General features: G+C 63.4%; 48 protein-coding genes. 13 read left to right on the top strand and 35 right to left on the bottom strand.

The genetic code is table 11. From position 1 onward, the window contains the following. Positions 1 to 195: 195 nt before the first annotated feature. From K675_RS0118415 to K675_RS0118405, 3 genes are read right to left on the bottom strand one after another with little or no spacing between them, the layout of a single operon-like run. Complete coding sequence (locus K675_RS0118415; protein ID WP_017904958.1) at positions 196 to 411, bottom strand: DUF1289 domain-containing protein; 216 nt, start codon at positions 409 to 411, stop codon at positions 196 to 198. Then, positions 408 to 932 carry a gamma carbonic anhydrase family protein gene (locus K675_RS0118410; protein WP_017904957.1) on the bottom strand — a complete coding sequence of 175 codons (525 nt, stop codon included), beginning with the start codon at positions 930 to 932 and terminating at the stop codon, positions 408 to 410. Before K675_RS0118410 ends, K675_RS0118415 begins: the two co-directional genes overlap by 4 nt. Before the next feature lie 52 nt (positions 933 to 984). Then, on the bottom strand, positions 985 to 1584 hold the full coding sequence (locus K675_RS0118405) for a CoA pyrophosphatase (RefSeq protein ID WP_026145323.1): 600 nt from the start codon (positions 1582 to 1584) through the stop codon (positions 985 to 987). Between the two features lie 141 nt (positions 1585 to 1725). Here K675_RS0118405 and K675_RS0118400 point away from each other — a divergent pair, with 141 nt between their 5' ends. The 7 genes from K675_RS0118400 (at position 1726) to nagE (ending at position 10138) form a co-directional block, all read left to right on the top strand. Further along, positions 1726 to 2283: an NUDIX hydrolase gene (locus K675_RS0118400; RefSeq protein WP_017904955.1), complete on the top strand. Its 558-nt coding sequence runs from the start codon at positions 1726 to 1728 to the stop codon at positions 2281 to 2283. A 34-nt stretch (positions 2284 to 2317) separates the two neighbouring features. Continuing rightward, positions 2318 to 2821, top strand: coding sequence for a L,D-transpeptidase family protein (locus K675_RS0118395; protein ID WP_017904954.1), 504 nt, complete (start codon positions 2318 to 2320; stop codon positions 2819 to 2821). A gap of 162 nt (positions 2822 to 2983) precedes the next feature. Next, a complete protein-coding gene (locus K675_RS0118390; protein WP_017904953.1) occupies positions 2984 to 3715 on the top strand; it encodes a GntR family transcriptional regulator in 732 nt (243 codons plus the stop codon). A 19-nt stretch (positions 3716 to 3734) separates the two neighbouring features. Beyond that, positions 3735 to 4841 carry an N-acetylglucosamine-6-phosphate deacetylase gene (gene nagA, locus K675_RS0118385; RefSeq protein ID WP_017904952.1) on the top strand — a complete coding sequence of 369 codons (1107 nt, stop codon included), beginning with the start codon at positions 3735 to 3737 and terminating at the stop codon, positions 4839 to 4841. After that, positions 4822 to 5844, top strand: coding sequence for an SIS domain-containing protein (locus tag K675_RS0118380; RefSeq protein ID WP_026145322.1), 1023 nt, complete (start codon positions 4822 to 4824; stop codon positions 5842 to 5844). The genes nagA and K675_RS0118380 overlap by 20 nt, the downstream gene beginning before the upstream one ends. 13 nt (positions 5845 to 5857) lie before the next feature. Next, on the top strand, positions 5858 to 8371 hold the full coding sequence (gene ptsP / locus K675_RS0118375; protein WP_017904950.1) for a phosphoenolpyruvate--protein phosphotransferase: 2514 nt from the start codon (positions 5858 to 5860) through the stop codon (positions 8369 to 8371). Positions 8372 to 8395: 24 nt separating this feature from the next. Next, on the top strand, positions 8396 to 10138 hold the full coding sequence (gene nagE, locus K675_RS0118370) for an N-acetylglucosamine-specific PTS transporter subunit IIBC (RefSeq protein ID WP_017904949.1): 1743 nt from the start codon (positions 8396 to 8398) through the stop codon (positions 10136 to 10138). On the opposite strand, the gene K675_RS0118365 is transcribed toward nagE, so the two are convergent. After that, entirely contained in the window at positions 10077 to 10388 is a 312-nt protein-coding gene (locus K675_RS0118365; protein ID WP_017904948.1) for a YqfO family protein, read from the bottom strand. The two genes, nagE and K675_RS0118365, sit on opposite strands and share 62 nt — an antisense overlap. A 7-nt stretch (positions 10389 to 10395) precedes the next feature. Beyond that, positions 10396 to 14292 carry a phosphoribosylformylglycinamidine synthase gene (gene purL / locus K675_RS0118360; RefSeq protein ID WP_017904947.1) on the bottom strand — a complete coding sequence of 1299 codons (3897 nt, stop codon included), beginning with the start codon at positions 14290 to 14292 and terminating at the stop codon, positions 10396 to 10398. A gap of 286 nt (positions 14293 to 14578) precedes the next feature. On the opposite strand from purL, the gene mltF reads away from it, so the two are divergent. Then, on the top strand, positions 14579 to 16039 hold the full coding sequence (gene mltF, locus K675_RS0118355) for a membrane-bound lytic murein transglycosylase MltF (protein ID WP_026145321.1): 1461 nt from the start codon (positions 14579 to 14581) through the stop codon (positions 16037 to 16039). A 232-nt stretch (positions 16040 to 16271) separates the two neighbouring features. On the opposite strand, the gene pdxJ is transcribed toward mltF, so the two are convergent. The 9 genes from pdxJ to lptF form a co-directional block, all read right to left on the bottom strand. Further along, a complete protein-coding gene (pdxJ, locus tag K675_RS0118350; protein WP_017904945.1) occupies positions 16272 to 17018 on the bottom strand; it encodes a pyridoxine 5'-phosphate synthase in 747 nt (248 codons plus the stop codon). Between the two features lie 103 nt (positions 17019 to 17121). Beyond that, complete coding sequence (gene recO, locus K675_RS0118345) at positions 17122 to 17811, bottom strand: DNA repair protein RecO (RefSeq protein WP_017904944.1); 690 nt, start codon at positions 17809 to 17811, stop codon at positions 17122 to 17124. A 209-nt stretch (positions 17812 to 18020) separates the two neighbouring features. Further along, a complete protein-coding gene (era, locus tag K675_RS0118340; protein WP_017904943.1) occupies positions 18021 to 18923 on the bottom strand; it encodes a GTPase Era in 903 nt (300 codons plus the stop codon). Then, positions 18916 to 19605, bottom strand: coding sequence for a ribonuclease III (gene rnc / locus K675_RS0118335; protein WP_017904942.1), 690 nt, complete (start codon positions 19603 to 19605; stop codon positions 18916 to 18918). The genes era and rnc overlap by 8 nt, the downstream gene beginning before the upstream one ends. Further along, positions 19602 to 19979 carry a DUF4845 domain-containing protein gene (locus K675_RS0118330; protein ID WP_026145320.1) on the bottom strand — a complete coding sequence of 126 codons (378 nt, stop codon included), beginning with the start codon at positions 19977 to 19979 and terminating at the stop codon, positions 19602 to 19604. Before K675_RS0118330 ends, rnc begins: the two co-directional genes overlap by 4 nt. Before the next feature lie 66 nt (positions 19980 to 20045). After that, a complete protein-coding gene (gene lepB, locus K675_RS0118325) occupies positions 20046 to 20900 on the bottom strand; it encodes a signal peptidase I (RefSeq protein ID WP_026145319.1) in 855 nt (284 codons plus the stop codon). Positions 20901 to 20905: 5 nt separating this feature from the next. After that, positions 20906 to 22705: a translation elongation factor 4 gene (gene lepA, locus K675_RS0118320; RefSeq protein ID WP_020481066.1), complete on the bottom strand. Its 1800-nt coding sequence runs from the start codon at positions 22703 to 22705 to the stop codon at positions 20906 to 20908. Between the two features lie 169 nt (positions 22706 to 22874). Further along, the gene (gene lptG / locus K675_RS0118315) at positions 22875 to 23936 is read right to left on the bottom strand and encodes an LPS export ABC transporter permease LptG (RefSeq protein ID WP_017904938.1); all 1062 of its coding nucleotides are present in this window, start codon (positions 23934 to 23936) and stop codon (positions 22875 to 22877) included. Further along, on the bottom strand, positions 23929 to 25047 hold the full coding sequence (gene lptF, locus K675_RS0118310) for an LPS export ABC transporter permease LptF (protein ID WP_017904937.1): 1119 nt from the start codon (positions 25045 to 25047) through the stop codon (positions 23929 to 23931). The genes lptG and lptF overlap by 8 nt, the downstream gene beginning before the upstream one ends. Positions 25048 to 25325: 278 nt before the next feature. Between lptF and K675_RS0118305 the strand changes: the two genes are divergently transcribed. From K675_RS0118305 to leuA, 5 genes are all read left to right on the top strand, one after another. Beyond that, entirely contained in the window at positions 25326 to 26816 is a 1491-nt protein-coding gene (locus K675_RS0118305; protein ID WP_026145318.1) for a leucyl aminopeptidase, read from the top strand. A 57-nt stretch (positions 26817 to 26873) separates the two neighbouring features. Then, entirely contained in the window at positions 26874 to 27302 is a 429-nt protein-coding gene (locus tag K675_RS0118300) for a DNA polymerase III subunit chi (protein WP_017904935.1), read from the top strand. A gap of 8 nt (positions 27303 to 27310) precedes the next feature. After that, positions 27311 to 27793 (top strand): hypothetical protein, encoded by a 483-nt coding sequence (locus tag K675_RS0118295; protein WP_017904934.1) that lies wholly within the window; start codon positions 27311 to 27313, stop codon positions 27791 to 27793. A gap of 365 nt (positions 27794 to 28158) precedes the next feature. Then, positions 28159 to 31005 (top strand): valine--tRNA ligase, encoded by a 2847-nt coding sequence (locus K675_RS0118290; RefSeq protein WP_017904933.1) that lies wholly within the window; start codon positions 28159 to 28161, stop codon positions 31003 to 31005. A gap of 425 nt (positions 31006 to 31430) precedes the next feature. Next, positions 31431 to 33113 carry a 2-isopropylmalate synthase gene (leuA, locus tag K675_RS0118285; protein ID WP_017904932.1) on the top strand — a complete coding sequence of 561 codons (1683 nt, stop codon included), beginning with the start codon at positions 31431 to 31433 and terminating at the stop codon, positions 33111 to 33113. A 198-nt stretch (positions 33114 to 33311) separates the two neighbouring features. Here the strand turns inward: leuA and K675_RS0118280 are convergent, their stop codons facing one another. From K675_RS0118280 to K675_RS0118180, 21 genes are all read right to left on the bottom strand, one after another. Beyond that, a complete protein-coding gene (locus K675_RS0118280) occupies positions 33312 to 34103 on the bottom strand; it encodes an amidohydrolase (RefSeq protein ID WP_026145324.1) in 792 nt (263 codons plus the stop codon). After that, entirely contained in the window at positions 34091 to 35239 is a 1149-nt protein-coding gene (locus K675_RS0118275) for a pyridoxal phosphate-dependent aminotransferase (RefSeq protein ID WP_017904930.1), read from the bottom strand. Before K675_RS0118275 ends, K675_RS0118280 begins: the two co-directional genes overlap by 13 nt. Positions 35240 to 35353: 114 nt before the next feature. After that, entirely contained in the window at positions 35354 to 36823 is a 1470-nt protein-coding gene (der, locus tag K675_RS0118270) for a ribosome biogenesis GTPase Der (protein WP_017904929.1), read from the bottom strand. A gap of 279 nt (positions 36824 to 37102) precedes the next feature. Next, positions 37103 to 38254 (bottom strand): outer membrane protein assembly factor BamB, encoded by a 1152-nt coding sequence (bamB, locus tag K675_RS0118265; protein WP_026145317.1) that lies wholly within the window; start codon positions 38252 to 38254, stop codon positions 37103 to 37105. After that, positions 38247 to 38888 (bottom strand): tetratricopeptide repeat protein, encoded by a 642-nt coding sequence (locus K675_RS0118260; RefSeq protein ID WP_017904927.1) that lies wholly within the window; start codon positions 38886 to 38888, stop codon positions 38247 to 38249. The genes bamB and K675_RS0118260 overlap by 8 nt, the downstream gene beginning before the upstream one ends. 41 nt (positions 38889 to 38929) lie before the next feature. Beyond that, positions 38930 to 40219: a histidine--tRNA ligase gene (gene hisS / locus K675_RS0118255; protein ID WP_017904926.1), complete on the bottom strand. Its 1290-nt coding sequence runs from the start codon at positions 40217 to 40219 to the stop codon at positions 38930 to 38932. Between the two features lie 22 nt (positions 40220 to 40241). After that, a complete protein-coding gene (gene ispG / locus K675_RS0118250) occupies positions 40242 to 41351 on the bottom strand; it encodes a flavodoxin-dependent (E)-4-hydroxy-3-methylbut-2-enyl-diphosphate synthase (RefSeq protein ID WP_017904925.1) in 1110 nt (369 codons plus the stop codon). A 3-nt stretch (positions 41352 to 41354) separates the two neighbouring features. Beyond that, on the bottom strand, positions 41355 to 42377 hold the full coding sequence (locus tag K675_RS0118245) for a RodZ domain-containing protein (RefSeq protein WP_017904924.1): 1023 nt from the start codon (positions 42375 to 42377) through the stop codon (positions 41355 to 41357). After that, on the bottom strand, positions 42377 to 43135 hold the full coding sequence (gene pilW / locus K675_RS0118240) for a type IV pilus biogenesis/stability protein PilW (protein WP_017904923.1): 759 nt from the start codon (positions 43133 to 43135) through the stop codon (positions 42377 to 42379). Before pilW ends, K675_RS0118245 begins: the two co-directional genes overlap by 1 nt. Before the next feature lie 12 nt (positions 43136 to 43147). Next, positions 43148 to 44296, bottom strand: coding sequence for a 23S rRNA (adenine(2503)-C(2))-methyltransferase RlmN (rlmN, locus tag K675_RS0118235; RefSeq protein WP_026145316.1), 1149 nt, complete (start codon positions 44294 to 44296; stop codon positions 43148 to 43150). A gap of 28 nt (positions 44297 to 44324) precedes the next feature. Next, positions 44325 to 44750: a nucleoside-diphosphate kinase gene (gene ndk / locus K675_RS0118230; RefSeq protein ID WP_010452767.1), complete on the bottom strand. Its 426-nt coding sequence runs from the start codon at positions 44748 to 44750 to the stop codon at positions 44325 to 44327. Between the two features lie 104 nt (positions 44751 to 44854). Beyond that, positions 44855 to 45055, bottom strand: a complete 201-nt coding sequence (gene iscX, locus K675_RS0118225) for a Fe-S cluster assembly protein IscX (protein ID WP_017904921.1) — start codon at positions 45053 to 45055, stop codon at positions 44855 to 44857. 14 nt (positions 45056 to 45069) lie between these two features. Then, the gene (gene fdx / locus K675_RS0118220; RefSeq protein ID WP_017904920.1) at positions 45070 to 45411 is read right to left on the bottom strand and encodes an ISC system 2Fe-2S type ferredoxin; all 342 of its coding nucleotides are present in this window, start codon (positions 45409 to 45411) and stop codon (positions 45070 to 45072) included. Between the two features lie 2 nt (positions 45412 to 45413). Next, positions 45414 to 47276, bottom strand: a complete 1863-nt coding sequence (gene hscA, locus K675_RS0118215) for a Fe-S protein assembly chaperone HscA (protein ID WP_017904919.1) — start codon at positions 47274 to 47276, stop codon at positions 45414 to 45416. Positions 47277 to 47321: 45 nt separating this feature from the next. Continuing rightward, entirely contained in the window at positions 47322 to 47843 is a 522-nt protein-coding gene (gene hscB, locus K675_RS0118210; protein ID WP_026145315.1) for a co-chaperone HscB, read from the bottom strand. An 8-nt stretch (positions 47844 to 47851) separates the two neighbouring features. Next, on the bottom strand, positions 47852 to 48175 hold the full coding sequence (gene iscA / locus K675_RS0118205) for an iron-sulfur cluster assembly protein IscA (protein ID WP_017904917.1): 324 nt from the start codon (positions 48173 to 48175) through the stop codon (positions 47852 to 47854). Between the two features lie 45 nt (positions 48176 to 48220). Then, complete coding sequence (gene iscU, locus K675_RS0118200; protein ID WP_007929523.1) at positions 48221 to 48607, bottom strand: Fe-S cluster assembly scaffold IscU; 387 nt, start codon at positions 48605 to 48607, stop codon at positions 48221 to 48223. 101 nt (positions 48608 to 48708) lie between these two features. Then, positions 48709 to 49923 (bottom strand): IscS subfamily cysteine desulfurase, encoded by a 1215-nt coding sequence (locus tag K675_RS0118195; protein ID WP_017904916.1) that lies wholly within the window; start codon positions 49921 to 49923, stop codon positions 48709 to 48711. 54 nt (positions 49924 to 49977) lie between these two features. Beyond that, entirely contained in the window at positions 49978 to 50469 is a 492-nt protein-coding gene (gene iscR / locus K675_RS0118190) for a Fe-S cluster assembly transcriptional regulator IscR (protein ID WP_026145314.1), read from the bottom strand. Positions 50470 to 50716: 247 nt separating this feature from the next. Next, on the bottom strand, positions 50717 to 51493 hold the full coding sequence (cysE, locus tag K675_RS0118185; protein WP_026145313.1) for a serine O-acetyltransferase: 777 nt from the start codon (positions 51491 to 51493) through the stop codon (positions 50717 to 50719). 2 nt (positions 51494 to 51495) lie between these two features. Then, positions 51496 to 52148 (bottom strand): RNA methyltransferase (locus K675_RS0118180; RefSeq protein ID WP_017904913.1); only part of this gene is annotated, 653 nt, incomplete at its 5' end.

Here is a 52148-nt window from a genome sequence, read left to right as displayed (position 1 = left end):
CCCCCCCCCTGCCACGAGGCAGCGCCCTCCCCTTCTTCAGCCGGGATACCCCCAACGATGGATTGCAGATTCCAGGGCCCATGAACCAGGGCAAACGTCGCGGAGCCGTGGGAGCCGCTGGTCCTGCGCCCCGGTTCATCCGTGAAGCGGCCCGCATGGCAACCCACAACCGGGGATCGGCCCACAAAGGACCACTCAGGACGCCACCGGACTGGCCACCGTCCACAACAGGCCGGCCACCTTGGCCCGTTCATGGCAGCGGGCGAGCACCTCGCGCCGCTCGGCGTTGTCCATACGTCCCCAGCGGCCGATTTCCCCGGCCGTGCGCTGGCAACCGGTACAGATATCCTGTTCGTCCAGCGCGCAGATGCTCACGCAGGGCGAGGCCACCGGGCGTTCAGCCGTGCTCATGCCTCGTCTTCCCGCAAGTCGCGGGCGTAGCGCTGCGAGTTGTGCACATAGTGGGCCGCGCTGGCTTCGAGCAGCTTCTTCTGCTGCTCGGTCAGTTCGCGCACCACCTTTCCAGGTGAGCCCATCACCAGCGAACCGTCGGGAATTTCCTTGTTTTCGCCGATCAGCGCGTTGGCGCCGATGATGCAGTTCCTGCCGATCTTCGCGCCATTGAGAATGACCGCGTTGATACCGATCAGGCTGTAATCGCCAACGGTGCAGCCGTGCAGCATGGCGTTGTGGCCGATGGTCACGCCAGTGCCGATGGTCAGCGGGTAACCCATGTCGGTATGCATCACCGTGCCGTCCTGGACGTTGCTGTTGCGACCGATCAGGATCAGCTCGTTGTCACCGCGCAGCACGGCGTTGAACCAGACGCTGGCGCCCTCTTCCAGCTTGACCTTGCCAACCAGTACGGCGTTGGGTGCCACCCAGCTCTGCGGGTGGGCTTCGACGCGAAAGTCGCCCAGGCGGTATTTCATGCGGTAGTCCTCACGGCTCGGGGTACGGCGCCATACTGACGATGGCTTGGATTCAGATATTGATGAACCGCTCCGGCGGTTTATGCAGGCTGATCTTGGCGTCATACAGCAGATTGATCAACTCGACGATCATGATCGCCGTCAGCCCCCAGATCTTGAATTCGCCATAACGGTAGCTGGGCACGTACCAACTACGGCCCTGGTAGTCGATCCGGTGCGTATGTTCGCGCGGGTCCTGGCGGAAGAATTCCAGCGGCACATTGAACACCGCAGCGATTTCCGCGTCGTTGGCACGGTACTCGACGAAGTCCGGGACCACGCCGACGTAGGGCGTGACCTTGATCCCATGCAGGGAGATCAGTGGACTGAGCGGACCGATGATTTCCACCAGACCCGGCGCCAGGCCGATTTCCTCCTCGGCTTCGCGCAAGGCGGTGAAGGCCAGGTCCGGGTCCTCCGGATCGCGCCGCCCACCTGGAAAAGCCACCTCGCCACCATGAGTCGAAAGGCCACTGGCACGCAACGTCAGTACCAGTTCCGGCTCTTCGTTGCGCGTGATCGGCACCAATACCGCTGCCTCCGGAAAACGTCGGTCCGTCTCCAGAGGCCGGGGAGTATGCTCTCTTACACGTCGAAGTAGCTCATCCTGCATGGCTGATCTCGATGTCTGACTTACCCTGCATCATGCACCAAACCGTGGGAGCACCCAACCCCTCGACGGTTGCGCGAACGCGCAACTTGCCGACAGACAACAGCGCACGCGAAAATAGGCGGATCCTCCAGAGAATAGCCCATGAAGTTCTGCAGCCAGTGCGGCAAACCGGTCAGTCAACGCATCCCCGAAGGCGACACGCGCCTGCGCTTTGTCTGCGACCACTGCCAGACCATTCATTACCAGAACCCCAACATCGTCGCCGGCTGCCTGCCGGTCTGGGGCAGCCAGGTGCTGCTGTGCCGACGCGCCATCGAGCCGCGCCTGGGCTACTGGACCCTGCCGGCGGGCTTCATGGAGAACGGTGAGACCGTGGAACAGGCCGCGCGTCGGGAAACCCTCGAGGAAGCCTGCGCCCGGGTCGACAACCTGAGCATCTACACTCTGATCGATGTGCCGCACATCAACCAGGTGCATGTGTTCTATCGCGCGGAACTGGCCGACCTGGACTACGCCGCCGGCCCGGAGAGCCTTGAGGTGCGCCTGTTCGAGGAGCATGAGATCCCCTGGTCCGAGCTGGCTTTCAGGACCGTCGGGCGTACCTTAGAATGCTTCTTCGCCGACCGCCCTACCCGGGAATTTCCGGTACGCAGCGAAGCCGTGCCGCCCATGATGCCGAAGGCGGCCGAACCCCAATAAGCCGCTCTGCCACCTTTCCAGGGATATCGTTTCAATGCGTTGGTTGTTAGCCGTTTTCTGCCTGTCGTTCGCCACGCTGTCCCAGGCCACCGCCGCCGATCCGCTGCAGGGCCGGACCATCGAAAAAGTCCTGGTTCTCAAATCCGCCCACCAGTTGCAACTGATCAACGACGGCAAGCCGCTGAAGACCTACCGGATCTCCCTGGGGCGCAACCCCAAGGGCCCCAAGCTGATCGAGGGCGACCGCCGCACGCCGGAAGGCTTCTACTGGATCGACTGGCGCAAGACCAGCGACAAGTTCAACCTGTCGATGCACATCTCCTACCCGAACATCAGCGACGCCGCCCGCGCCCGCCGCGAAGGCGTCAACCCCGGCAGCATGATCATGATCCACGGCACCCCGGACTCCGAGGACTACCCGGAGCAGTGGCTGCACACCCTCGACTGGACCGACGGCTGCATCGGCATGCGCAACGTCGACATGCGCGAAGTATGGAACCTGGTCAAGGACGGCACCCTGGTGGAAATCCGCCCCTGAGCCCGGCCTTCACCCGCAAGCCCCGCAAAGCCCGACATGCCCCATGTCGGGCTTTTTGTTACGTTCGGAGAAAACCACTGGCATTGACATGGTATTCAAGTGGTATTAGCTTCAATACCACTCCCGAGCACAAGAACGCCAATAACCGCATCGGAAACCTGCATGGACAAGATACTCGCCCTGCGCCCTGACGAGTCGCAACCCACGCCGCTGTACCTGCAACTGGCACGCAACCTCGAAGCCGCCATTCATGCCGGCCAGTGGAAAGCCGAACAGGCGCTACCCTCGGAACGCAACCTCAGCGAGTTGCTCGGCATCTCCCGCGTGACCTCGCGCAAGGCCCTGGAAGTCCTCCTCGAACAAGGCCTGATCCGCCGCAATCAGGGCTCTGGAACCTTCATCACCCCGCGCCTGGAACAGCCGCTGTCACGCCTCTCCAGCTTCAGCGAGATGCTCCGCTCCAAGGGATTCGTGCCCGGCTCCCACTGGCTGGAACGCCACATCACCCTACCCAGCCATGACGAACTGATCCGCCTGGCCCTCTCGCCCACTGCCGAGGTCGCGCGCCTCAAGCGCCTGCGCAAGGCCGACGACACGGTGATGGCGATCGAGATGAGTACCCTGCCCGCCGCGCTGCTGCCCGAGCCGGAGAAGATCGGCGACTCGCTCTATGAGTATCTGGACCGGATTGGCCGGCCGGTGGTACGGGCACTGCAACACATCCGCGCGATCAACGCCTCGCCGGAGTTCGCCGCCCTGGTCGGCATCGAGCCCGGCACCGCAATGCTGCTGATGACCCGAGTCGGCTATCTCGAAGACAACACCCCCATCGAATTGACCGACACCTACTGCCGCAACGACTACTACGACTTCGTCGCCGAATTGCGACGCTAGCCCGCACAGGAAAGCCGCCATGCCCGAAGACAATATCCTCACGCCCCAAGGCTGGATTCGCGGCCACCTGACCCACCAGCAAGGCCGGGTGCTGCGCATCGACGGCGAACCCTGCGATCCGGCCGACAACGACCTGCCGTATGTGCTGCCGGGATTCATCGACCTGCATGTCCACGGCGGCGGCGGCAAGGACATCATGCAGGGCGGCGATGCCTTCGACACCATCGCCCGCACCCACCTGCGCTTCGGCACCACCGCCCTGCTCGCCACGACCATGACCGCACCGGCCGAAGAAATCAGCGCCATCCTCGCCCAACTCGGCCCCCACTGCGAACGACGCCAGCCCGGCACAGCGCGCATCCTCGGCGTGCACCTCGAGGGTCCGTTCATCAATCCGGGCAAGCTCGGCGCCCAGCCGAACTTCGCCCATACGGCGATCGCCGCCGAAGTCGAAAAGTACCTGCACCTGGCCCCAATCCGGGTGATCACCATCGCCCCGGAAATCGCCGGCCACGAAACGCTGATCCGCAACCTCAGCCAACGCGGCATCCGCATGCAGATCGGCCATACCCTGGGCAGCTACGAAGAGGGGGTGGCGGCTCTCGCCGCCGGAGCCAGCAGCTTCACCCATCTGTACAACGCCATGAGCCCGCTGCACCACCGGGAACCGGGGATCGTCGGTGCCGCGCTGGCCCATGCGCGCTACGCCGAACTGATACCTGACCTCTTGCACGTGCACCCGGGAGCGATGCGCGTGGCCCTGCGCTCGATTCCCTGCCTCTATTGCGTGACCGATTCGACCGCCGCCGCCGGCATGCCCGACGGCGAGTACAGCCTCGGCAGCCACATCGTGACCAAGTGCCTGGGCGGAGTGAGGCTGGCCGATGGCACCCTGGCCGGCAGCACCCTGACCATGGACCAGGCCCTGCGCAACCTGGTGAAGATCGGCCTGCCCCTTGCCGAAGCTTCGCAAAGACTTTCGCAGTTTCCCGCCGACTACCTCGGCCTCGCCGAACGCGGTCGCCTGCAGCCCGGCAGTTGGGCCGACTGCGTGCGCCTGGATCGCTCACTGACACTGACCGCGGTAATGGTCGAAGGAGAAGCCATTGACTTGCAGAATGCTTGAAGAGGCGCTGTCCTCCCACGAGGCGGTCAACCGCCAGTTGCAGGTACTCGATGAACAGTTGATCGCCATCGGCGCGCGCCTGCGCGAGCAGCCACCACAGGTGGCGATGACCGTCGCCCGCGGCAGCTCCGACCATGCCGCCAGCTATTTCGCCTACCTGACCATGCAGCAGACCGGCGTGCCGGTGGCCTCGCTGCCGATGTCGGTGGTCACCCTGCGGCACTCGCCCTTGCAGGTCGACGGCCAGGCGGTGTTCGCCTTTTCCCAGTCCGGGCAGAGCCCCGATCTGGTCGACAGCCTGCACCTGCTGCGCGAACGCGGGGCCTTGAGCGTGGCCATGGTCAACGCCCCCGACTCGCCGCTGCAGGCCGCCTGCGAACACACCATCGCGCTGCTGGCCGGACCGGAACAGAGCGTCGCCGCCACCAAGAGCTTCATTGCCACCCTCAGCGCCAGCGCCCGGCTGCTCGGCTACTGGCAGTACGAACCCGCTCTGCTGGAGGCCGGCCGGGCCCTGCCCGAAGGCCTGCAGCAGGCGGCAGCCCTGGACTGGAGTCCGGCCCTGGAGGTGCTGCGCGGCAGCGAACGATTGATGGTGATCGGCCGCGGTGCCGGTTTCGCCATCGCCCAGGAGGCGGCGCTGAAATTCAAGGAAACCTCGGCGATCCAGGCGGAAGCCTTCAGCAGCGCGGAGGTCCGCCATGGACCGATGGCGCTGATCGATGACGGTTATCCACTGCTGGTCTTCGCTCCACGCGGCGCGGAGCAGGCCGGCTTGCTCAAGCTCGCCGCCGACATGCGCCAGCGCGGCGCACGGGTGCTGCTCGCCGCCCCCAGCGATATCGCCGAGCGCGACCTGGACCTGGCCTGCGCCCGCCACCCGGCTCTCGACCCGATCCTGGCGATCCAGAGTTTCTACGTGATGGCCGCCCAGTTGGCCGTGGCCCGGGGCATGGACCCCGACCAACCGCGCCACCTGAGCAAAGTCACCCGTACCCACTGACGAGTACCGTGCCATGCATAACAACAATAACGAGCTGACCCTCGGCGCTCCGCTGAGCGGCCCCGTAACGCCACTGTTCGACATCGACGATGCGGTCTTCGCCAGTGGCGCCCTGGGTAACGGTATCGCCATCGACCCACTCAACGACAGCCTCCATGCTCCCTGCGGCGGGGTGATCGTGCAGGTCGCACGGACCCTGCACGCTCTGACCCTGCGCGCTGACAACGGCGCCGAACTGCTGCTGCACCTGGGCCTGGATACCGTCGCGCTGAAGGGCGAAGGTTTTACCCTGCTGGTCGAGGAAGGCGCCCGGGTCGAAGCCGGGCAGGCCCTGCTGCGGTTCGACCTGGACCAGGTGGCCCGCCACAGCAGGAGCCTGGTCAGCCCGCTGGTGCTGACCAATGGCGAACACTACGAACTGCGGGCGCGAACACTCGAATCGGTCAAGGTCGGCGACCCCGTGCTGCAGATCGTTCCACGCCAAACACCACGCGCGGCAGCCACCCCGGAAAGCAGCGGCGACGAAGTCCGGCGGCATGCCCGGGTCGCCCATCGCGGCGGCCTGCATGCGCGACCCGCCGCCCTGCTGCGCCAGACCGCACAAGGCTTCGACTGTAGCGCCCGCCTGCACCTGGGGGATCGCTCGGCCTCCCTCGACAGCCTGATCGGTATCATGGGACTGGGTGTCGAGGAACTGGCCCAGGTCGAAATCAGCTGTCGGGGCAAGGACCGCGAAGCAGCCATACAGGCCCTGTTGCAGGTGCTGAAAACGCCCCTGGCCGAAGACCACCCTCACGCCGCGCCACCCCCGCCAATCGCCAGCCGCCCCGTCGAGGCCGGCGTTCTGCACGGCGTGTGCGCCGCACCCGGCCTGGTCAGCGGCCCGCTGGCGCGATTGCAGGGCATCCAGTTGCCACCCGATCCCGGCGAGCATGACGCGCAGGAACAACGACAAGCGCTCAACGGTGCACTGGAACAGGTGCGCAGCGAGATCCGCGCGACCCTGCAGCAGGCCCTGAGCCGTGGCGATCATGCCGAACAGGCGATCTTCAACGCCCATCTCGCACTGCTCGAAGACCCGGCACTGCTCGATACCACCCACCAGGCCATCGCCCACGGCAGTGCGGCCACCCATGCCTGGAGCCAGGCGATCGACAGCCAGTGCCAGGTCCTGCTTGAGCTGGGCAACCCGCTGCTCGCCGAACGCACCAATGACTTGCGCGACCTGCGCCAGCGCGTGCTGCGCGCCCTGCTCGGCGAAGCCTGCCACTACGAACTACCACAGGGTGCGATCGTCGTCGCCCAGGAGCTGACGCCTTCCGACCTGCTGCTGATCAGCCAGCAGGACGTCGCCGGGCTGTGCATGGCCGAAGGTGGGGCCACCTCGCATGTCGCCATTCTCGCCCGGGCCCGGGGCCTGCCCTGCCTGGTCGCCCTCGGTCCGGCACTGTTGGAGATCGCTCCCGGACAACAGTTGGTGCTCGACGCCGACCATGGCCGTCTCGAACTGACGCCCGACCAGGCCCGTCTCGAAGGCGTCGCCATCGCCCGCTGGCAACATCAACTGCGCCGCCAGCGCCAGCAGGAGCGCGGCCTGTCACCGGCCCAAACCCGCGACGGCCTGACGATCGAGGTGGCGGCCAATGTCGCCTCGGCCGCCGAGGCACGGCAGGCTCACCTGAGTGGCGCCGACGGCGTCGGCCTGCTGCGCACCGAATTTCTCTTCGTCGACCGCCGGACCGCGCCCGACGAACGGGAACAGCTCTACGCCTACCAGGCGGTCGTCGATGCCATGGGCGACAAGCCGGTGATCATCCGCACCATCGACGTCGGCGGCGACAAGCAGCTCGACTACCTGCCCCTGCCCGCGGAGGCCAATCCGGTGCTCGGCCTGCGCGGCATCCGCCTCGCCCAGGCACGCCCGCAACTGCTGGAACAGCAATTGCGGGCGCTGTTGCAGGTCAACCCCGCGCAACGCTGCCGGATCCTGCTGCCCATGGTCAGTGAGGTCGACGAACTGCTGCAGATTCGCCGCTGCCTGGAGCGGCTGGCCGGTGAACTGGGGACCAGCCAACTCCCGGAACTGGGCGTCATGATCGAGGTGCCGTCCGCTGCACTGCTGGCCGGTCAACTGGCCGAGCACGCGGACTTCCTCTCCATCGGCACCAACGACCTGTCGCAATACACCCTGGCCATGGACCGCGACCATGCCGGCCTGGCCGGGCGGGTCGACGCCCTGCACCCGGCGATCCTGCAACTGATCGCCAGCACCTGCGCCGGGGCCGCTCTACACCAGCGCTGGGTCGGTGTCTGCGGCGCCCTCGCCTCGGACCCGCTGGCCACGCCGGTGCTGATCGGCCTGGGCGTCAGCGAGCTGTCGGTGAGCCCGCCGCAGATCGGCGAGATCAAGGAGCGGGTGCGCCACCTCGACGCCGCCGAATGCCGCCGTATCAGCGCATCGCTGCTCCAGCTCGGCAGTGCCGCGAGCGTGCGCGAGGCCTGCCGCCAACACTGGCCACTGGACTGAATAACAACAATAAGGAGAGCCACCATGTACCAGCTTTTCATCGAAGGCCTGCAACGCCTCGGTCGGGCCCTGATGCTGCCCATCGCCATCCTGCCGATCGCCGGCCTGCTGCTGCGCCTGGGTGACGCCGACCTGCTGAACATTGCGATCATCCACGATGCCGGCAATGCCATCTTCACCCACCTGGCGCTGATCTTCGCCATCGGCATCGCCGTCGGCTTTGCCCGCGACAACAACGGTACCGCCGGGCTGGCGGGGGTGATCGGCTACCTGGTGCTGGTGGCCACGCTGAAGGTCATCGATGCCGAGATCAACATGGGCATGCTCGCGGGGATCATCAGCGGCCTGCTGGGCGGCGTGCTGTACAACCGCTTCAAGGACATCAGGCTGCCCGAGTACCTGGCCTTCTTCGGCGGCCGGCGCTTCGTGCCGATCGTCACCGGTTTTTCCGCGGTCGGGCTGGGGCTGGTGCTCGGCCTGATCTGGCCACCGATCCAGCACGCGATCAACAGCCTGGGTCTGCTGATGGTCGAAAGCGGCAGCATTGGCGCATTCATCTTCGGCGTGTTCAACCGCCTGCTGATCGTCACCGGCCTGCACCACATCCTCAACAACATGATGTGGTTCGTCTTCGGCACGTTCACCGACCCGGATACCGGCCGGGTGGTGACCGGTGACCTGGCCCGCTACTTCGCCGGCGATCCCAAGGCGGGGCAATTCATGACCGGCATGTTCCCGGTGATGGTCTTCGGCCTCCCCGCCGCCTGCCTGGCGATGTACCGCAATGCGCGTCCCGAGCGTCGCAAGCTGATGGGCGGAATCCTGCTGTCGATGGCGCTGACCTCGTTTCTCACTGGCGTGACCGAACCCATCGAGTTCGCCTTCATGTTTCTCGCACCGCTGCTCTATGTCGTGCACGCCCTGCTGACCGGGCTGTCGATGGCGATCACCAACCTGCTGAACATTCACCTCGGTTTCACCTTTTCCGGCGGCGCCATCGACATGGCCCTGGGCTGGGGCAAGTCCACCAATGGCTGGCTGGTGTTGCCCTTGGGGCTGGCCTACGCCGTGATCTACTACGCGGTGTTCGATTTCTGCATCCGACGTTTCGACCTGAAAACCCCGGGACGCGAGATCATCGCCAGTCCGACCGAAACCCAGACTCTGGACGGCAGCCAACGTGCCAGCGCCTACATCCACGCCCTGGGTGGCGCCGACAACCTGCTGACGGTCGGTGCCTGCACCACGCGTCTGCGCCTGGAACTACGGGACCGCGACAAAGCCTTGGACAACGAACTGAAGAAGTTGGGTGCCCTGGCGGTGGTCCGCCCCGGTCAGGCTGGCAGCCTGCAGGTGGTGGTCGGGCCGCTGGCCGACAGCATCGCCGACGAGATTCGGCTGGCTCTGCCGAACACCGCCGCGAACATCCCGACAGCCACCGCCCCCGTCGCGATCGATGCGAACGCAATCAATCCCGGCCAACTGCAACAGTGGCTGGACGCGCTGGGCGGCAGGGAGAATGTGCTGGCACTGGACTGTGTCGCCCAGACGAGGCTGCGGGTGCAACTGGAGGACGTGGAGAAATTGTCCGAGACACAACTGAGCGCTCTCGGCTGCAAGGGCGTCAGCCCATTGGCAGGGGGTGCCTGGCATCTGCTGGTGGGGGCACACGCCGCGGGGATCGGCGAAGCATTGGGGGCAATGCTCAGAAGTCGGCCAGACGCCACACTTCATAAGCCGGCGTCTCGTAGGGATGGCTCTGCTTGAGCGCCAACACCACAGACGCGATCAGTGAATCGTCGACGACCAGCTCGACCTTCCACTCGTCCACCCGCTCGACCACGCCGGTCTGCCCGATGAACGGCTGGCTGCCGTCCATCGGACGAAACTGACCCTGGCCCAGCACCTGCCATGCGCAGTGGTCATAGGTGCCGATTCGACCGCCACCGGCGGCGAATACGGCACGCTTGACCTGCTCCACATGGCTGGGTGGAACGAAGAAGGCGAGCTTGTACATCGCTGGCTCAGTTCACCCAGACGCGCGCGTTACGGAACATGCGCATCCACGGTGCATCTTCGCTCCAGTCATCCGAACGCCAGGAGTTCTGCACGGCACGGAACACCCGCTCAGGGTGAGGCATCATGATCATGACGCGACCGTCACGGCTGGTCAGGCCGGTGATCCCGCGCGGCGAGCCGTTCGGGTTGGCCGGGTAGGTCTCGGTGACCTTGCCGTGGTTGTCGACATAACGCATGGCCACGCAACCGGAGAGGTCGGCCTGCAGCAGCGCTTCCTCGCTTTCGAACTCGGCATAACCTTCGCCGTGGGCGATCGCGATCGGCATCCGCGAACCGGCCATGCCCTGCAGGAAGATCGAGTTCGACTCCTGGATCTGCACCATCGCCACCCGCGCCTCGAACTGCTCGGAGCGGTTGCGGACGAAGTGCGGCCAGAACTCGCTGCCCGGAATCAGTTCGTGCAGGTTGGACATCATCTGGCAACCGTTGCACACGCCGAGGGCGAAGCTGTCGCTACGCTCGAAGAAGCCCTGGAAGGCATCGCGGGCACGACTGTTGAACAGCGCCGACTTGGCCCAGCCTTCACCGGCGCCCAGCACGTCACCGTAGGAGAAGCCGCCACAGGCGACCAGGCCCTTGAACTCGTTCAGGTCGACGCGACCGGCGAGGATATCGCTCATGTGCACGTCGATGGCACTGAAACCGGCACGGTCGAACGCCGCGGCCATTTCCACCTGGCCATTGACGCCCTGCTCGCGCAGTACCGCCACCTGGGGACGGATGCCCTTCTTGATGTACGGCGCAGCCACGTCCTCGTTCACGTCGTAGCTGGTCTTGTAGCTCAGGCCCGGGTTGCTTTCGTCGAGCAGGACGTCGAACTCCTGGTCGGCGCAGTGGGCGTTGTCGCGCAGGCGCTGGATGCGGTAGCTGGTTTCCGCCCACTGGCGTTGCAGCAGACGGCGCTCGCCGGTGAACACGGTTTCGCCGTTGAAACTGATGCTGATCTCACCGTTGTTCAACGGCTGGCCGATCACCGAAACGCACTCGCCCAGGCCGGCGGCGCTGAACTGCGCCAGCACTTCGGCGGTGGCATCCTGGCGAACCTGGATCACCGCGCCCAGTTCCTCGTTGAACAGGATGGCCGAGATGTCCGCAGCGGACTCCGCCACGCCATCGAGGGTCAGGTTCAGGCCGCAATGACCGGCGAAGGCCATTTCCACGGCACTGACCAGCAGGCCGCCATCGGAACGGTCGTGGTAGGCCAGCAGGTGACCGTCGGCGTTGAGGCCCTGGATCACCGCGAAGAAGGCCTTCAGGTCTTCGGCGTCATCGACATCCGGCGCCTGCTTGCCAAGCTTGCCGTGCACCTGGGCGAGAATCGACGCGCCCATGCGGTTCTGCCCACGCCCCAGGTCGATCAGGATCAGGTCGGTGGTGCCCTTGTCCATGCGCAGCTCTGGCGTCAGGGTCTTGCGGATGTCGGTGACGGGTGCGAAACCGGTCACGATCAGCGACAGCGGCGAGGTCACGCTCTTGTCGACGCCTTCGTCCTTCCAGCGGGTGGCCATGGACATGGAGTCCTTGCCCACCGGAATGGTGATGCCCAGCTCGGGGCACAGCTCCATGCCGACTGCTTTCACGGTATCGTACAGGCGGGCGTCTTCGCCCGGATGGCCGGCGGCGGACATCCAGTTGGCCGACAGCTTGATGTCGGAAATCTTGCCGATGCGCGAGGCGGCCAGGTTGGTCAGGGTCTCGCCGATCGCCATGCGACCGGACGCCGGGGCATCCAGCAGGGCCAGCGGCGTACGCTCGCCCATCGCCATGGCTTCACCGGTGTAGACGTCGAAGCTGGTGGCGGTGACGGCCACGTCGGCGACCGGAACCTGCCATGGGCCGACCATCTGATCGCGGGCCACCAGGCCGGTGATGGTGCGGTCGCCGATGGTGATCAGGAAGCTCTTGCTGGCCACGGCCGGGTGATGCAGGACGCGTTCGATGCTGTCGGCGAGCGCCAGGCTGCTCGGGTCGAAATCATCGCCCAGTTCCTCTTCGCGCTTGACCGAACGGTGCATGCGTGGCGGCTTGCCCAGCAGCACTTCGAGCGGCATGTCCACCGGGCTGTTGCCGAAGTGACTGTCGGTGACGGTCAGTTGCGGTTCGGCAGTGGCTTCGCCGACCACGGCGAACGGGCAGCGCTCGCGCTCGCAGATCGCCTTGAAGCGCTCGAAGTCGGCCGCGTCGACCGCCAGCACGTAGCGCTCCTGGGATTCGTTGCTCCAGATTTCGTGCGGGGCCATGCCCGGCTCGTCGTTGGGCACGTTGCGCAGTTCGAAACGGCCACCGCGGTCGCCGTCGTTGACCAGTTCCGGGAAGGCGTTGGACAGACCACCCGCACCCACGTCGTGGATGAAGCTGATCGGGTTCTTGTCACCCAGTTGCCAGCAGCGGTCGATCACTTCCTGGCAACGACGTTCCATTTCCGGGTTTTCACGCTGTACCGAAGCGAAGTCCAGGTCAGCCGAGCTGGTGCCGGTGGCCATCGACGAGGCCGCACCGCCCCCCAGGCCGATCAGCATCGCCGGGCCACCGAGCACGATCAGCTTGGCGCCCACGCTGATTTCGCCCTTCTGCACGTGTTCGGCACGGATGTTACCCATGCCGCCGGCGAGCATGATCGGCTTGTGGTAGCCGCGCACTTCTTCGCCGTGCGGAGTGTTGATCGACTGCTCGAAGGTACGGAAGTAGCCGGTCAGGGCCGGACGACCGAACTCGTTGTTGAACGCGGCGCCGCCCAGCGGGCCCTCGATCATGATGTCCAGGGCGTTGACGATACGCTCGGGCTTGCCGTACGGCACCTCCCAAGGCTGTTCGAAGCCCGGGATCTGCAGGTTGGACACGGTGAAACCGGTGAGACCGGCCTTCGGCTTGGCGCCGCGACCGGTGGCGCCTTCGTCGCGGATCTCGCCACCGGAACCGGTGGATGCGCCGGGGAACGGGGCGATCGCGGTCGGGTGGTTGTGGGTCTCGACCTTCATCAGGATGTGCACCGGCTCCTGCACCGCGCCGTACTGGCGGGTTTCAGGGTCCGGGAAGAAGCGGCCGGCGACGTTGCCGACGATCACCGAGGCGTTGTCCTTGTAGGCCGACAGGACACCTTCGTTGTGCATCTGATAGGTGTTCTTGATCATGCCGAACAGGCTTTTTTCCTGGCTCTCGCCGTCGATGTCCCAACTGGCGTTGAAGATCTTGTGACGGCAGTGCTCGGAGTTGGCCTGGGCGAACATCATCAGTTCGATGTCATGCGGGTTGCGCGCCAGGCCGGTGAAGGCATTCACCAGGTAGTCGATTTCGTCTTCGGCCAGGGCCAGGCCCAGCTCGACGTTGGCCTTCTCCAGCGCGGCGCGACCGCCACCGAGGATATCGACCGCGGTCAGCGGCTTCGGCTCGGCGTGGCTGAACAGGCCGGCGGCCTGCTCCAGGCTGCCCAGAACGATCTGGGTCATGCGGTCATGCAGGCTGGCGGCGATCAGCTCGGCCTCGGCCTCGCTGAACTGGCCGGCCACGTAGAACGCGATACCGCGCTCGATACGCTGGATTTTCCCCAGGCCGCAGTTGCGGGCGATGTCACTGGCCTTGCTCGACCAGGGCGAAATGGTGCCGAAACGCGGCAACACCAGGAACAGACGACCGCTTGGCTCCTGAACCGGCACGCTCGGGCCGTATTTCAGAAGACGGGCCAGCACTTGCTGTTCGTCGCCGGTCAGGTCGCCGGTCACTTCGGCGAAGTGGGCGAACTCGGCATACAGGCCACTGACAGCCGGAACTTTCTGGCTCAGTTGCTCGAGAAGTTTGCCGTGGCGAAAGGCGGAAAGGGCAGGAGCACCGCGCAGGATCAACATCTTCGGGACAGCCTCGGGAAGGGGGTGTGCTTTGAGGCCGTGCATTCTAGCCTAAACAGCCCGCGACGGCACCCGAAACGGCATCCTCGCCCAGGCCGGGTGTCGATTCGGGGCCGTCTGCTTATTATTAATAGGCATCAAAGGCATTCAGGACGGTTATTTTTGCTCTGTTATCTCCTCGTGGGGTCCCATTCCAGAGGGCTGCAGCCCGGTCCGTGGTTCGCTAGCAGACCGGCACCCTTCTGTCGAGATATGGCGGCCGAGGTCCTTTGCGTATACTGCGCACATGTTTTCCCAAACTGCTTTCCGCCAGCGCTGTGCCAAGTGGCTCATCGCAACCGGACTCTTCCTGATGCTCGGCGCCTGTGTTGAGAAACCCAGCACGCTCGAGCGCGTAAAGGAGGACGGTGTGCTGCGCGTGATCACCCGCAACAGTCCGGCCACCTATTTCCAGGATCGCAACGGCGAAACCGGCTTCGAGTACGAGTTGGTCAAGCGCTTTGCCGATGACCTGGGGGTCAAGCTCGAGATCGAAACGGCGGACAACCTCGACGACCTGTTCAGCCAGTTGGGCAAACCCAACGGTCCGGTCCTCGCGGCGGCGGGCCTGGTGGGCAGCGACGAGCGCAAGCAGCAGGCGCGGTTCTCCCATCCCTACCTGGAAGTCACCCCGCAAGTCATCTACCGCAACGGCCAGCCACGCCCCACCACACCCGCAGACCTGGTGGGCAAACGCATCACGGTCCTGAAGGGCAGCACTCACGCCGAACAACTGGCCGAGCTGAAAAAGCAGAATCCCGCAATAGAATACGAAGAGTCCGACGCCGTCGAAGTCGTCGATCTCCTGCGCATGGTTGACGAGGGGCAGATCGACCTGACCCTGGTGGACTCCAACGAAGTGGCGATGAACCAGGTCTACTTCCCCAACGTGCGGGTCGCCTTCGACCTGGGCGATGCCCGCAACCAGCGCTGGGCCGTGGCGCCCGGCGACGACAACAGCCTGCTCAACGAGGTCAACGCCTACCTCGACAAGGTACAGAAGAACGGCACCCTGCAGCGCCTGAAGGATCGCTACTACGGCCACGTCGACGTCCTCGGTTATGTCGGTGCCTACACCTTCGCCCAGCACCTGCAGCAGCGCCTGCCCAAGTACGAGAAGCATTTCCAGGCCGCGGCCAAGGAAGAAAAGGTCGACTGGCGCCTGCTGGCGGCCATCGGCTATCAGGAATCGCTGTGGCAGCCGGATGTCACCTCCAAGACCGGCGTGCGCGGTCTGATGATGCTGACCCAGAACACCGCCCAGGCCATGGGCGTGTCCAACCGCCTGGATGCCAGGCAGAGCATCATCGGCGGCGCCAAGTATCTGGCCTACATGAAGGATCAGCTCGACGAGAAGATCGAGGAGCCGGATCGCACCTGGTTCGCCCTGGCCGCCTACAACGTCGGCAGCGGTCACCTCGACGATGCGCGCAAGCTCGCCGAAAACGAGGGCCTGAACCCGAACAAGTGGCTGGATGTGAAGAAGATGCTGCCACGCCTGTCGCAGAAGCAGTGGTACCGCAAGACCCGCTACGGTTATGCCCGCGGTGGCGAACCGGTGCATTTCGTCGCCAACATCCGTCGCTACTACGACATCCTGACCTGGGTGACCCAGCCGCAGCTCGAAGGCAGCCAGGTCGCCGAGGGCGTGTTGCACATACCGGGCGTGGACAAGACCAAGCCGACCGAGCAGCCTTCGCAGCTTTGAATGCGAGCGTGACGCGAAGCGTCACTGGATGCATTCCCACGCAGAACGTGGGAACGATCACGACTGGATGCATTCCCACGCAGAGCGTGGGAACGATCACGATCAGTCGCCGAGCGCGGGAACGATCAATTGCCGGGCGCGGGAACGATCAAGGTTGGGAGTGAAGAGGTCGAAGATCGTTCCCACGCTCCGCGTGGGAACGCCTCACAGGACGCTTCGCGTCCGAGCTGATTCAGACCTTGGCCGCAGCCGCCAGAATCAAGGCCTTCATTTCCGCCACGGCGCCCTTGAAACCGACGAACAACGCATGGGCCACCAGCGCATGACCGATGTTCAGCTCGTTGATGCCTGGAATCGCCGCGACCGCCTCGACATTGTGGTAATGCAGGCCGTGCCCGGCATTGACGATCAGCCCCTGGGCCACGCCAAACGCCACGCCATCGGCGATACGCTTCAGCTCCTGGGCCACCTCGGCCGGGGTCTCGGCGTCGGCATAACGCCCGGTGTGCAACTCGATCGCCGGCGCGCCAACCTGCTTGGCCGCCGCGATCTGCCGCTCGTCGGCATCGATGAACAGCGACACTTCACTGCCGATCCGACTCAGGCGCTCGACCGCTGCCTGGATCCGTTCGATCTGGCCGACCACGTCCAGGCCACCTTCGGTGGTCAGTTCCTGGCGGGTTTCCGGCACCAGGCAGATGTGCGCCGGACGGATGCGCTCGGCGAACGCCATCATCTCCTCGGTCACACCCATTTCGAAGTTCATGCGGGTCTGCAGCACGTCCTTGAGCAACAGCACATCACGCTCCTGGATATGCCGGCGGTCTTCGCGCAGGTGCACGGTGATGCCATCGGCTCCGGCCTCCTCGGCGTCCAGTGCGGCCTTGACCGGGTCAGGGTAACGGGTGCCCCGGGCCTGACGCAGGGTGGCAACGTGGTCGATATTCACACCGAGAAGAATACGGGTGCTGGTGCTCACGGAAAGGCTCCTGAAGAGTGGAAGATTCGTCCCACAGCATACACGGGACACAGGCCTCCACGTTCAGTTCCAGCCATCAAATTCACGGAACCGCCCCGCCCGCTCAGGGTTTGCGGAACAACTCGCGACTGACCAGCGGCTTGCCGCCCAGATGCACCGCGAGCGCCTGGCGCATCAGGCGCTTGGCCGCGGAAAGCGCACCGACCGCACTCCAGTCGGCCTCGGCCATCGCCAACAGCTCACGGCCCTGGAACAACCCCGGCTGCAGCAGATAGACCCGCTCCAGGCCGGCGTCGACCTGCAGCCGATACATGCCGTCCGCCGCCAGCGGCTCGCCGTGGATGTCCACGCTCAGGGCAAAGCCGTAGCCGAGATCGTCCAGCAGTCGCCATTCGAATGCACGCAACAGCGGCTCCAGCGGGCGACCTTCGGCCAGGGCCAGCAACGTCAGGGCGTAATGTTCGAACAACACCGGGTGCGGGTCTTCGGCCGGCAGCAAGCGGATCAGCAGTTCGTTGAGGTAGAGGCCGCTGAACAGCGCATCGCCGCTCAGCCAGACGGCGACCCCGGCGCTCTCCATGCGACCGACGTTCTTCAGTTCACTACGGCCACGGAATTCGACTTCCAGCGGCACGAACGGTCGCGCCAGGGTCCCGGCCTTGCCCCGGGCATTGCGCAGCACCGCACGCAGCCGTCCCTGGGGCGTGATGAAATCCACCAGGGCGCTGTTTTCGCGGTAGGCGCGGGAGTGCAGGACGTAGGCCGGCTGACCGGGGGGCGGATGGGTGGACATTGGTGGTGAATGTCTCTGGAAGATGGGCGTGCAGATAAGGGTGGATACAGCTCATTGTGGTGAGCGAGGCGCTCGGCTGCGAGCCGCAAACCCTGTTTCAGGCTGTGCCGAAACACCGCTTACCCAGGCTTCGGGGCCGCTTTGCGCCCCAGAGCGGCGCTGCGGCATTCCGGCAAGCCCGCCCCCAACACAGGAGGGGGCGCGCGCCTTTAGAGGTCGCCGTAGCCCAGCGAGCGCAGGGCACGCTCGTCATCGGACCAGCCGCCTTTCACCTTGACCCACAGGTTGAGCATGACCTTCGAATCGAACAGCAGCTCCATGTCCTTGCGCGCCTCGCTGCCGATGCGCTTGATGCGCTCGCCCTTGTCGCCAATGATGATCTTCTTCTGACCGTCACGTTCGACGAGGATCAGTGCATGAATATGCAAGGTAGCGCCCTGCTGCTTGAACTCCTCGATTTCCACGGTGATCTGGTAAGGCAGTTCGGCGCCCAGCTGACGCATGATCTTCTCGCGGACCAGCTCGGCAGCGAGGAAACGACTGCTACGGTCGGTGATCTGGTCTTCCGGGAAGAAGTGTTCGTTTTCCGGCAGGTGCTGGGCGATCAGGCCTTCCAGGGTATCGAGATTATGCCCCTGCTGCGCGGAGATCGGCACGATCTGCGCTTTCGGCAACTGCTCCTGCAACCAGCTGAGGTGCGGCATCAGCTCAGCCTTGTCCTCGATCCGGTCGGTCTTGTTCAGGGCCACGATCACCGGGCCCTCGACGTACTGGATGCGCTCCAGGACCAGTTGGTCCTCATCGGTCCAGCGGGTACGATCGACGACGAAGATCACCACGTCGACGTCTTTCAACGCCGCCGAGGCGGTCTTGTTCATGTAGCGGTTGAGCGCCTTTTCGTTACTCTTGTGCATTCCGGGGGTGTCGACGTAGATCGCTTGGATCTCGCCTTCGGTCTTGATCCCGAGCATGTTGTGGCGGGTGGTCTGCGGCTTGCGCGAGGTGATCGCCAGCTTCTGTCCGAGAATGTGGTTCAGCAGCGTGGATTTGCCCACGTTCGGCCGGCCAACGATGGCGACATAGCCGCAGCGTGTTGCAGTTGAATCAGTCATTGCCATTCTCCACGCCCAGGGCGATCAGTGCTGAAGCGGCCGCTACCTGTTCGGCAATACGACGGCTCACGCCCTGCCCACGGCTTTTCTCGTTCAAGAGGGTGACTTCGCACTCGACGAAGAAGGTCCGGCAGTGCGGCTCGCCCTGGATATCCACCACTTCGTAGCGCGGCAGCTCGCAAGCCCGTGATTGCAGGAATTCCTGCAGGCGGGTCTTGGGGTCCTTGTTGGTGTCGACCAGCGTCAGGCTCTCGAACTCCGAGGCCAGCCAGGCCAACACGCGCTCGCGTGCCACTTCGATACCAGCATCCAGGTAGATCGCACCGATCAATGCCTCGAGGGCGTCGGCCAGGATCGACTCACGGCGGAAACCACCGCTTTTCAGCTCGCCGGAGCCCAGGCGCAGGTAGTCGCCCAGCTCGAAACCACGAGCCAGTACGGCCAGTGTTTCACCTTTTACCAGGCGTGCGCGCAAACGCGACAACTGGCCTTCACGGGCCTGGGGAAAGCGCTCGAACAGCGCCTCGCCGGCCACGAAGTTGAGGATCGCATCGCCCAGGAACTCCAGGCGCTCGTTGTTGCGCCCGGCGAAGCTGCGGTGTGTCAGGGCCAGGAGCATCAGTTCCTGGTCCTTGAAGGTATGGCCGAGCTTGCGCTCGAGACGGCTCAGGGACAGGCTCACGGTTTACCCACGCTGAATTCTTGGTCGAACTTCACCACCAGATCGATATTCCGGATCAGCGCGACACGCTGCTCGTATTTCAGATGGGCAAGAAATCGGCTGCCCTCCACCGTTACGTTTAACGCTTTGTTCAAATCCACATCCTGAATACTGTTGACCTGCATGCCACGGGCAACATGAGTGTAAAAGTCGTTGACGGTGGTCACGCCCGCCGCCTTGTCGGTTTCCACCGACATGATGATTTTCTTCATCGACAGGTTGTCGAGGTAAATCGGGACCAGCTTGAGAGCCGTGCTACTGGCGAAAGCCACCAGCGCGAGAGCCAGCAACCAGCCAAAAAACGACAGGCCTTTCTGAGAAGCGGCGGACCGCATAGTCGTTCTCATCGTCTTCAAGTACCTGAAAAGCATTCGGCGCTGTATTCAACAGCGCCGCTTGGGTTACTTGATCAGGCCGACCCGCGAGAAATTCGGCAGGCGGCTGAACTTGGGATCAGGCCAGCTCATCCAGACCGCGAAGGCCTTGCCGACGATATTCTCGTCGGGAACCATGCCCAGCAGTTCCTTGGGAATGTTGGGATCATCCCAGTAGCGGCTGTCGTTGGAGTTGTCGCGGTTATCGCCCATCATGAAGTAATGGCCGGCCGGAACTTTCCACTCGTGATCCGGCGGCGCGCGATAACGGCCCATTTCCTTGCGGATCAGGTGTTCGACGGCACCCAGCTTCTCTTTATAGAGCTCGGCGCTGCCCAGCATGCCGGGCTCGTTGCCCACCAGTTGCTCGGCCACCGACTCACCGTTGACGAACAGCCTCTTGTCGCTGGTGTAGCGCACCGTGTCGCCCGGCAGCCCGACTACCCGCTTGATGTAGTTGACGTTCGGATCGCTCGGGTAGCGAAACACCATGACATCCCCGCGTTGCGGATCACCGACCGGAATCACCTTCTTGTCGATCACCGGCAGGCGAATCCCGTAGGAGAACTTGTTCACCAGGATGAAGTCGCCAACATCCAGGGTCGGTTTCATCGACCCGGAAGGAATCTGGAACGGCTCGACCAGAAACGAGCGCAGCACCAGCACGATGAACAGCACCGGGAAGAAGGATTTGCCATATTCGACCAGCAAAGGCTCCTTGTTCAGCTTCTCGACCACGGCCACGTCAGGCTGCGCGGCGCTGCCCTGGTAGCGGGCGATCGCCGCGCGCCGACGTGGAGCCAGAAAGACCAGATCAAGCAACGCCAACAGACCGCAGACAGCGACGGCAATGACCAGCAACAGCGGGAAATTTAGTGACATAGGACCTAACTATCCAACCTGAGCACCGCAAGGAAGGCTTCCTGTGGAACTTCCACGTTACCTACTTGCTTCATGCGTTTCTTACCGGCCTTCTGCTTTTCCAACAGCTTGCGCTTACGGCTCACGTCACCGCCGTAGCATTTGGCCAGTACGTTCTTTCTGAGCGCCTTGACGGTTGTCCGCGCCACGATCTGGCCGCCGATGGCAGCCTGGATGGCAACGTCGAACATCTGACGAGGAATCAGTTCTTTCATCTTCTCGGTCAACGCACGGCCTTTGTAGTGCGCATTGTCCCGATGCACGATCAACGCCAGGGCATCGACCTTCTCACCATTGATCAGCACGTCCAGCTTGACCAGGTTGGCCGACTGGTAGCGATCGAAATGATAGTCCAGCGAAGCATAGCCGCGACTGGTGGATTTGAGACGGTCGAAGAAGTCCAGGACCACTTCGTTCATCGGCAGGTCATAGGTGACTTGCACCTGCGAGCCGAGGAACAGCATGTCGTGCTGAATCCCGCGTTTCTCGATACACAGCGTAATGACGTTCCCCAGGTGCTCCTGCGGCACAAGGATGTTGGCCCGTACGATCGGTTCACGCATGTCCTCGATGGCGGACAGGTCCGGCAGCTTGGACGGGTTGTCGACGTAAATGGTTTCACCGTTCTTGAGCTTGAGCTCGAAGATTACCGTCGGCGCGGTGGTGATCAGATCCAGGTCGTACTCGCGCTCCAGGCGCTCCTGGATGATTTCCATGTGGAGCATGCCGAGGAAGCCGCAACGGAAGCCGAAGCCCAGTGCATCCGAACTTTCCGGGGTGTACTGCAGCGAGGAGTCGTTGAGGGTCAGTTTCTGCAGGGCTTCGCGGAAGTCCTCGAAATCATCGGAACTGACCGGGAACAGGCCGGCATAGACCTGCGGCTGGATGCGTTTGAAGCCCGGCAGCACATCGACGTCAGGCGTCGAGCTGAGGGTCAGGGTGTCACCCACCGGCGCCCCGTGAATGTCCTTGATGCCGGCGATGATGAAGCCCACCTCGCCCGCCTTCAGGTCGGCGGTGGCGGTATGTTTCGGGTTGAAGACACCGACACTGTCCACCAGGTGGATCTTGCCGGTGGACTTGACCAGGATCTTGTCGCCCTTCTTCACGCGACCGTGGCGCACACGCACCAGGGACACGACACCCAGGTAGTTGTCGAACCAGGAGTCGATGATCAGCGCCTGCAGCGGGTCGTCGATATTGCCTTCCGGCGCCGGAATGGTGGTCACCAGGCGCTCGAGCACCTCGTCGACCCCCAGGCCGGTCTTGGCGCTGCAGGTGACGGCGTCGGTGGCGTCGATGCCGATGATCTTCTCGATCTCTTCCTTCACCCGCTCCGGCTCGGCCTGCGGCAGGTCGATCTTGTTAAGGACCGGCATGACCTCCAGGCCCTGCTCGATCGCCGTGTAGCAGTTGGCCACGGACTGGGCCTCGACGCCCTGGCCGGCGTCGACCACCAGCAAGGCCCCTTCACAGGCCGCCAGGGAACGGCTGACTTCATAGGTGAAGTCGACATGGCCCGGGGTATCGATGAAGTTCAACTGGTAGGTGATGCCGTCTTTGGCCTTGTAGTACAGGGTAACGCTGTGGGCCTTGATGGTGATCCCGCGCTCGCGCTCGAGGTCCATGGAATCCAGCACCTGCGCTTCCATCTCGCGCTCGGCCAGGCCGCCGCAGATCTGGATGAAGCGATCGGCCAGAGTCGACTTGCCATGGTCAATGTGGGCGATGATGGAGAAATTGCGGATATGACTCAAATCACTCACGGGTCAACACTCAAAAAGGTTGCAGGCAGACTGCCCGCCGAAAAATAGCCGGGAATTGTACCTGATGCGCAACCAAGGCGTCACGTCAACCGGCAGGGCGACCGACACAAAAAAGCCCCTGCCGGTCGGCAGAGGCTCCTTTCGGGGGCTCCCGAGCGGTTCGAGGCGTCTATCCGGCGCGCCGCAGCAGCCAGAGGCCGGCAATCGCACAGATCCCCGCCGGCACCAGCACCGCGAACAGCGGCGAGAAGCCGAACACCAGGCTCGACGGCCCCAGCAGGTCCTGGGCGATACGGAAGGTGAAACCGACCAGCACACCGGTGAATACCCGCTGACCGAGGGTCACCGAGCGCAGCGGACCGAAGATGAACGAGATCGCCATCAGCACCAGCGCCGCGGTGACCAGCGGCTGCAGGACCTTGACCCAGAACGCCAGCCAGTAGCGACCGTTGGCCAGCCCCTGGTCCGCCAGGTAGTGGATGTAACTCCACAGGCCGCTGATCGACAGCGACTCGGGCACCATCACCACGGTGCTCAAGAGGTTCGGCTGGAGAGACACCCCCCAGGTCTCCTGCGGCGTGTTGATGACTTCGGTGTGATCGCCACGGAAATGGGTGGTGGTGACGTCCGTCAGGTTCCAGTGATCCTGCTCGAAGCGCGCCAGTTTGGCGAAGCTCGAGGACTGCAGGCGGCGCTGGTCGTCGAACTGGTAGCGGGTCACCCCGTAGAGCAGCCCGTTCGGCTGCACGGCGTTGATATGGATAAACTCGTCACCCTGGCGGTGCCACAGGCCATGCTTGGAACTCTGGGCATCGCCGGAACCCTGGGCCAGCGCCCGGTCGGCCTGGGCCTTGCTTTCGGTGACCGGTGCCACGTACTCGCCCACCAGCACGCCGACGATCATCAGCACCAGCATCGGCTTCATGACCGCCCAGACGATTCGCCCGACGGAAACACCCGCCGCACGCATGATGGTCAGCTCGCTGTTGCTGGCCAGGCTGCCCAGGCCGATCAGGCAGCCGATCAGGGCGGCCATCGGCAGCATGTCGTAGACCCGCCGCGGCGCGGTCAACAGCACGAAGCTGAGCACGTCGCCCCAGGTGTAGGTATCGCTGACGTTGCTCATCTCGTCGATGAAGGCGAACAGCGAGGCCAGGCCGAGAATGATCCCGAGCACCGCCAGGATCGCCATGAATACTGCGCTACCGATGTAGCGGTCGAGCTTAACCACGAGCCATCTCCTTCATGCCGCGACGACTCGCCAGCTTCAAACGCAACGGTTCCCAATAGAGCAGCCCCAGACCGATCGCCAGGAACAGCGCGTGCACCCACCACAGGCCGGGCAGTGGCGACAGCTTGCCCTTCTCCAGGGCGCCACGGGCGGAAATCAGCATGGTCAGGTAGGCCATGTACAGAAGGATCGCCGGCAGCAGCTTGAGGAAGCGACCCTGGCGCGGATTGACCCGCGACAGCGGCACCGCCATCAGGGTCACGACGAACACCAGCAACGGCAGCGACAGGCGCCATTGCAGTTCGGCAATCGACTTGCGCTCGCTGCTGCCCCACAGGTCGCGGGTGGCCAGCGCGTCGCGGTCGGTCACTTCGTTGCTGATTTCCGGTCTTTCCATCTGCACGCCGTAGGTGTCGTACTTGATCACCCGGTAGTCGGCCTGCCCCGGGCTGCCGTCGTAGCGATAGCCATCTTCCAGGATCAGGTAGCGGTTGCCGTCCGGCTTGACCTCGAGACGACCATGGTCGGCGACCAGCACCGAGATACCGCGGTCCTTCTTGTCCTGACCCAGGCGTTTCTCGGAAATGAACACCCCACCCAACTGGGTGCGGTCATCGGACAGCTTCTCGGTATAGGTGATCCGCGAACCGTCGTTCAGCGCCTGGAAGCGGCCCGGCTCCAGGGTGTCGAACTCGGTCAGGGCATCCTGCTTGTTGAGCACCAGCTGGAACTGGTAGGCGCCCTGGGGTGCCAGGCTCAGGCTCAGCCAGGCCACCAGCAGGGCCACCAGCAATGCCGGCGCCATGGTCATGCCGAGCAGGCGCTGCTGGCTCATGCCGGTGGCGGACAGCACGGTCATCTCGCTTTCGAGGTACAACCGGCCATAGGCCAGCAGGATCCCGAGGAACAGGCCCAGTGGCAGGATCAGTTGCAGAAAGCCGGGCAGACGAAAGCCCATGATCAGGAACAGGGCCCCCGGATCCAGGGCACCCGAGGCGGCCTGGGCGAGGAATTTGACGAAGCGCCCGCTCATGGTGATCACCAACAGCACGGCGCTGACGGCACTCAATGTAACCAGGACTTCGCGAGACAGATAACGAAAGACGATCAAACCAGACACTCCAGGGTTGTCAGGCTAAGGCGGCCGAACAAGCAAACAGGGCGGCCTGCATTGCGAGCCGCCCGAAAGGATGGCGCATTATCCTGTGATTGACCGCCCCTGTCACTGCACATGCTCAACCGCGCGCGCAAAGCTGCAACACAGGGTTGTCAGCAGCGGCCGGCGAGGTTCAAACTGCCGCCTTTGTCGCTTGCGCGCCACAGCGTCGCCAAGCCACCCAGCGCGCAGCCCCGCTGCGCGCCAACTGACCTTTATTCAGGGACCCAGACATGGAACTGGTTGTAAAAAGCGTTAGCCCGGAAACGTTGAAGACCGCCACCCTGGTAGTCGCCGTCGGCGAAGGCCGCAAGCTCGGCACTGTCGCGCAGAAGATCGACGAACTGACTGGCGGCGCCATCGCGGCCATCCTCAAGCGTGGCGACCTGGCCGGCAAGGTCGGCCAGAGCCTGCTGCTGCAGAGCCTGCCGAACCTCAAGGCCGAACGCGTGCTGCTGGTGGGCGTGGGCAAGGACGCCGAACTGGGCGACCGGCCGCTGCGCAAGATCGTTGCCGGCATCCTCGGCACCCTCAAGGGCCTGGGCGGCAGCGATGCCGTGCTCGCCCTCGACGAAGTGGCGGTCAAGGGTCGCGACAGCTATGGCAAGACCCGCCTGCTGGCCGAAAGCCTGCTCGACGGCGAATACCACTTCGACACCTACAAGAGCCAGAAGGCCGAACCGCGCGCCCTGAAGAAAATCACCCTGGTCACCATCAAGGCGGCCCAGGCCGAAGTCGAGCGCGCCGTGACCCACGCCAAGGCGATCGCCAGCGGCATGGCCTTCACCCGCGACCTGGGCAACGCGCCACCGAACGTCTGCCACCCGAGCTACCTCGCCGAACAGGCCAGGAGCCTGGGCAAAGCCTACAAGGGCCTGAAGGTGGAGATCTTCGACGAGAAGAAGATCAAGGAAATGGGCATGGGCTCGTTCTACGCGGTCGGCCAGGGCAGCGACCAGCCTCCGCGCCTGATCGTCATGCAGTACAACGGCGGCAAGAAGTCCGAGAAGCCGTTCGCCCTGGTCGGCAAGGGCATCACCTTCGACACCGGCGGCATCAGCCTCAAGCCGGGCGCCGGCATGGACGAGATGAAGTTCGACATGGGCGGTGCCGCCAGTGTCTTCGGCACCCTGAAGGCCGTGCTGGAACTCAAGCTGCCGATCAACCTGGTGTGCATCCTGGCCTGCGCCGAGAACATGCCGAGCGGTGGCGCGACCCGTCCGGGCGACATCGTCACCACTCTCAGCGGCCAGACCGTGGAAATCCTCAACACCGACGCCGAAGGCCGCCTGGTGCTGTGCGATGCCCTGACCTACTCCGAGCGATTCAAGCCGCAGGCGGTGATCGACATCGCCACCCTGACCGGCGCCTGCATCGTTGCCCTCGGCTCTCACACCTCGGGCCTGCTGGGCAACAACGACGAGCTGATCGAGCAACTGCTGAGCGCCGGCCGCCAGGCCGATGACCGCGCCTGGCAACTGCCGCTGTTCGACGAATACCAGGAGCAGTTGGACAGCCCGTTCGCCGACATCGCCAACATCGGCGGACCGAAGGCCGGGACCATCACCGCGGCCTGCTTCCTGTCGCGCTTCACCAAGAACCTCAACTGGGCCCATCTGGACATCGCCGGTACCGCCTGGATCAGCGGTGGCAAGGAGAAGGGCGCCACCGGTCGTCCGGTTCCGCTGCTGACCCAGTACCTGCTGGACCGCGCCAAGGCCTGAGCCTGAGCCCGCCGGGCGGCGCCCGTCAACGCCGCCGTCCGGCCGCCGGAATTCTCCATGACCCAAGTCGACTTTTATATCCTTCCCAGCGCAGATCCCCTGGCGCGCCTGGATTTCGCCTGCAAGCTGACCGAAAAGGCCTGGCGCCTGGGCCACCGGATCTACCTGCACTGCAGTGATGCCGCGCAGCGCGAGGAACTCGATGCCCGCCTGTGGCGCTTCAAGGGCGAAAGCTTCGTGCCCCATGGCCCGGCCGAAAGCGAGCCGGAAGGCAGCGTGGTACTGGGCCTGGGCGATGATCCCGGCACTCACCAGGACCTGCTGGTCAATCTCGACAAGCGGGTACCACCGTTTGCCTCACGTTTTACCCGCATCGCGGAAGTCGTGGTGGAAGACCCGGCCATCCGCCAGGCGGCGCGGGAGAGTTTCCGCTTCTACCGCGAACAGGGCTATCCTCTGCAAGATCACCGTCTACAGCGACTTTGAGCAACCCGATGGACACTCCAAAACAATCACAAAAGGCCGCTCCCCTGCTGGACGAGCTCGAGTCGATCCGCAAGCTGCTGGGTGACGAAACCCTGCAACCGCCGCTGCTGACCGAGACCGTTCCCCCGGAAGGGCAGATTCCGCTGCTGTTCGACATGGTCGGTGGCAAGCCCAAGGCCGAAGTCCAGGCCGAGGCCAGGGTTGAAACCGCGGTACAAGCCACGCCCCCCCTCTCACCCGAGACCAGCAAGCCAGTCGCGGCAAAACCCGAGCCGGCGCCCGAGCCCATCGCCAGTGACCGCGTTACCGCTGCCGAGCCAGCTCACAACAGTAAGCAGGACGCCCTGCTGCACCTGGACAGCGAATTGCGCGCCGCCGCACAACTGATCATGCAGGATGTGATCGACGACTTCGCGCCGCATATCGAGGCCGAGATCAAGCGCCGCCTGGATGCCCGGATGGAGCGCCTGCTCAGCCAGTACCCGTCCTGACGCGGTAAACGCCAGCTCCCCGAGTAAAAAAACTCGAAGTCGGGCACCACCTTGTGGCGAGCGGGCTTGCCCGCGTTCGGTCGCGAAGCGGCCGCAAGATCAGGCAACCCGTTTTGCCTGACACTCCGCATAGACCGGTTTCAGGGCCGCTTCGCGCCTCAGCGCGGCGGTGCGGCGTTCCGACAAGCCCGCTCGCCACAAAAGCACTCCGCCCCTACACACCGGCTCACGCCTGGATAGGCGGATTGAGCGCCTATCCAGCCAATATTTTGCAGCACCTCCCCTCACCTCGCTCTACGCCCCGCGCCATATCCCCGTTATACTTGCCGGCTTTCCTGAATTAATGCCTAAGGGTCCCGCCGCGCATGGATAAGACCTACCAGCCACACGCCATTGAAACTTCCTGGTACCAGACCTGGGAGTCCGAGAACTACTTCGCCCCGCAAGGCTCGGGTGACGCCTACACCATCATGATCCCGCCGCCGAACGTCACCGGCAGCCTGCACATGGGCCACGGCTTCAACAACGCGATCATGGATGCGCTGATCCGCTTTCGCCGCATGCAGGGGCGTAACACCCTGTGGCAGCCGGGCACCGACCACGCGGGCATCGCCACCCAGATGCTGGTGGAGCGCCAGCTTGAAGCCCAGGGCCAGAACCGCCATGACCTGGGCCGCGAGAAGTTCCTGGAGAAGGTCTGGGAGTGGAAGGAGCAGTCCGGTGGCAACATCAGCCGGCAGATCCGCCGCCTGGGCTCGTCGGTGGACTGGAGCCGCGAGCGCTTCACCATGGACGACGGCCTGTCCGAAGCGGTCAAGGAAGCCTTCGTGCGCCTGCACGAGGACGGCCTGATCTACCGCGGCAAGCGCCTGGTCAACTGGGACACCAAGCTGCACACGGCCATTTCCGACCTCGAAGTGGAAAACCACGACGAGAAGGGTTTCCTGTGGAACCTGCGCTACCCGCTGGCCGACGGCGCCAGGACCGCCGAAGGCCTGGATCACCTGATCGTCGCCACCACCCGTCCGGAAACCATGCTCGGCGACTCGGCCGTCGCGGTGAACCCGAACGACGAGCGCTACAAGGCCCTGATCGGTCAGTTCGTCGAACTGCCGCTGGTTGGCCGCCGCATTCCGATCATCGCCGACGACTACTGCGACCCGGAATTCGGCACCGGCTGCGTGAAGATCACCCCGGCCCACGACTTCAACGACTATGAAGTCGGCAAACGCCACAACCTGCCGCTGCTGAACATCTTCGACAAGAACGCCAGCGTCCTGCCGGCCTGCCAGGTGTTCAACCTCGACGGCACCCTGAACGACAGCATCGACGGCAAGATCCCGGCGCAATACGTCGGTCTCGACCGCTTCGACGCGCGCAAGCAGATCGTCGCCGACTTCGATGCCGCGGGCCTCTTGGTCAGCGTCGACGACCACGCCCTGAAGGTGCCGAAGGGCGACCGTTCCGGCACCGTCATCGAGCCCTGGCTGACCGACCAGTGGTACGTGTCGACCAAGCCACTGGCCGAACCGGCCATCGCCGCCGTGGAAGGCGGTCGCATCGCCTTCGTGCCCAAGCAGTACGAAAACATGTACTTCTCCTGGATGCGCGATATCCAGGACTGGTGCATCAGCCGCCAGCTGTGGTGGGGCCACCGGATTCCGGCCTGGTACGATGAGTCGGGCAAGGTCTACGTCGGCCGCGACGAAGCCGAAGTGCGCGCCAAGCACAACCTCGGCACCGACATTGCCCTGCAACAGGACAACGACGTTCTCGACACCTGGTTCAGTTCGGGCCTGTGGACCTTCTCCACCCTGGGCTGGCCGGAGCAGACCGAGTTCCTCAAGACCTTCCACCCGACCGACGTGCTGGTCACCGGCTTCGACATCATCTTCTTCTGGGTCGCCCGGATGATCATGCTGACCATGCACCTGGTGAAGAACGAGGACGGCACCCCGCAGGTTCCGTTCAAGACCGTCTACGTCCATGGCCTGGTGCGCGACGGCCAGGGCCAGAAGATGTCCAAGTCCAAGGGCAACGTCCTCGACCCGCTGGACATCATCGACGGTATCGAACTCGAAGCGTTGGTACAGAAGCGCACCACCGGCCTGATGCAGCCCAAGCTGCAGAAAGCCATCGAGAAGCAGACCCGCGCCGAATTCGCCGAGGGTATCGCCAGCTACGGCACCGACGCCCTGCGCTTCACCTTCTGCTCGCTCGCCTCCACCGGTCGCGACATCAAGTTCGACATGGGCCGCGTCGAAGGCTACCGCAACTTCTGCAACAAGATCTGGAACGCCGCCCGCTACGTGCTCGACAAGGGCGAGGACTGCGGCCAGAACGGCGAAGCCTACGAGCTGTCACTGGCCGATCGCTGGATCATCTCGCAACTGCAGCGAACCGAAGCCGAAGTGACCCGCCAGCTCGACCAGTTCCGTTTCGACCTGGCCGCCCAGGCGCTCTACGAGTTCATCTGGAACCAGTACTGCGACTGGTACCTGGAACTGTCCAAGCCGGTGCTGTGGGACGAGAACGCCCCAGTCGAACGCCAGCGCGGCACTCGCCGCACCCTGGTGCGCGTGCTGGAAGTGGCCCTGCGCCTGGCGCACCCGTTCATGCCGTTCATCACCGAGGAAATCTGGCAGCGCCTGGCGCCGCTGGTCGGTGCCGAGGGCAAGACCATCATGCTGCAAGCGTGGCCGGTGGCGAACGAGGAGCGCATCGACCCGGCGGCCGAAGGCGACATCGAATGGCTCAAGGGCCTGATGCTCGGCGTCCGTAATATCCGTGCCGAAATGAACATCGGCCCGGGCAAGCCACTGGCACTGTTCCTGAACAACGCCGGTGCCGAAGACCAGCGTCGCCTGAAGGAAAACGAGACCCTGCTGAAGAAGCTGGCCAAGCTCGAATCGATCACCGTGCTGGCTGCCGGCGAGGAAGCACCGTTGTCCGCCACCGCCCTGGTCGGCGAGATGGAAGTGCTGGTGCCGATGGCCGGACTGATCGACAAGGGCGCTGAACTGGCTCGCCTGGACAAGGAAATCCAGCGCCTGCAAGGCGAAGTCCAGCGTGTCGGCGGCAAACTGTCGAATGCCGCGTTCGTCGACAAGGCGCCAGCCGAAGTCATCGAAAAGGAGCGCGCCAAGCTCGCCGAGGCCGAACAGGCCCTGGGCAAGCTGGCTGAACAGCACGCTCGAATCTCCAGCCTGTAAGGCTGTCGGCGATTGAAAAGGGAGGCCTTCGGGCCTCCCTTTTCGTCCGCAACATCACCTGTACACGTTGTGACAGGTGCTTTTCAAAACCAGGCAGCCCTGCACCAGGGATTGCGCCGACCCAAAATAGTGCGCAATTGTTCTAGACTTTCCGCGACAGAAGCAAAATAAAATCTCGAAAAAGCCATTTTATCGAGTATTCCTCTCAAATTCTTCTACAGGCTTGCCATCTTTCACCCCAGTGGTTAGGGTTGAAAACATGAAAACCTCACATACCCTCATTCAGCGTCGTCAACACCGCAGTCTCTGCCTCGTCAGCGCACGACTGCCGGGCTGAATCGCGGTGCCTCATCCCCAGGCTTTTTCCTGACAACGCTACACCGGCTGGGCGCCTCTTTTCGGCCCTGGCAAACAAGGAATTCCCCATGAGCATGCTCAAAGACCCGTCTTCGAAGTACCGTCCGTTCCCGGCCATCAACCTCCCTGACCGTACCTGGCCATCGAAAACCATCACCACCGCGCCGATCTGGTGCAGTTCCGACCTGCGCGACGGCAACCAGTCGCTGATCGAGCCGATGGATTCCGCGAAGAAACTGCGCTTCTGGAAAACCCTGGTCAGCGTCGGCGTCAAGGAAATCGAGGCGTCCTTCCCGGCCGCTTCGCAGACCGACTTCGACTTCGTTCGCACCCTGATCGAAGACGGCCACATCCCGGACGACACCACCATCCAGGTGCTGACCCAGGCCCGCGAGGACCTGATCGCCCGGACCTTCGAATCCCTGCGCGGCGCCAAGAAGGCCATCGTGCACCTGTACAACGCCACCAGCCCGTCGTTCCGCCGCATCGTCTTCAACCAGGACAAACAGGGCGTGAAGGACATCGCGGTGAACGCCGCCAAGCTGTTCGTCAAGTACGCCGCCCAGCAGCCGGACACCCAGTGGCAGTTCGAATACTCCCCGGAAACCTTCAGCGCCACCGAGCTGGAGTTCGCCAAGGAAGTCTGCGACGCCGTGGTCGAAGTGTGGAACGCCACGCCCGAGAACAAGGTGATCCTCAACCTGCCTGCTACCGTTGAGGTGGCCACGCCGAACGTCTACGCCGACCAGATCGAGTGGTTCCACCGCAACATCAACCGTCGTGACAGCGTGATCATCAGCCTGCACACCCACAACGACCGTGGCACCGGTGTGGCCGCCACCGAGCTGGGCCTGATGGCCGGCGCCGACCGTGTCGAAGGCTGCCTGTTCGGCAACGGCGAGCGTACCGGCAACGTCGACCTGGTGACCGTGGCCCTGAACATGTACACCCAGGGTCTCGACCCGCAACTGGACTTTTCCGATATCGACGGCGTGCGCAAGGTGGTCGAGGAGTGCAACCAGATTCCGGTGCACCCACGTCATCCTTACGTCGGCGACCTGGTGCACACCGCGTTCTCCGGCTCGCACCAGGACGCGATCCGCAAGGGCTTCGCCCAACAGCAGGCGGATGCCCTGTGGGAAGTGCCTTACCTGCCGATCGACCCGGCCGACATCGGCCGCAGCTACGAGGCGGTGATCCGCGTCAACAGCCAGTCGGGCAAGGGCGGTATCGCCTACCTGCTGGAACAGGAGTACGGCATCAGCCTGCCACGTCGCATGCAGATCGAGTTCAGCCAGGTCGTTCAGCGCGAAACCGATCGCCTGGGCCTGGAAATGACCGCCCAGCAGATCCACGCCCTGCTGCACAGCGAGTACCTGCAAGCCAACACCCCGTATGCGCTGGTCAGCCATCGCCTGCAGGAAGAGAACGGCAACAGCAGCGTCGAAGTCGAAGTCGCGAGCAAGGGTCAGGGCGAAACCAACCTGCACTGGCGCGGCAAGGGCAATGGCGCCCTGGAAGCCCTGGTGGCCGGCCTGCCGGTTCCGGTGGAAATCATGGACTACAACGAACACGCCATCGGCGCTGGCACCAACGCCAAGGCGGCGGCCTACATCGAGCTGCGCGTGAACGGCGAACGTGCGGTGCACGGCGTGGGTATCGATGAAAACATCACCACGGCCAGCTTCAAGGCAGTGTTCAGTGCCCTGAACCGCTCGCTGAGCCAGACCCAGGCCAGCAAGGCCGCGTAAGCGTCCGCTGCAATGAACGAGGCCCCGGGGTGAGAACCTCGGGGCCTTTTTTCAGGGTGGGATTTTTGTCGAGTCAAAGGGCCCTTTCGCGGGCAAGCCTCGCTCCGACAGGGCCGTGGTGTACGCAAATTTTCATACACCCCACCCTCTGTAGGCGCGCGGCTTGCCCGCGAAAGGGCCTGCCTGCCGACCACCGAATCAGGTGAACTCGAAGGTATCGGCATCCAGGTTGGCCGGAAAGCGCTCACGATAGGCGGCCAGCTCGACGGCGCTCAGGCCGACCTGGAACACACCATCGGCCTCTGCGGCCCCTAACAGCGACTCGCCCTGGAAATCCAGCACCTGGCTGTCGCCGGTGTACGAGAAACCCTTGCCATCGGTACCCACCCGGTTCACGGCGGCCACATAACACAGGTTCTCGATCGCCCGCGCCGGCAACAGCCGGTTCCAGTGCAGGCGTCGAGCCCCCGGCCAGTTCGCGGTATAGAGCAACAGATCGGTGTCATGGGCATCCCGGCTCCACACCGGGAAGCGCAGGTCATAGCAGATCAGCGGACGTACCCGCCAACCCTTGAGCTCAAACTGCACCTGGCGTTCGCCCGGCGTGTAGTGGTTGTGCTCACCGGCCATACGGAACAGGTGGCGCTTGTCGTAGTGCCAGACCTCACCATCCGGACGCGCCCACAACAGGCGGTTGCGATGACTGCCATCAGCGGCATGCACGATCACGCTGCCAGTGATCACCGCATCGAGCTTTTTCGCCTGGCAACGCAACCACTTGGTGGTCGGACCGTTCTCAGGCTCGGCGAGGGTCTTGGACTCCATGGAGAAACCGGTGGTGAACATCTCCGGCAGGATGACCAGATCGGCACCACGGGCCTGCTCGAGCAGCACCTCGAAATGCTCCAGGTTGGCCTGGCGGTCATGCCAGGCCAGGGACGTCTGCACCAGGGCCAGCTTGAGGTCGGGCAACGTACTCAGATCACGCATAGTTTTTCCGCCGCTTCACGCAGCGTCTCCTCGCGCTTGGCAAAACACAGGCGAACCAGTCGCTGGCCTTCGGGCGGGGTCTGGTAGAACACCGACACCGGGATCGCCGCCACGCCATGTTCACGGGTCATCCACATCGCCATGTCGACATCATTCAGGTCCGGACGGATCTGTGAGTAGTCGACCAGTTGGAAGTAGGTACCCGCCACGCGTTTGAAACGGAAGCGTGACTGGCTGAGCAGGTCGCAGAACAGGTCGCGTTTCTGCTGGTAGAACGCCGGCAGGCGCTGTACATGCCCGGGATCCGCCTCCATGTAGTCGGCCAGGGCGTACTGCAGCGGGGTCACCCCACAGAAACTGACGTACTGGTGCACCTTGCGCAGTTCGGCACTCAGGGCCGGCGGCGCGATCACATAGCCGGTCTTCCAGCCAGTGACGTGATAGGTCTTGCCGAACGAGCTGACGACGAAGGCACGCTGGTACAGCGCCTCGTGGGCCAGGACGCTGGCATGCGGCACATCGTCGTAGACCAGGTGTTCATAGACCTCGTCGCTGACCAGGTAGATGTCCCGGTCGGCGATCAGCGTTGCCAACTGGTCCAGCTCGGCATGGCTGATCAGTGCACCGCTCGGGTTGTGTGGCGTATTGAGGATGATCATCCGGGTCCGCGGGCCGAGCGCATCCTGGAGTTTCTGCCAGTCGATGGCAAAGTCGTCGAGACCCAGTTGCACGTGGATGCAACGCCCGCCGGCCAGCTCCACCGAGGGCTCGTAGCTGTCATAGCAGGGGTCGAAGACGATCACTTCATCACCCGGCCGAATCACCGCCTGGATTGCGCAAAAGATGGCCTGGGTCGCCCCTGGGGTGATGGTCACTTCCGCATCGGCGTTCACATGGACGCCATAGCTGCTGAAGATCTTCGCCGCCACCTGCTGGCGCAGGGACGGCAGCCCGGTCATCGGCGCATACTGGTTGTGACCGCTGGCAACGTGCCGCGCCACCGCATCGCGCAAGGCTTGCGGGCCATCGAAATCGGGAAAGCCCTGGGACAGGTTCAGTGCACCGGTTTGCGCGGCGAGCTGGGACATCCGGGTGAAGATGGTGGTGCCGACATTCGGCAACTTGCTGGTGATCATGGGGCCGTTTTCCCTGCTGAACATCCGGCACTACACGGCACGGGAGGGTTCGAGGATAACGTATCCACCAGACATGAAAAAGGGCGCCATGGGCGCCCTCTCCAGAGTCCGGGATCAGCGCTTGTCGCGGCGCTTCTTCTCGGCTTTCTTGTGGTGCGACATCAGGCGACGCTTCTTGTTGACCTGGCGGTCGGTCAGCGTGTTCTTCTTGCCTTCGAAGGGGTTCTCGCCGCCCTTGAACTCGATGCGGATCGGCGTACCGACCAGTTTCAGCACCCGACGGTAGGTGTTTTCCAGGTAACGCACATACGAATTCGGAACCTTCTCGACCTGGTTGCCGTGGATCACGATCAGCGGCGGGTTGGCACCACCCAGGTGGGCATAACGCAGCTTGATCCGGCGGTTGTTGACCATCGGTGGCGCGTGCTCGGACACCGCATCCTCGAGGATCTGGGTCAGGCGGCTGGTCGGCCAGCGGGTCACCGCCGACTTGAACGAGTTCTGCACCGACTGGTACAGGTTGCCCACGCCAGTGCCGTGCAGCGCCGAGATGAAGTGAATGTCGGCGAAGTCGACGAAGAACAGCCGGCGCTCCAGCTCGGTCTTCACGTAGTCGCGCTCGCCCGGGGTCATGCCGTCCCACTTGTTCAGGGCGATGACCAGCGCACGACCAGCCTCCAGGGCGAAGCCAAGCAGGTTCAGGTCGTGGTCGACCACGCCCTCGCGGGCGTCCATGACGAAGATCACCACGTTGGCGTCCTTGATCGCCTGCAGGGTCTTCACCACGGAGAACTTTTCGACTTCCTCGTGGATCTTGCCACGCTTGCGCACACCGGCGGTGTCGATCAGCGTGTACTTCTCCTCGTTGCGCTCGAACGGGATATAGATACTGTCGCGGGTGGTGCCTGGCTGGTCGTAGACGATCACCCGGTCTTCACCGAGCATGCGGTTGACCAGGGTCGACTTGCCGACGTTCGGCCGACCGATGATGGCGATCTTGATGCCATCCTTCTCGCTCGGGCCCGGAATGCGCGTGGCCTCCTCGCCTTCGGCGACTTCCTCGGCCTCGCCCTCTTCAGGCTCCGCCTCGTCACGGGGGAACTCGCCAAGGACGATTTCCAGCATCTGGTTGATGCCGCGACCGTGCGCACCGGCGATCGGCAGCGCATCGCCAAGCCCCATCGGACTGAACTCGGCACGGGCCATGTCCGGATCGATGTTGTCGATCTTGTTGGCGACCACGTAGGAACGCTTGTTGCGCTTGCGCAGGTGCTCGCCGATCATCTGGTCGGCGGCGGTGTAGCCGGCCTTGGCATCCACCAGGAACAGCACGACATCGGCTTCTTCAATGGCCAGCAGCGACTGCTCGGCCATCTTTTCGTCCATGCCATGCTCGTCGCCGGAGATACCGCCGGTGTCGATCACAATGTAGGAACGCCCCTGCCACTTTGCCTCACCGTACTGGCGATCACGGGTCAGACCGGACAGGTCGCCGACGATGGCGTCACGGCTGCGGGTCAGGCGGTTGAACAGGGTGGACTTGCCGACATTCGGTCGGCCCACCAGGGCGATTACGGGAACCATGCGGCTCTCCACTTCGTTATTTCAGAAAATACAAAAGCCGCTGCATGGCAGCGGCTGGTGCTCGGGGGCGGCACCGCAAGGTGTCGCAAACCTCGCGGAGCGAGGCGGCTTGGGGATTCCCCCAAGCATAGTCAAAGCCTGTTTCTGCACCTGAAGCGCCTGCGCTCGATCATGCGGCGTTGAAAATCAGTTCGCAATGCTCATTGACTAATGTCAACTCCGCTACTCACTGACCTTCGCCTTGCATGCTCTTCGCTCGGCAGCTTCAGGAGCTAAAAACTACTTGATGGTCAGGGCTTCCAGTTTGCCGCTGTTGCCATACACGTAAATCATGTCACCCACCACCAGCGGACGAACCCGCAGGCCATCGCTGTCGATACGCTCGCGACCGACGAAGCGACCGTCCACCTGGCTCAGCAGGTGCAGGTAGCCTTCGAAGTCGCCGACCGCCACGTAGCTGGAGAACACCTCCGGTGCCGACAGTTGGCGACGTGCCAGAGAGTCGTTGCTCCAGATAGCGGTGGTCGAACGCTCGTCGACACCTTCGACGGTGCCCGAAGCCAGTGCCACGTAGACGCTGCCGAAGCCCTGGGCTACGCCAGCATAGCTGGACGCATCACGCTGCCAGAGGATCCGGCCGCTTTCCAGGTCCAGGGCAGCCATGCGGCCCTGATAGCTGGCGACATACAAGGTACCGCCGGACAACAGCAGGCCACCGTCGATATCGACCACCCGCTCCAGCTCGGAACGACCTTGTGGAATCGCCACACGGGTTTCCCAGGCCGGGACGCCGTTCTGGGTGTCCAGCGCAACGACCTTGCCGGTCGACAGGCCCGCCACCGCCAGGTGGTTGGTCACCAGCGGGGCACCGGTGCCACGCAGGGTCAGTACCGCCGGCGAGCTGTCGTACAGCCAGCGCTGGTTGCCGGTGGAGGCATCGAGGCCGATCACGCGGTCATCCTGGGTCTGGACCACCACCACGTCACCGTTGCTGGCCGGCGGAGCCAGCACCTCGCTGGTGACGCGGGCACGCCATTTCTCTTCGCCGCTGCTGGAATCCAGGGCAATGACCTCGCCCTTGAGCGTACCCAGCATCACCAGGCCGTAGCCGACGCCGACGCCGCCGGATACTGGCAGCTCCAGGTCCTTCTTCCACTTCACGTCGCCGTTCATGCGGTCCATGGCCACCACCACGCCGCTGTCATCAGCCGCGTAGAGGGTGTCGCCGTCGACCGCGGGAACCAACTGGTTGTAGATCTTGCCCTGGCCATCGCCAATGGAGCGGCTCCACTGCTTCTGCAGAACCACTTCTTCCTTGAAGGAAGTCAGCTCGGCCGGTGGCAATTCCTTCTTGCTGTTGCTGCTGCAACCCGCGGCCAGAATGGCCAGGGCCAGCAATGCTGCATGTTTCCAACGGATCACGTTACGCATCCCCTTTGGCCAGGTCGTCGAGCTTGATTTGTAAGCCACCGACCGCCGCCTCATCGGAAAGCGCCGCCTTGGCCTTTTGGTACGCGGCATGGGCCTCATCGTTGCGACCCAGTTGAACCAGCAGGTCCCCCTTGAGTTCTTCACGACTGGCCAGGAACGCCTTGTCGGTATCGCCATCGAGCAGCTTCAGCGCTTCGTCGGCCTTGTTCTGGGCAGCCAGCACCTGAGCCAGACGCTGACGCGCGACTTCACCCAGGGTGGCATTGACCGGCTTGTCGACCACGGCCTTGAGCTCGGTGGCGGCGTCGTCCAGCTTGCCGGTGTCGACCGCGACCTTGGCGACGAACAGGCTGCCGTACTGCGCGTAGGCGCTACCGCCATACTGGGTATTGAGCTTGCCGGCCAGGTCGGCCACACGCGCCGGATCGGGCTTGCCATCAGGCGTCAGGGTGCTTTCCAACAGCTCCTGATAGAGCACCGAGGCACCTTGCGACTGGTTGTTCTGGTACTTGTGCCAGGCTTGCCAGCCGAACACCACCACCAGCGCCAGCAGGCCGCCAGTGACCAGGGGTTTGCCGTTGCGCTGCCACCATTCCTTCAACTCGGCTACGTGATCTTCTTCGGAACTCGACACCCCAATACTCCTTATTCTCTAAATCGGCTGTTCTAACAGCTTCAACCCTGCACGACGCAGGTGGACAAGTGCTCGGAAAGAGCCTCCCAGGCAATGCTTTGTTGCTCGCCCTGGCCACGCAGGGGTTTGAAACCTACCACTTGCTGAGCCAATTCGTCGTCACCGAGGATCAAGGCGTACAGCGCACCACTCTTGTCAGCTTTCTTGAACTGGCTCTTGAAGCTACCGGCACCGGCATTGATCTGCAAACGCAGGTTCGGCAACTGGTCACGGACCTTCTCGCTCAGGGCCAGCGCCGCCAGCTCGGCGGCCTCGCCGAAGGCGCAGAGGTAGACGTCGACCTGGCGGGAAATCTCTTCCGGCACCTGCTCCAGGGTTTCCAGCAGCAGGATCAGGCGTTCGATACCCATGGCGAAGCCAACGCCGGGGGTCGGCTTGCCGCCCATCTGCTCGACCAGGCCGTCGTAGCGGCCACCGGCACACACGGTGCCCTGGGCGCCCAGCTTGTCGGTGACCCACTCGAACACGGTCTTGCTGTAGTAGTCCAGGCCACGGACCAGCTTGGGGTTGATCACGTACGGAATGCCGGCGGCATCGAGGCGGGCCTTGAGGCCGTCGAAGTGCGCGCGCGACTCTTCATCGAGGTAGTCGGCCAGCTTCGGCGCGTCCACCAGCACCGCCTGGGTATCGGCATTCTTGGTGTCGAGCACGCGCAGCGGGTTGGTCTTGAGGCGACGCTGGCTGTCTTCGTCCAGTTGCTCGAAGCGCGCGGACAGGTACTCCACCAGGGCTTCACGATAACGGCCGCGGGACTCGCTGGTGCCCAGGCTGTTGAGTTCCAGCTTGACCGCATCCTGGATGCCCAGCAGCCCCCACAGGCGCCAGGTCAGCACGATCAGCTCGGCATCGATGTCCGGACCGTCGATGTTGAACACTTCGCAGCCGATCTGGTGGAACTGGCGATAGCGGCCCTTCTGAGGACGCTCGTGGCGGAACATCGGCCCGATGTACCAGAGTTTCTGCTGCTGGCCGCCGCCGCTGATGCCGTGCTCCAGCACCGCGCGCACGCAGGCCGCGGTACCTTCTGGACGCAGGGTCAGGGAGTCGCCGTTGCGGTCCTCGAAGGTGTACATCTCCTTCTCGACGATGTCGGTCACTTCACCGATGGAGCGCTTGAACAGCTCGGTGAACTCGACGATCGGCATGCGGATCTGCTTGTAACCGTAGTTATCCAGCAAACGGGCGACGGTGCCCTCGAAATAACGCCACAGCGGCGTCTGCTCGGGCAGGATGTCGTTCATGCCACGAATGGCTTGCAGAGACTTGCTCACAGATATTCCTTAAATTCTTCGATCAGCCGCGGGCGATGACTGCCGCGTCAGCTTCGACCTTTTCGGCCGCCTTCTGCCGGATCAGCTTTTCCAGCTCATCCACCAGGTTGTCATTCGTCAGTTTCTGCGACGGCTTGCCGTCGATGTAGATCAGGTTGGGGGTGCCGCCGGTCAGGCCGACATGGGCCTCCTTGGCTTCACCGGGACCGTTCACCACACAGCCGATCACCGCGACATCCAGCGGTACCAGCAGGTCCTCCAGGCGCCCTTCCAGCTCGTTCATGGTCTTGACCACATCGAAGTTCTGCCGCGAGCAGCTCGGGCAGGCGATGAAGTTGATCCCACGGGACCGCAGGTGCAGGGACTTGAGAATGTCGTAGCCGACTTTCACTTCCTCGACCGGGTCGGCCGCCAACGAGATGCGAATAGTATCGCCAATCCCTTCGGCCAGCAGCATACCGAGGCCGACCGCCGATTTCACCGTACCCGAACGCAAACCGCCCGCTTCGGTGATGCCCAGGTGCAGCGGCTGGACGATTTCCTTGGCCAGCAGGCGGTAGGCTTCCACCGCCATGAACACGTCGGAAGCCTTCACGCTGACCTTGAAGTCCTGGAAGTTCAGGCGCTCCAGGTGCTCCACGTGGCGCAGAGCGGACTCTACCAGCGCTGCCGGGGTCGGCTCGCCGTACTTCTTCTGCAGATCCTTTTCCAGGGAGCCGGCGTTGACGCCGATACGGATCGGGATGCCACGGTCGCGGGCGGCATCGACCACCGCGCGCACCCGGTCTTCACGACCGATGTTGCCCGGGTTGATGCGCAGGCAGTCCACGCCCAGCTCGGCCACTCGCAGCGCGATCCTGTAGTCGAAGTGGATATCGGCAACCAGCGGCACCTTGACCTGCTGCTTGATCCAGCCGAAGGCTTCGGCCGCATCCATGTCCGGTACGGACACCCGGACGATGTCGACGCCAGCCGCTTCCAGGCGGTTGATCTGGGCGACCGTGGCCGCCACATCGTTGGTGTCGCTGTTGGTCATGCTCTGCACCGCGATAGGCGCATCGCCGCCCACCGGCACCGAGCCGACCCAGATTTTACGCGATTCGCGACGCTTGATTGGGGATTCGCCGTGCATGACTTATTGACCTAGCTTCAGGCGAGCAGTCTCGCCGCTGGTGAACGGAGCGACATCGACCGCCTGCCCGTTATAGGTGACCTGGGCGCCCTTGGCATAGCCCAGGCGTACCGCGAAGGGCGGCTTGCCGCTGACTTCGAGCGAATCGCCCTTGCGCTTGAGACCGCTGAACAGCACCTTGCCAGCGCCGTCGGTGACCTGGGTCCAGCAATCGGCGATGAAGGTCACATGAACCTGGCCCGCGCCAGCTACCGGCGCGCTGGCCGCCGCAGCCGGGACACTCGGGGCGCCATTGACCGGGGCGGTTGGCGACACCGGCGAAACCGGGCTTGGCGCCGGCTGCGGTGGTACCACCAGCGATTGTGCCGCGTGCGGCACCGGCACCACGGCCTGGGCGGCTGGAGCAGCCTGTGCGGCGGCGGTGGCGGCAGGTGCCGGGGCTGACGCCATAGCTTCAGCGGCAGGCGCGGCAGCTTCTGCTTCCGGATTGGATTGATTCTGCGCGACCGCCTGGTCTTCCGGCTCGTCGATCGGATGAATCTGCGTGGTGCCGTCGGCGCTTTCGACCTCGACGTGCTCCATGCTGATCGCCGCCTGGTCCTTGGTGCGCTGACTGGTCTGGTCCTGCCACCAGACAAAACCGCCACCGATCACGGCAATCAGCAGCAACAGGCTGACGATGCGCAAGATGGTATGGGAAACCCGCACCGGCTCCTCGATACGCCCCAGGGCGTGGACGTTGCTGCCCTGGGAGTCGGTGCCGGTGCACTGGTCGAACTGCTGCACCAGCACGGTCTGATCCATGCCCAGCAGCTTGGCGTACGCGCGGATGTACCCCCGGGCAAAGGTATGCCCTGGCAACTTGTCGAAGGCACCGGCCTCCAGGTTGCTCAGAGAGGTGCTCGTCAGGTTGAGCTTGAGGGCCACTTCGGCCAGCGTCCAGCCATTGCTTTCGCGGGCCTGACGCAGGGTTTCACCGGGATTTACGCGAGTGGCTGCTACAACTTCTGGATGCGCCGCTTTCATCATTGCTCCGACAGGTATTGCTGATATTCCGGCGTACCGGGATAGAGTCGTTTTAATTGCAGGCCGTAACTGGCGACCTTGTCGCGATCTTCGTAAATCTTCGCCAGGCGGATACCGAGCAACAGACTACGGGCATTCTGCTCGCTGAGCTGGCTGAACCGCTCGTAATAATCACGCGCCGGCACATAATGCCTGTCTTCGTAAGACAACTCAGCCATTTCCAGCAGGGCACGCGGCTGCTGGCGATTGAGCCTTAGGGATTTGTCCATGTTCTGCCGCGCCAATTCGCGATCGCCCAGGGCCAGAGCGGTCAGCCCGAGGTTCTCGTAGACCCGCGAACGCTCGGGATAAAGGCTGTCGGCGGCAGCTTGTTCAAAGCGCTCGTAGGCCTGCTTGTACTGCTTGCGCTCGTACAGGAAACCACCGTAGTTGTTGAGAATCCGCGCATCGTTCGGCCGGGACGACAGCGCCTTGCGAAAATGCTGGTCGGCCAGGTCCCATTCCATTTCGGCCTGGAACACCAGCGCCAGGGCGGCGTTGGCATCGGCATCGGAGCTGTCGAGCTCCAGGGCTTTCTTGAGCGGAACCTTGGCCTGCTCGGTCTGCCCCTGCTGCAGGTAACCGATGCCCAACTGAACATAAGCCATGCGCGCTTCATCACGTCCCTTGCTGGTACTCATCGGATCGACATTGCCCGTCGAAACGCAGCCGGCCAACAGGCCGACGAACAGTACAAGGAGCGCAGCGCGCAAGGTCATGGAGATCCTCTCTCAGGTTCGGCTCGAAGCGCTGCGCGGCATATCGGCATCGGCGCTCAGCTCGCGCACCGCGATATAACGCTCGCTGCGACGGGTGCGATCGAGCACCTGCCCGACCAACTGCCCGCAGGCCGCATCGATATCTTCACCGCGGGTGGTGCGCACCGTGACGTTGTAGCCGGCCTGGTGCAACAGATCCTGAAAGCGCCGGATCGCATTGTTGCTCGGACGCTCGTACCCCGAATGGGGGAACGGGTTGAACGGGATCAGGTTGATCTTGCACGGCGTGTCCCTGAGCAGCTCGATCATCTCGAGCGCGTGCTCGGGCTGGTCGTTCACATCCTTGAGCAGGGTGTACTCGACGGTCAGCACGCGCTTCTCGCCCAGGCTGGACATGTAGTTGCGGCACGACTCGAGCAGCACCTTGAGCGGATACTTCTTGTTGATCGGTACCAACTGGTTGCGCAGCGCATCGTTCGGTGCGTGCAGCGACAACGCCAGGGACACGTCGATGTGCTTGGCCAGTTCATCGATCATCGGCACCACGCCGGAGGTCGACAGGGTCACGCGGCGCTTGGAGATGCCGTAGCCCAGGTCGTCCATCATCAGGTGCATGGCGGCGATGACGTTGTCGAAGTTCAGCAGCGGCTCGCCCATGCCCATCATCACCACGTTGGTGATGGCGCGGTCGATGGTCGCCGGGACGCTGCCGAAGGATTTGTTGGCAATCCACACCTGGCCGATCACTTCGGCGGCGGTGAGGTTGCTGTTGAAGCCTTGCTTGCCGGTGGAGCAGAAACTGCAATCCAGGGCACAGCCGGCCTGGGACGAAACGCACAGGGTACCGCGTTTGCCCTGGGGAATGTAGACGGTCTCGACACAGCTGCCGGACGCCACGCGCACCACCCACTTGCGGGTGCCGTCGCTGGAGATGTCCTCGCTGACCACTTCGGGACCGCGAATTTCGGCAACGTTCTTGAGCTTTTCGCGCAAGGCCTTGCCGAGATTCGTCATGGCGTCGAAATCGTCGACGCCAAAGTGGTGAATCCACTTCATGATCTGACCGGCACGGAAACGCTTCTCCCCGATCGAGTCGAAGAATTTCTCCATTTCCGGCTGGGTCAGGCCCAGCAGGTTGGTTTTAACAGCAGATGTAGTCATGGATTCACCTTCACTCGTCAGCCGTGGCTTAGCGAGTGGTTACTTCGGTAGCAGCGAAGAAGTAAGCGATTTCGCGGGCAGCGGCGGCTTCGGAGTCCGAACCGTGAACGGCGTTGGCGTCGATGGACTCGGCGAAGTCGGCGCGGATGGTGCCTGGAGCGGCTTCTTTCGGGTTGGTGGCGCCCATCAGCTCGCGGTTGCGAGCAATGGCGTTTTCACCTTCCAGCACCTGGACGACAACCGGACCGGAAGTCATGAAGGCAACCAGGTCGGCGAAGAAACCACGAGCGCTGTGCTCGGCGTAGAAACCTTCGGCTTCGGCTTTCGACAGTTGCTTGAGTTTCGAAGCGACAACGCGCAGGCCGGCTTTTTCGAAACGGGTAGTGATCTCACCGATGACGTTTTTTGCAACAGCGTCAGGCTTGATGATGGAGAAAGTGCGTTGAACAGCCATGGTGTAACTCCAGAAACGATAATTTGCGAAAAATTAAACCCGCGAATTATACGCGGGTTCTTGGGTATTGCCTAACTCGGGTATTGCTTGATCTTACCGCCGGATCAGTCGCGTTCTTCGATCCAGTGGGCCTGGATGGCCTCCAGAATCTTCTCGCCACAGTGTTCCGGTTTGTCGTCGAACTCCGGCAACTCCATGACCCACTTGCGCAGATCGACGAAATTGACCGACATCGGGTCGATTTCCGGCTTGCTTTCAGCCAGTTGGATGGCGATTTCCAGCACATCCGTCCACTTCAGGCTCATGTTATGTCCTTGACTCAGTGCGGCGCTTCGGCAGCGTGGTTGAGCGAATACTTGGGAATCTCGACCGTCAGGTCTTCGGTACCGACGATCGCCTGGCAACCCAGGCGCGATTGCGCCTCCAGCCCCCAGGCACGGTCGAGGAAGTCCTCTTCCAGCTCATCGGCTTCCTCCAGCGAGTCGAAGCCCTCGCGAATGATGCAGTGGCAGGTGGTGCAGGCACAGACGCCACCGCAGGCGCTTTCCATCTCAATGTGGTGCTCATGGGCCAGATCGAGAATGGAAGTACCGGGCTCGGCCTCGACCACCATGCCATCCGGGCAAAACTTCTCGTGGGGCAGAAAAATGACCTGCGGCATCGTTATTCCTCAATCTCGTTCAGGTTGCGTCCGGCCAGCGCGGCTTTCACCGTCGAATCCAGGCGCCGGGCCGCAAAGGCATCGGTCACTTGCGACAGACGCTTGGTCTGCTGCTCGATGGCATGGCCATCGGTTCCTTTTATCAGTTCGCTCAGTTCCTGCACCTGCAATTCGATGACCAGACGCTCTTCGGCGTCGAGCAGACGCTCGCCATCAGCCTCCAGGGCCGCCTGCACCGCTTCGATCAGGCGCTGGGCATCGACCTGCTGTTCACGCAGCACGCGGGCGACCTTGTCATCGCCGGCATACTGGAACGAATCCTTGAGCATACGGGCGATTTCGCCGTCGGTCAGGCCGTAGGACGGCTTGACCTGGATGCTCGCCTCGACGCCCGAGCCCAGTTCACGGGCCGAGACGCTGAGCAGGCCGTCGGCATCGACCTGGAAGGTCACGCGGATCTTCGCCGCGCCGGCGACCATGGCCGGAATGCCACGCAGTTCGAAGCGCGCCAGCGAGCGGCAGTCACTGATCAGTTCACGTTCGCCTTGCAACACGTGAATCGCCATGGCCGTCTGGCCGTCCTTGTAGGTAGTGAAATCCTGGGCCCGCGCCACGGGAATCGTGGTGTTGCGCGGAATCACCTTCTCCATCAGACCGCCCATGGTCTCAAGACCGAGGGACAGTGGAATGACGTCCAGCAGCAACAGTTCGCCACCGTCGCGCTTGTTGCCAGCCAGCGTATCGGCCTGGATCGCGGCACCAATGGCCACCACCTGGTCCGGGTCGATCTCGGTCAGCGGCTGACGGCCGAACATCTCGGCCACCGCGCTGCGAACGCGCGGCACGCGGGTCGAACCACCGACCATGACCACCGCATGCACATCTTCGAGCTCGACGTTCGAGTCACGTACGGCACGACGGCAGGCCTTGAGGCTACGGGCGACCATCGGCTCGATCAGGGCATCGAAGGTTTCGCGGGTCAGTTGGGCACGCCAGTCGCCATAGGCCACTTCGACCGCAGCCGCCTCGGTCAATCCTTCCTTGGCCGCGCAGGCGGCCTGCAGCAGGCTGCGCTGTGCCCCCGGATCAAGGTCCACCGACAAGCCGGCCTGCTCGATGATCCAGCCGGCGATCGCATGGTCGAAATCGTCGCCGCCCAGGGCACTGTCGCCACCGGTCGCGAGGACTTCGAACACCCCACCAGTGAGGCGCAGGATGGAAATATCGAAAGTGCCACCGCCCAGGTCATAGATCGCCACCACGCCCTCGGCATGCTGGTCCAGACCATAGGCCACCGCCGCCGCAGTCGGCTCATTGAGCAGGCGCAGGACGTTCAGGCCGGCCAGACGCGCGGCATCCTTGGTCGCCTGGCGCTGAGCATCATCGAAATACGCCGGCACGGTGATCACCGCCCCGACCAGCTCGCCACCCAGGGTCGCTTCCGCGCGCTGACGCAACACCCGCAGGATATCGGCGGAGACTTCCACCGGGCTCTTGGGCCCCTGCACGGTGTCGATGAACGGCATGTGCGACTCGCCGCCGACAAAGCGGTAAGGCAGTTGCTCGCCCAGCTGCTTGACGTCCGACAGGCCACGACCCATCAGGCGCTTGACCGAAAGCACGGTATTGAGCGGGTCGCTGGAGGCTGCCAGACGAGCCGACTGCCCGACCTCGACGCGATCGGCGTGGTAGCGCACCGCGGATGGCAGGATCACCTGCCCGTCGGCATCGGCCAGGGGCTCGGAAAGACCACTGCGCAATGCAGCGACCAGCGAATTGGTGGTACCCAGGTCAATCCCCACCGCCAGACGACGCTGGTGCGGCTGTGGGCTTTGGCCTGGTTCGGCGATCTGCAGTAGGGCCATGGTTATCTGGACTTATCTGAATATCAGGCGTGCGGCGGCACGGGGTTAATCGTCGAGGCGCTCTTCTAGCTGGCGCACTTCGTAGGTGAGCTTGTCGAGGAACTGCATGCGCCGCATCAGGCGCTCGGCCTGCTCACGTTGCGCTGCGTCGCTCCAACAGGCGGCGAAGCTTTCGTTCAACTCATCCTGGGCGGCCTTCAGGCGCCGCTTGAAGGCGGCAATGCCCGGCAGGTCGGCGTCGTCCCGCAGATCCTCGAGCTCTTCACGCCACTGCATCTGCTGCATGAGGAAATCGGGATCGTGCACGGTGACTTCCACCGGCAACTCGCCGCCATTCAACGCCAACAGGTAGCGCGCACGCTTGGGCGGACTCTTGAGGGTCTGGTAGGCCTCATTGAGGCTGGCGGAACGCTCGAGCGCCAGGCGCTGCTCACGCTCGGAGGCGTCGGCGAAGCGATCCGGATGAACGGCGCGCGCCAACTCGCGGTAGCGCGCGGCCAACTGATCGAGGTCCAGCGTGAAGCTCGGTTGCAGCTCGAACAAGGCGAAATGACAAGGAGTACCCACGAATAGCCTCAGACGTTGAAGCTTTCGCCGCAGCCACACTCACCGCGCACGTTGGGGTTGTTGAACTTGAAGCCTTCGTTCAACCCTTCCTTGACGAAATCCAGCTCGGTGCCATCGAGGTAGGCCAGGCTTTTCGGGTCGATGATCACTTTCTCGCCGTGACTTTCGAACACCTGATCTTCCGCCACCACCTCGTCGACGAACTCCAGCACGTAGGCAAGGCCGGAACAGCCTGTGGTGCGAACACCCAGGCGAATGCCTTCACCCTTGCCGCGCCCGTCGAGGGAGCGTCGCACGTGTCGAGCAGCCGCTTCTGTCATGCTGATAGCCATCGGGGACTCCTTAGCTTTTCGCTCAAATCTTCAACACCGGATCGGTCAGATCAGGCCTTTCTTCTGCTTGTAGTCGCGAACGGCGGCCTTGATGGCGTCTTCGGCGAGTACCGAGCAGTGGATCTTCACTGGCGGCAGGGCCAGTTCTTCGGCCAACTGAGTGTTCTTGATGGTTTCCGCCTCGTCCAGCGTCTTGCCCTTCATCCACTCGGTAGCCAGGGAGCTGGAGGCGATGGCCGAACCGCAGCCATAGGTCTTGAACTTGGCGTCTTCGATGATGCCCTGCTCGTTGACCTTGATCTGCAGGCGCATCACGTCACCGCACGCCGGGGCGCCGACCATGCCGGTGCCGACATCCGGATCCTCGGCATTCATCTTGCCGACGTTGCGCGGGTTTTCGTAGTGGTCGATGACCTTTTCACTGTAAGCCATGGTACTTATTCCTCACTCATCAGGGCCGCTCTCGACCCTGCAGCTACGCCAGACATCATTTGCCGCGTCGCTACAGGATCTGTATGTGGCGGCTTCTTTGTTTAGTGTGCCGCCCACTCGATCTTCGAGATATCGACGCCATCCTTGAACATGTCCCACAGTGGCGACAGGGCACGCAGCTTGGTCACGGCCTCGCAGACTTTCTGCGCGGCGTAGTCGATTTCTTCCTCGGTGGTGAAACGGCCGAAGGTGAAGCGGATCGAGCTGTGCGCCAGCTCGTCGTTGCGGCCCAGGGCACGCAGTACGTACGAAGGCTCCAGCGAAGCCGAGGTGCAGGCAGAGCCGGAGGAGACCGCCAGGTCCTTGAGCGCCATGATCAGCGACTCGCCTTCGACGTAGTTGAAGCTCAGGTTCAGGTTGTGCGGTACGCGGGCGGTCAGGCTGCCGTTGACGTACAGTTCTTCCAGGTGCTCGACCTGCTTGAAGAATCGCTCGCTCAGAGCCTTGATCCGCACGTTCTCGGCGGCCATGTCTTCCTTGGCCACGCGGAAGGCTTCACCCATGCCGACGATCTGGTGGGTCGCCAGGGTGCCGGAGCGCATGCCGCGCTCATGACCGCCACCGTGCATGGTCGCTTCCAGGCGCACCCGCGGCTTGCGGCTGACGTACAGCGCGCCGATACCTTTCGGACCATAGGTCTTGTGGGCGGAGAACGACATCAGGTCGACCTTCAGTTTCTGCAGGTCGATCTCGACCTTGCCGGTCGACTGGGCGGCGTCAACGTGGAACAGCACTCCGCGCGAGCGGGTCAGCTCGCCAATGGCGGCGATGTCGTTGACGGTGCCGATTTCGTTGTTCACGTGCATCACCGACACCAGAATGGTGTCTTCGCGCAGGGCGGCTTCGACCATGGCCGGAGTGATCAGACCGTCTTCACCCGGTTCGATGTAGGTGACTTCGAAACCTTCGCGCTCCAGTTGGCGCATGGTGTCGAGGACCGCCTTGTGCTCGATCTTGCTGGTGATCAGGTGCTTGCCCTTGGTGTGGTAGAAATGCGCAACCCCCTTGATCGCCAGGTTGTCGGACTCGGTGGCACCGGAAGTCCAGACGATTTCACGCGGATCGGCATTGACCAGGTCGGCGACCTGACGGCGAGCATTCTCCACGGACTCTTCGGCCTTCCAGCCGAACACGTGGGAACGCGAGGCCGGGTTACCGAAGTTTCCGTCGACCAGCAGGCATTCACTCATTTTTTGCGCGACACGCGGATCAACCGGGGTGGTCGCTGAGTAATCAAGGTAAATCGGCAATTTCATGGACTTTCTCCTAAATCAGGCTGGCTGGCGCACCGCGGGCTCTTTGGCTGTCATTCATTCGACGGCGGACGCTTCGATCTTATCCAGGCGTGGCGCCTTGCTATTGCAGCGGCGCTGGTCCTGACGCAGGGCAACCTCTTGCACTTCACGGCGAGTGACAAGGTCCGCCAGGCTGATGCCACTGAGAAACTCGTGGATCTGCAGGCTGAGGTCGCACCACAGGTGGTGGGTCAGACAGGTGTCGCCGGAATGGCAATCACCCAATCCCTGGCATTTGGTGGCGTCGACCGATTCATTAACTGCATCGATCACCTGGGCGACCTGGATCCCCTGCATGTCGCGCGACAACTGGTAGCCGCCACCCGGACCACGGACGCTGGAAACCAGGTTGCTGCGGCGCAGCTTGGCGAACAGCTGTTCGAGGTAGGACAGGGAGATGCCTTGGCGCTCGGAGATATCGGCCAGGGACACCGGCCCGTGTTGCGCGTGCAACGCCAAGTCAAGCATGGCGGTCACGGCGTATCGGCCTTTTGTAGTCAGTCGCATGGACAATTACCACGGAGTTACGGAATGGGTACGAGTATGCGATTCCCGAGTATTTAAGTCAACTATAAGACCTAGTACTTTAGTCAGGTTTACCCGCAAAAGAGCGCGCGTATCATAGCAAAGTCCACGCATAATGGCATCGCGCTAGGCCGATGGCTTCAGCGGCATCGCCGGGTGACGCTTTTAGCGACTCCGGAGACGCTTTCGCGGCGGTCCGGCGCGAACAGGCCCGAAAACCCGCCACCGATCAACCGACCTTGGCCTCACCTTCCGCCTTCACCTCGGCAAAACCCTCGCAATGCAGCTCCGGCAGATCCTTGGCGCAGTAGTTGCTGCCCAGGTCCTTCAGCGCACCGCACATGCCCTCCAGGCGCCCATCCACCGCCTGCAGATGATCGAGCATCTGCCCGATGGCCCGCGCCACCGGATCCGGCATGTCGCCACTGACACCGTAGGCATCGAAACCGAGCTTCTCGGCCATCGCCTTGCGCTTGGCCTCCTGCTCACCATCTGACTTCATGATGATCCGCCCGGGAATACCGACCACCGTGGCACCTGCCGGCACCGCCTTGGTCACCACCGCATTGGAACCGACCTTCGCCCCGGCACCGACCGTGAACGGCCCCAGCACCTTGGCGCCCGCCCCCACTACCACGCCATCTTCCAGCGTCGGATGACGCTTGCCCTTGTTCCAGCTGGTACCCCCCAGGGTCACGCCCTGATAGAGGGTCACGTCATTGCCGATCTCGGCGGTTTCACCGATCACGATCCCCATGCCATGGTCGATAAAGAAGCGCCGCCCGACCCTGGCCCCGGGATGAATCTCGATACCGGTCAGCCAGCGGCCGAAGTTCGACACCACCCGCGCCAGCAGCTTCCAGTTGCGCACCCACAACCCGTGACTCAGGCGGTGCAGCCAGATGGCATGCATGCCCGGATAGCAGGTCAGCACCTCGAAGGCATTGCGGGCCGCCGGATCACGATGGAATACACTCTGGATATCTTCACGCAAACGTTCGAACATCATCATTCCTTCCGCTTGAGGAGCTCACCACGGGCCGCTTTCTGGGTTTCCGTGAGGATGCCACGCAAAATGTTCATTTCCACTCGACTGACCGAGCTACGGCCATACAGCCGGCGCAGACGCGCCATCAGGTGCCGGGGCTTCTCCGGGTCGAGAAACTCGATCGCCACCAGCGTCTGCTCCAGATGCTCATAGAAGCGCTCCAGCTCATCCATGGTGACCAGCTCTTCGCCCACCTCCCCCTTCTCGACCTTGTGCGGCCGACCTTCCAGCGCCAGCCAGGCCATGCGCACCTCATAACTGAGCACCTGCACTGCGGCCGCCAGGTTCAGCGAGCTGAAACCGGGGTCCGATGGGATATGCACGTGGTAATGACATCGCTGCAACTCGTCATTGGTCAGCCCGGAGTCCTCACGCCCGAACACCAGGGCGATCCGCACCCCCTGCGCCGCCTCCTCGAGCACCTTCACCCCGCATTCGCGCGGCTCCAGCATCGGCCAGGGCAGGCTGCGATCGCGGGCACTGGTACCCAGCACCAGGGTGCAGCCGGCCAGCGCCTGCTCCAAGGTGGCGACGACTTCGGCGTTTTCAAGGATATCGGTGGCCCCGGAGGCCCGTGCGTCGGCTTCGGCGGAAGGGAAAACCCGCGGCTCGA

The sequence above is a fragment of the Pseudomonas fuscovaginae SE-1 genome (genome assembly GCF_000364705.1).
GTDB lineage: Bacteria > Pseudomonadota > Gammaproteobacteria > Pseudomonadales > Pseudomonadaceae > Aquipseudomonas > Aquipseudomonas fuscovaginae_A.
This window is presented reverse-complemented; position numbering and strand designations above follow the sequence as displayed.

Coding starts and splice junctions, on each gene's coding strand:
- recO (WP_017904944.1), bottom strand. CDS start 17,811: ATGTCCACCCATCCGCCCCCCGGTCAGCCGGCCTACGTCCTGCACTCC.
- ispG (WP_017904925.1), bottom strand. CDS start 41,351: ATGCACGGCGAATCCCCAATCAAGCGTCGCGAATCGCGTAAAATCTGG.
- K675_RS0118405 (WP_026145323.1), bottom strand. CDS start 1,584: ATGCAGGATGAGCTACTTCGACGTGTAAGAGAGCATACTCCCCGGCCT.
- K675_RS0118400 (WP_017904955.1), top strand. CDS start 1,726: ATGAAGTTCTGCAGCCAGTGCGGCAAACCGGTCAGTCAACGCATCCCC.
- ptsP (WP_017904950.1), top strand. CDS start 5,858: ATGCATAACAACAATAACGAGCTGACCCTCGGCGCTCCGCTGAGCGGC.
- nagE (WP_017904949.1), top strand. CDS start 8,396: ATGTACCAGCTTTTCATCGAAGGCCTGCAACGCCTCGGTCGGGCCCTG.
- K675_RS0118305 (WP_026145318.1), top strand. CDS start 25,326: ATGGAACTGGTTGTAAAAAGCGTTAGCCCGGAAACGTTGAAGACCGCC.
- leuA (WP_017904932.1), top strand. CDS start 31,431: ATGAGCATGCTCAAAGACCCGTCTTCGAAGTACCGTCCGTTCCCGGCC.
- hscA (WP_017904919.1), bottom strand. CDS start 47,276: ATGGCCCTACTGCAGATCGCCGAACCAGGCCAAAGCCCACAGCCGCAC.
- iscU (WP_007929523.1), bottom strand. CDS start 48,607: ATGGCTTACAGTGAAAAGGTCATCGACCACTACGAAAACCCGCGCAAC.
- K675_RS0118280 (WP_026145324.1), bottom strand. CDS start 34,103: ATGCGTGATCTGAGTACGTTGCCCGACCTCAAGCTGGCCCTGGTGCAG.
- K675_RS0118245 (WP_017904924.1), bottom strand. CDS start 42,377: ATGAAAGCGGCGCATCCAGAAGTTGTAGCAGCCACTCGCGTAAATCCC.
- K675_RS0118195 (WP_017904916.1), bottom strand. CDS start 49,923: ATGAAATTGCCGATTTACCTTGATTACTCAGCGACCACCCCGGTTGAT.
- bamB (WP_026145317.1), bottom strand. CDS start 38,254: ATGCGTAACGTGATCCGTTGGAAACATGCAGCATTGCTGGCCCTGGCC.
- K675_RS0118390 (WP_017904953.1), top strand. CDS start 2,984: ATGGACAAGATACTCGCCCTGCGCCCTGACGAGTCGCAACCCACGCCG.
- iscA (WP_017904917.1), bottom strand. CDS start 48,175: ATGGCTATCAGCATGACAGAAGCGGCTGCTCGACACGTGCGACGCTCC.
- iscR (WP_026145314.1), bottom strand. CDS start 50,469: ATGCGACTGACTACAAAAGGCCGATACGCCGTGACCGCCATGCTTGAC.
- cysE (WP_026145313.1), bottom strand. CDS start 51,493: ATGTTCGAACGTTTGCGTGAAGATATCCAGAGTGTATTCCATCGTGAT.
- rlmN (WP_026145316.1), bottom strand. CDS start 44,296: ATGACTACATCTGCTGTTAAAACCAACCTGCTGGGCCTGACCCAGCCG.
- K675_RS0118330 (WP_026145320.1), bottom strand. CDS start 19,979: ATGCGGTCCGCCGCTTCTCAGAAAGGCCTGTCGTTTTTTGGCTGGTTG.
- era (WP_017904943.1), bottom strand. CDS start 18,923: ATGACTGATTCAACTGCAACACGCTGCGGCTATGTCGCCATCGTTGGC.
- lepB (WP_026145319.1), bottom strand. CDS start 20,900: ATGTCACTAAATTTCCCGCTGTTGCTGGTCATTGCCGTCGCTGTCTGC.
- iscX (WP_017904921.1), bottom strand. CDS start 45,055: ATGAGCCTGAAGTGGACGGATGTGCTGGAAATCGCCATCCAACTGGCT.
- K675_RS0118295 (WP_017904934.1), top strand. CDS start 27,311: ATGGACACTCCAAAACAATCACAAAAGGCCGCTCCCCTGCTGGACGAG.
- K675_RS0118300 (WP_017904935.1), top strand. CDS start 26,874: ATGACCCAAGTCGACTTTTATATCCTTCCCAGCGCAGATCCCCTGGCG.
- purL (WP_017904947.1), bottom strand. CDS start 14,292: ATGTTGATCCTGCGCGGTGCTCCTGCCCTTTCCGCCTTTCGCCACGGC.
- mltF (WP_026145321.1), top strand. CDS start 14,579: ATGTTTTCCCAAACTGCTTTCCGCCAGCGCTGTGCCAAGTGGCTCATC.
- nagA (WP_017904952.1), top strand. CDS start 3,735: ATGCCCGAAGACAATATCCTCACGCCCCAAGGCTGGATTCGCGGCCAC.
- ndk (WP_010452767.1), bottom strand. CDS start 44,750: ATGGCTGTTCAACGCACTTTCTCCATCATCAAGCCTGACGCTGTTGCA.
- K675_RS0118365 (WP_017904948.1), bottom strand. CDS start 10,388: ATGTACAAGCTCGCCTTCTTCGTTCCACCCAGCCATGTGGAGCAGGTC.
- K675_RS0118275 (WP_017904930.1), bottom strand. CDS start 35,239: ATGATCACCAGCAAGTTGCCGAATGTCGGCACCACCATCTTCACCCGG.
- der (WP_017904929.1), bottom strand. CDS start 36,823: ATGGTTCCCGTAATCGCCCTGGTGGGCCGACCGAATGTCGGCAAGTCC.
- K675_RS0118395 (WP_017904954.1), top strand. CDS start 2,318: ATGCGTTGGTTGTTAGCCGTTTTCTGCCTGTCGTTCGCCACGCTGTCC.
- K675_RS0118415 (WP_017904958.1), bottom strand. CDS start 411: ATGAGCACGGCTGAACGCCCGGTGGCCTCGCCCTGCGTGAGCATCTGC.
- K675_RS0118410 (WP_017904957.1), bottom strand. CDS start 932: ATGAAATACCGCCTGGGCGACTTTCGCGTCGAAGCCCACCCGCAGAGC.
- K675_RS0118290 (WP_017904933.1), top strand. CDS start 28,159: ATGGATAAGACCTACCAGCCACACGCCATTGAAACTTCCTGGTACCAG.
- fdx (WP_017904920.1), bottom strand. CDS start 45,411: ATGCCGCAGGTCATTTTTCTGCCCCACGAGAAGTTTTGCCCGGATGGC.
- pilW (WP_017904923.1), bottom strand. CDS start 43,135: ATGACCTTGCGCGCTGCGCTCCTTGTACTGTTCGTCGGCCTGTTGGCC.